Genomic DNA, 54952 nt, shown 5'->3' on the forward strand with positions numbered 1-54952 from the left:
TACCCTCGCTCCGGTCCTGCTCCGTGGGCCCGCCGCCATCGGCCATCCATGGCCGGGGGCGGCTAACCCGGCATCCATGCCGGGTTGCCCACTGCGCAGAACCTGCGCTCGGCCTCTCGAGGGGGCGCTCAGATCAAAAGCTGAAGGCGAGCTAACGCTCGGCCTGATGAGTGGTGAAAATCAAAAGCGTATGGGATTCCCTGTAGGAGCCGGCTTGCCGGCGAAAAACGTCGGGGCAACGCGTTCATTCAGACAGCCCGCGTTATCGTTGGCGTCCATCGCCAGCAAGCTGGCTCCTACAATTTTGAATCGTGTGAACCCAATCACCGTGTAGGAGCCGGCTTGCTGGCGATGGCGGTGGGTCAGTCGACGCATTTATTGACTGGACGGACGCTATCGCCAGCAAGCCGGCTCCTACAGTTGATTGGTGTCATGGCCAATTACCGCGTCTGCTGTTGCTTTGCTTTGGCTTTTGATTTTGATCTGCCCCGTCGGGAGGCCGAGTGGAGGTTCTGCGCAGTGGGCAACCCGGCATGGATGCCGGGTTAGCCGCCCCCGGCCATGGATGGCCGATGGCGGCGGGCCCACGGAGCAGGACCGGAGCGAGGGAATGCCGAGCCTTAGCGAGGCACCGTACGTCAGGGGCAAAGCCTTTTGGTTCCTTTTCGGCGTTTGGAAAAGGGACTCGCCGTAAGGGCGAAACCATAAGCGGCCGTTACCGCAGAAATGGATATGTACCCCAAGCCCCCTCAGCCCCCTCAGCCCAACGTATAACCGTTATCAACCTTCCAGTCCTGTCCATAAACCCCCCGCGCCCCCTGGGACAGCTGAAAAATAATCACGTTGGCCACCGCAGACGCATCAAGAAAATGCCCCGGCAAAAGACGCTTGCCAAGCGTGTCAGCAACATCGTCAAGCTCACCATCACTCAAGCCCAGGTTGTCCCACATCGAGGTCGCGGTCGGCCCCGGCGAAACCAGGTTGATGCGCACATCGTAACGGGCAAACTCCACCGCCAGCGTGCGCGCCTGTGCCGCCAATGCCGCCTTGCTGGCAATGCAGGCCGCCAGGCCGGGAAAACTCGACCCCGTCAGAAAACTGCCGACAAACACCACCGACGCCGGGTTCGCCAACTCACCGCGCAACGCCGCCAAGGTGTTCAACGCACCCGCACCGTTAACCGCCCATTGCCGCTGGAAGGCCGGCATGTCCAGGCTGTCGGCCATTTCGGCAATGCCGGCGTTGGGCACCAGATAATCCACCCGCCCCAACGTCGCCGCCCGCCGGGCCAACCCTTGCAGATCGTCCTCGCAGGTAACGTCCCCGGCACACCATTGCAGCCGATCACCATAGATCTGCTGCAAGGCCGGCAAGTCACCGACGGTGCGCGACATCGCCAACACCCTGACCCCACGCGGCAACAGCGCCGCGCACAAGGCCAGGCCAATCCCGGAACTGGCGCCGGTGATCACGGCCAAACGATCCTGAAACTCGGTTTGCATCATGTTCTCCTGGGCATCATCGATGCCAAGCACTGGGGACCTGGCGGGCCCCTATCTTTGAACAGATGCAAAAATACCGACTTGACGGCGATCAGATTTTCTCAATGGATCGACAGCTCAATGAGTCGAGTGCGACATGGCCGGTTGCTGCAGCACCGACTGATCGATCTCGCTGAACCGCAGCACGCGACCGCCCTGCTCCGTGGCCAGTTTTTCAGCCGCCTGCTGGCTGGAGAACGACGCCAACACCACACCCATCGCCCCCTTGAGCCGGGTGCCTACCACGTAATACGCATCTTTGGCATCGATCAGCCGGGTATCATCCGGCGCATTCCAAGGGCTGTGCTCCATGTCGTGGACAAATAGTTTGGCATCGCCATGATGGTTTTCCGGCTGCAGCCACCAACCGATCATTTCCGCCGTGGAGCAGAATTTCTTGATGCCGCTGCGCTCGACCACTTCGCCCTTGGGGCCGGGAAAGCCGTCGATGATCATGCCGCAGACATGGCACTCATCACTGGGATGAAAGGCGCTGGGGGCATCGCTGTAGCTGGCTTGCACGGGTTTGTCACACGCCGTCAGCAGCACACAGACCATCAGGCCAGCCAGGTTGCGCAGCGTCTTCCAATCAAGCGTTCTCATCATCAGGTGCTCCAAAAAACCAAAGTAAGAATTCAAGTCGCCCGTCGACGGAACAGCAGCCAGGCCGTACCCAACGGCGCCGCCACCCACAACAGCAGGCAGAGCCAGAGCATCGAGCCCGGCACAGGCAAATCGCTGCCCAGGGTCAGCACGCCAGCGGTACTGGCGACGGCGTCAAAACCGGAAAGATTGATCAAGCGATAGAGGTCGGCGGGATTGAACAGCAGCAACCAGGGCAACACTTTCGGGTTGAAGTGCCCTTCGCTGAGCACCAGCAGGGCGAGCAGCGCCAGGTCAAACACCAGCACGAAAAAGAACCACACGCCCAGCGCCAAACCGGCGGCCGTGGATTTCTCGGCCGCCACGCTGCTCAGCACATAAGCCAGCCCCAGAAAGCCCCAGCCCAGTAGCGTCGACGACACAATGAATCGTCCGAAGGCCCAGAGCAGCAGGTTCAGTTCGACGTCGTCCACCAGCACGGCGATCGCGAGCATCGCGCAGCCGAAACCGATCAGCGTCGCCAGCGCCAGGATCAACCCATGGCCAATGAACTTGCCGAGCAGGATGTGCCCGCGCCCCAGCGGATAGGTCAACAACAGCAGCAAGGTGCCGCTTTCGTCCTCGCCGACAATGGCGTCATACGCCAGCATCAAGGCAATCAGTGGCATCAGGAACGTCGCCAGGCTGGCCAGGCTGGCGATGGTCGCGGGCACCGAGGTAAAGCCCAACTGACCGGACGCCGCCGCGCCCAACCAGGCAATGCCGGTGGCCAGCACCGCGAACAACAGGCTGATCGCCAACAACCAGCGGTTGCGCAAACCGTCATTGAATTCCTTGCGGGCCATGTTCCAGATCGGGTTCATAGAATCTCTCCACTGTGGGTCGCAGCGGCCCGTCCCATGTAATAGCGGTAGAGGTCTTCCAGGGACGGCGGAGTGATTTCCACGTCCGCCGGCTCATCCTCATTGAGTAACTGGCGCAACAGGCCCAGTTTGCTGCCATTGAGCGCGGCCACTTCCAGGCCCTCCACGCCCCAACGCTGAGTGACATGCCCGGCGATGTTCCACGAGGCCTGCAAGGGGCCGGCATGCTTGAGTCCGTTGGCGCGAATCAGCGTCGGCAACCCGGCTTCCTCGCGCAGGCTGCGCAGACTGCCAAGGGCCAGCAGGCGCCCCTGGGTCAGGATCGCCGCGCGATTGATATGCGCCTCGACCCCCGGCAAAACGTGGGAACAGAGAATGACGCTGGTGCCCTGGCTGCGCAGACGGTCGAGCAACCGATACAGGTCTTGAGTGGCGATGGGATCGAGGCCGACCGTCGGCTCGTCGAGCAGCAACAGGCGCGGTTCGCCGAGCAACGCTTGCGCCAGCCCGAGGCGCTGACGCATGCCTTTGGAGTAGGTCTTGACCCGTCGATGCGCCGCCCCTGCCAGGCCAACTTCCTCCAGCAGCCCGTCCACTTGAGCGAACGCGGCGCCTTTGAGTCGCGCGAAATGACGCAAGGTTTCCAGACCACTCATTTGCGGATAAAACGTCACGTTCTCCGGCAAATAGCCGAGCAGACGCCGGACATTCGGATCACTGGGCAAGCGGCCAAACACCCTGACCTGCCCTTCGCTGGCCTGCAGCAAACCGAGCACCAGTTTCATGCTGGTGGTCTTGCCGGCGCCGTTGTGCCCGAACAAACCCAGCACTTCGCCTTCGGCCAGGCTCAGGCTCAACTGATGCAACACCGTGGTGTGCCCATAACGCTGGCTGACGCCTTCCAGATCGACGACATTCATGTGACGGGCTCCTTGGTCAGGGTGTGCGTGGTGGATTTCATCAACGGATGGCTGTCGAGTACGCCCGGCGATTTCATCACCGGAAACGCCCGTTGCACCCAGCGCAGCAGTTCAATCCCGGGGCTGTTCATCAACAGGCGCACCTGCGGGTACAGCCACAGCAGGCGGTCGACGTTGTCGTTGGGTTCGTAGGCGATATCGCCCAGGCCATCGTTGTTGCGGTCCCAGCCCAGATAGTCGCTCCAGTAATTGCCCCGGCCATCCGCCGACCATTCCTGCAAGCGGGTGGCGACGTATTTGACCTGGCGCTGGTTGCCGACAAACGCGTTGTCGGCGATGCGGTTGTCTTCGGAGCCGGCGGTGAGGTGAATGCCCACGGCGCTGTGCTCGAAGTGGTTGTGTTCGATGCGGTTGAACAGCGAGTTGTAGATGAACAGCGCCTTGCCCTCGGCGCCGCTGATCATGCTGTCGCCGGTCGAGCCGTCGCGCACGTCGGTGACGAAGTTGTCGCGCAAGGTTGAATAGGTGATGTAGTTCATCAGGATGCCGTAGTTCTGATCCTGTTCGGAGCGGTTGCCGATCACCGTGAGCTTGCGGCTTTGCATCAGGGCGTAGCCGGTGCGGGTGCGGCGGGTGGTATTGCCGATCAGCTGGTTGTCGTTGGCGAACATGTAATGCACGCCGTAACGCAGGTCTTCCAGGGTATTGCCTTGCAGCAGGTTGCCGTTGGAAGTGTCGATGTAGATGCCATCGCGGGTGTCGCGCACCTGGTTGCCGATGACCCTGGCGCCATGCACTGCATACAGGTGAATGCCGTTACCGCGATCCTGTGAACGCATCGCCGGATCGCCCTGGATGCGGTTGTCGATCAGGCTCGCATCCTGAGTCCCATCGACCCAGATCCCGAATCCCTGACCTTGCAGGCGATTGCCTTTGATTACCGCGCCACGGGCCTTGGGCTGGAGGAACACCGCCGCATTCATGGCCGTGAGGTCATGACCCCAGTCCAGAAAAGTGCAGCCCTCGATCCCGACGTCCGGTGCGCTGACAACCACCCCGTTGCCCTGCCCTTGCGCCTGAAAAACCGCGCCGGGCTCGCACACAATCTGCATCGGCTGATCGACGCTGAACGAGCCACGGTATTCGCCCGCCGGCACGTGCCAGCGTTGCTCGGCGTCAAGGCGCAACGGCAGCGTGGTAATGGGTTGCACCGCCAGCACGCTGCCGGGCATCAGCAGGAGCGCAAGCGCGATCACCTTGATCGGGTTTCCCTTGATGTCGGTCATCGGTCCGCTCCTGTCGATGCTCAACCGTCAGGCCCGCTCGACCTTCATGCGGCCGACCATTTCCATGTGCAGCGCATGGCAGAACCAGCTGCAGTAATACCAATGCAGGCCGGCCTTGTCGGCGGTGAAGGTGATGGACGAGGTTTGTTGCGGGCTGATCTCCATGCTCGCGCCGTGGTTGGTCATGACAAAACCGTGGGACACGTCCTCGATCTGATCGATGTTGGTGATGGTCACGGTCACTTCGTTGCCCTGCTTGACGGTGAACTCGGTCAGGCCATACGCCGGTGCCATGGAGGTCATGTAGACCCGCACATGGTTGCCGTCGCGGATCACCTTGTTGTCGGTCTCCAGGTTGATGCCATCCTTCTTGGCCAGCTCCACGGTGGCGGCGAAGAACGGGTCGTTACGGTTCCAGATTTTTTGCGTCTTGATCTGATCCCGCCGCGCGAGGATGCAATCGTGCGGTTCGGCAAACGCCGGGCCGTCGTGCACCAGTTTCATTTCTTCGCCGGAAATATCGATCAACTGGTCGTTTTCCGGGTGCAGCGGCCCGGTCGGCAGGAAGCGGTCCTTGGAGAATTTGCACAACACCACCAGCCACTTGCCGTCCGCCTCACTGGTTTCGGTCAGCGACGCGTGGTTGTGGCCGGGCTGGTAATGCACGTCGAGTTTTTGCTTGATGTAATTGACCTTCTCGCCCTTGTAGGCGCGTACCGCGTCCGCCATGTTCCACTTCACCACCTGGCTGTCGATGAACAGCGTGGTGTAGGCATTGCCGCGACCGTCGAAGGTAGTGTGCAACGGGCCCAGGCCCAGTTCCGGCTCGGCGGCGATGACTTCGCGCGGGTCCTTGAATTTATCGGCGAACAGGTCGTCCAGGCGGTCGATGGCGATCATCGAGACGGTCGGCGACAGCTTGCCGTTGGCAATGAAGTACTTGCCATCGGATGAAGTGTTGAGGCCGTGGGGGTTCTTCGGCACCGGGATGTAACGGGTGAATTCGGAGTCCTTGCCATCGGTTTTACGACCGTCGACCACCGGCACTTTCGAGTTTTCCAGGGTGATGAACTTGCCGGCCTTGATCGCGGCTTCGATGCGCGGAATGTTGAACACCACGACCCAGTCGCGCTCGTTGCGCATCATGCCGCCGAGGTCGTAGGCCTTCTCCGAGTTGTAGCAGGTGGACGCGGCGTACTTGCCGGTGTAGTCCATGTCGGCGTTGTCCAGATTGCCGTCGACGATCACCTGAAACGCCATTTCCATTTTTTCGGCATCGACGGCGTTGAACATGGTGAAGCTGTTCTTGTCTTGCAGGTCGAAGGTGTGGCCGTCATTGGGGTGCGGAATGACGAACTCGGCGTTGGCGAACACGTACTTGGTGTACGGCACTTTTTGCAGGCGCAGGCCGTGAATGGCTTGCACGTTCGGCACCGTGAGCATCTTGTCGCACTTCATGATGTCCAGGCGGATGCGCGCAATACGGGAGTTGGCCTTGTCGTTGATGAACAGGTACTTGCCGTCGTACTTGCCGTCCGTCATGGAGATGTGCGGGTGATGGCAATCGCCGTTCTGAAACTTCGCGCTGTCGCCCATGATGCGCTTGCTTTCGTTGGTCAGGCCCCAACCGGTGGCCGAGTCGACGTTGAACACCGGAATACGCATCAGCTCGCGCATCGATGGCACGCCCAGCACCCGCACTTCGCCCTGATGACCGCCGCTCCAGAAGCCGTAGTATTCGTCCAGCTCGCCGGGGCCGACATGGGTTTTCGCCTGCGCATCCTTGACCGCAGCCGCCCATGACTCGCGGCTGAACACCGCCCCGCCCAATGTCGTGGCCCCAGCCAGCACCGCCCCGGTGACGGCGCTGCTGCCGAGAAAGCCGCGACGGCTGAGTCCGGTGTGCTCTTCTTCCTGCACCGGTTTTGTGGATTCTGTGTCAGTCATGCTGCGTACTCCTTGAAGGGATAAAACGGTGTGCGGCTAGAACTCGGTCAACTGTAGGAGCGAGCCTGCTCGCGATGGACTCAAGAGCGCCGCGTTGAGCCAGTCATTACGCGTCAACGTTAGCGACCATCGTCGGAGCGCCGCCCGGAGCAGGCTCGCTCCTACAAGGGCGCGTCATTCAGGGGCGGTCACTTCCACGACAGGTATCAGTTGCGCCGCCACAGGAGCCGGTTTGCCGCGCTTCTTGCGCTTGTTGATCAGCGGCGGGCATTTGTGTTCGTTGTGGTAAGTCATCTGGCAATCGAGGCAGTAGTGGCACTCGTTGGCATTGATCCGCCCATCCGGGTGAATCGCCTGGATCTCGCATTCTTTGGCGCACAACTGGCAGGGGTTGCCGCATTCCTTGCGGCGCTTGAGCCAGTCGAACAGGCGCAGTTTGGTCGGGATCGCCAACGCGGCACCCAACGGGCAGATGTAGCGGCAATAGACTTTGCGCGTGAAGATGTTGATGACCAGCAGCGCCACCGCGTAGAGGACAAACCACCATTGGCGGTCGAACCTGAGGGTGATGGCGGTCTTGAACGGTTCCACTTCGGCGAACAGTTCGGCGGTGGACATGGATTCCAGGGAGATACCGAACAGCAGCAGCAAAATGATGTACTTGATCGCCCACAACCGCTCATGCACCGCGAAGGGCAATTCGTACTGGGGGATTTTCAGTTTGCGCGCGGCTTCGTTGATCAGTTCTTGCAAGGCACCGAACGGGCACAACCAGCCGCAGAATACCCCACGCCCCCACAACAGAATGCTCGCAGCCGTGAACACCCACAGCATGAAAATCAGCGGGTCGGTGAGAAACAGCTCCCAGCGAAAGTGCTCGAACAACGCATGGACAAAGGTCAGGACATTGACCACCGACAGCTGCCCCAGCGCATACCAGCCGAGGAACACCACGGTGAAGATCAGGTAACCGCGACGCAGCCAGTGCAGGAAATGCGGGCGGCGGGTGAACTTGTCCTGCAGGAACAGGATCGCGGTCAGCAGCAACAATGCGGTGGCGAGTACACCGACCTGGAAGTGTTTCTGATACCAGATCGTCAACCACATCGGCCGGTTGGCTTCCTCGATGGCGGCCAGTTCTTCGGCAGTCGGTGCGGGGCGCTCAAGGTATTGCTCGGGTAATTGATAAGACAGTTCGAAGCTGCTGAACATGCCGCTGACCGGACCGGTCTGACGCCGTACCAGCAACTCCAGGGACCAAGGAGATCCCGGATCGAAACCCGCCTGCTTGCGCACAATGAACACCGACATCTCATTGAACTCGGGCATGCCCTTGGCGAACACGTCGGAGAGGCGCTGATGGTCCATGTCGCGAAAGCTGATGACATTACCGAACTGGCGCAATTGCACCCGGTCGAAAATCCCGCCGCGCACGTAACCCGAGCCTTTATACGAATACAAGCCGCGTCCCAATACAGCAATGGCTTGCTCGCCGGGTTTGAGGTCTTGCATGAGGACACGGTATTGAATGTCACCCAGCAGCGCGCGGCCGATGGTCGGCGGGTTCAGGTCGGCGGTGTACAACTCGATAAAGGTGTCATCGACCTGGTCAGGCGCGGCCGTGTCGACGCCTTCGGCCTCGGTGCCTTTGAAGGCGGCATCGACCTGTCCACGGGTCAGGTTCAAACGGCGGATGGCGCCGTTTCCGCTCAGTTGCTCCCAGGTGGCAGGCTCGAAAAAGTCCTGGCGCACGGTGGCGGGCTTGCTCGCCACTGCACCCTTGTCTTCGATCAGCTTGAGCGATACGGCCACTTCATGGGCGGCCCGCATGATGACTTCATTGACCACCATGGCGGTAACGGTTGCGCCGGCAATGGCATCCACGGTGACCGCACTCGGGTCACTGGAATGGCCGACAACCACTCGCTGGCTGACCTTGATCCCTGTGTAGCGGGCACTGAAACCGTGGAGTTTTTCTTCGGGGATGCCGATCAGCAGAATCGGCTCATGGTGTTCCAGGACGTAGGCATCCTGAATCACACCGGCGGTGTCGAGGATCACCTGGGTATTGATCGGCTTGCCCGAGTAGGCCGGAATGTCCACCACGTCCAGGCTCTGGAAGACATAACCGATGACCTTGCCGGCCGCTGATATCGTCCGCACCTTGAACGGGCCTTCCGCTGCGGAAACCGAATCGGTTTGCGGGAAGACCTTCTCGATGCGCTGCTGCTCGATGTCGCCGTATGACTTGGCCTGAACCACCGCGAACATCGCGAGTATCAGCAAGACCGTCACCACCAGACCAACGCTCCAGATGCGCAGGTTGCCAAGTATCGAAGGCGAAGAGATTGTCATGAGCAGGCTGATTTCAAAGGGTCTGCGGCCATGTTAGGGAGCATTGCGCCCCCGTCCCTTGATTGAAATCAACTTGCCGACAATCCCCGCGCCAGAGCGCCCCGAATGTCTCAAACAGTGCGCGAAAACTGGCCTTTTTGCTGATCGCCCAAGTAGGCATCAAACGCCATCGCGGCGCTGCGCATCATCAAATGCCCTTGCGGCAACAGCACCAGCTCGTCACGGTGAATCTGCAAGAGCCCGTCGCGAACGTGCTCGCCGAGTTGGGCCAATGCCTCGGCAAAATACTCGGTGAAGCAGATCGCGTGACGTGCCTCGAACTTGGCGAAATCGATCCGGCCATGGCACATCAGGTCGCTGATCACTTCGCGGCGCAACAAGTCGTCAGCGCTCAGGCGATAACCCCGATGCACCGGCAGCAGACCTTGATCGATGCGCGCGTAGTACTGCGAAAGCTCCTTGACGCTCTGGCTGTAGCTGTCGCCGACCTTGCCGATCGAAGACACCCCAAGGCCGATCAAGTCGCAGTCGGCATGGGTCGAATACCCCTGGAAATTGCGTTGCAGCGTGCCATGGGCGCGGGCCAGTGCCAGCTCGTCATCCGGCAAGGCGAAATGGTCCATGCCGATGTAGACATAACCGGCCTCGGTCAAACGGCGAATGGTCAGTTCGAGCAACTCCAGCTTGCGCTCCGGCGGAGGCATGTCCTCCGGGCGAATCAGCCGTTGCGCGCGCACCATCTCCGGCAGATGCGCATAACTGTAGGCAGCAATCCGGTCCGGGCGCAGGGCAATGATCTTGGCGAGGGTGACGTCAAAACTCTGTACCGTTTGCAGGGGCAGGCCGTAAATCAGATCGACGCTGATCGACTTGAAATGCGCCTCGCGCGCCGCCGCGACCAGCGCATAAATCTGCGCTTCACTTTGCTGGCGATTGACCGCCGCCTGGACGTCGGGATCGAAGTCCTGCACGCCAAAGCTCAGGCGATTGAAGCCCAATTGGCGCAGCGAGTGGATCTGTTCGCTGCTGATGGTGCGCGGGTCGACCTCGATGGAAAACTCATGGTCGTCACTGTCGTCCATGTCGAATGCCTGGTGCAGGCAGTCCATCAGGTCGGCCAGTTGTTCTTGGGTCAAATACGTCGGTGTGCCCCCGCCCAGATGCAGCTGCGTAAGCTTGCGCGTGTTGTCGAACAGCGCGGCCTGCATGGCGATTTCACGCTTGAGGTAGGTCAGGTATTCGACGGCCCGATGGGTTTTTTGGGTAATGATTTTGTTGCAGGCGCAGTAATAACAAAGGCTTTTGCAAAACGGAATGTGGATGTACACCGACAACGGTTTCGGCACAGCGGCCTGGTTGCTGTCGTGGGCGGCACGCTGATAGTCGTCAACGGCAAACGCCTGATGAAACTGCGGGGCCGTCGGGTAAGAGGTGTAGCGCGGCCCGGGCCGGTCATATTTTTCGACCAGGGCACGATTGAAATCGAATGAAGGCTTCATGATTAATCAACTCGCAGGTGGGTTAATGTTTTGCACTGTCCACCTCCTTTTCAAACAGGCTGCAGATAGCATCCACCTCCTGCCGGCCGGCGGGAAGGATGCTGATGAAACGCTCTGACAATTCAATCAAACCGTCACGACTCAATTGCTCCAGCAACGGCCAGACGGATGAGAAATACATGGGGAACACCAGCCCATAGCGCCGCTCGATGGCACGGATATCCAGCTCCTGATCACACGCCAGTCGCTCCATGACCATTTGCCTGATCTGCTCCCCCGCCTCGAAACGCCAGCCACGTGCTGTCGGCAGCTGGTCGTTGTCCAGCTGACGCTGATAGCGCTCAATGGCGTCGGTATTTTGCGTGTACAAATCGTCGATCCGGCTGATGGCGCCCACACCGAACCCGATGTGGTCGCAATAGCCGTGACGGGTGAAACCGTCGCAGGTGCGGCTCAAGCGGCCCCGCTCCTGAGCAATCGCCAGGTCATCATCGGGCCGGACAAACTGCCCCATGCCGATGTAGTGATACCCCGCTGCAAGCAATTGCTCAAAGCAGATCTGACGCATCGCGCCTTTGTCGTCCTGGCTGCACAACGCCCTGGCCTTGTCACCGAGCACAGGCCGATAGCGGCGTGGTGGTCGTGCATAGTCGAACACCATCAGACGGTCGGGCTCCAGCTCGATAATCGTCGTCAGCTTCAGCGCAAAACTGTCCGGCGTTTGCCAGGCATGGCCAAACCCCAGATCGACATTGATGGAGCGATAACCAAACGTGCGCGCGGCATCGATGAGTGAATGGATCGGTGCCGGATTCTGGTAGCAAGCCACGGACATCTCGCACTCGGTGTCGATATCCGGAACACCAATGCTGACGTGATTGAATCCCTGATCGCGCAGCACGCCCATGGTCGACCAATCGGTGTGATGCAAATCCACTTCAACGCTGTAGTCGCCAGACTCATGCGCCAGAAAGTTGAACCGGCGACGCAAATGCCCCATCAGTCGCTGAATATGGGCGATGGTGGGCGTTCCGCCGCCCAGGTGAAATTGCTCGACCCGTTGCTCTGGATGGGTGTGGCAACCGACCAGGTCGATCTCGTGTTCCAGACGCCGCAGGTACTGCTCGATGGCGCCCTGCTCACCGCAGGCATCAGCAAGGGTGCAAAAGGATGGCTTGAGGCTGGAAGGCAGGCGCAAGTTCAGGGAGAGCGGCCGGCGTTTCTGGCGGCTGACGCGCAAGGCACGAAGCAAATCCAGAGAGCCGATGCCGTTGTGAAACTTTTGCGTATCGGCATGGCAGTTGGGGTCGAGCACACCCTGATCGCACCGAGCGACAAGCTCGCCAGGGTTGTGAAAGAAATCGAGCATGACGGGTCTCCCAGACTGGCTGCAGATCTTCAGTGTCCGGGATCGGCAATCATCGCTCCTTGATTTGTATCAAGCCGCCAGCCAAGTGCTTGCAGAGGCCGACCATCGGTCACCACGTCAGGTAAAACATGCCCTTGGCCAGCAAGACGATGGCGACCATATGGCAGAACAGACTGCCGTGGATGAACTGCAGGTATCGAGCGTTCATGCGCCCGCTTTTGAACAGAATCATGGCAGCCAGAAAATGCAGGAGCACGCTCACGGCAACGACGATTTTCACCATCAGCAACGTGCCGAACGAGGACGCCAGCGGCGTGGCAAGAGCGGGCAAGTAGCGCTGCCAGACCATGCCGATTCCCGCACCGAACAACACCAGCAACACCCACGGCATCAGCGTCCGGGCTCGACGACCGATCCCCTGCTCGACCAGCATCATCACCCTGTCGGGCAATTGCTTGCGGATGCTTTCCAGAAACAGGACTTCGAAGAACACCGTGCCGATGAAGATCAGCGCGGCGAACAGGTGCAATGTCAAAAAAACGGGATAGACCATGAGAGGGATGGCTCTGATGACTCAGCGAGAGGAACATCAATCCCATTGTGTCGCCAGTGCCGGCGAGCTCCGGCCCAATGGGAACTCGCGCGTTCATCCGCAAGGGCGCGCGAGTGTTGCTTCACAGAATACAGAGCTGCCCGCCCCACCCGTTTGACACCGATCAAGAAACGTCCCTGTCCCTGATGCGGGCTAGCCCACCTTTCAGTGGGGCGCGCGAGGAATCGTCTTGAGCAGATCTTCAGGGCTGATGTAGCCGACGACCGGCTCCGCGACGCTGCCCGGTAGCGGCAGGTCAAGGATGTGGCCCTTGATCTTGCCGATCACGTGCATTTCGCAAGGTTTGCAGTCGAACTTCAACGTCAGCACCTCGTCACCGTGCACCAGTTGCATCGGCGCGACCTTGGTGCGAACGCCGGTGACGCCTTTGGCCTGTTTGGGGCAAAGGTTGAAGGAGAAACGCAGGCAGTGCTTGGTGATCATCACCGGCACTTCTCCGGTTTCCTCATGGGCCTCGAAGGCTGCATCGATCAGCTTGACGCCGTGACGGTGATAGAAGTCGCGAGCCTTTTGGTTGTAGACGTTGGCCAGGAACGACAGGTGCGACTCCGGGTACACCGGCGGCGGATTTGTCTCGGCCTTGCGACCACCCCGTGGGTGGGCCAGCAGACGGGCCGCGGTCAGCGCTTCGATCACTTCCCGACGCAGCGCTTTGAGCTGCGAGTTGGGGATGAAGAACGCCTCGGTTGCTTCCAGCTTGATGCCGGTGGCGTGGTAGTCGGTGGTGCCCAGTTGACCGAGCAGATCACGCAGTTGGTCCAGGGCCTGCTCCGGCTTGTTGGCCAGACCGAACGGACCGTCCAGGGACACGCTGGCGCTGACGCCCTCCTCGCTGGTGGCGGTGAGTTGCAGGCGCTGCTCGTCCAGCTGTGCGACCCAGGCCAGACCGATACGACGTTCAGCGGAAGTCTTCTGCAAGGCTTGCTGCCAGTTATGGTCCAGGTTGCGGCTCAGTGGATGGTTGGGCCGCAGCTTGTACATCCCGTCCGGCATCTCGTTGGGCTCGACACGGTAGCGATAACGCTTCTCGCCCTCTTCGAGGAACTCCCCCTTGGGCTCGGCGATGTTGGCGCGGAAACCCACCACTTCGCGCTTGATCTGCACGTTGAGACCGTCGCCGTTGGACAGCGGCTCAGAGGTCACCACCTGCAAGTCACGCTTGCCCACCTTCTCCACTACGCCCACTGGCAGACCGGTGAAAGTCGGTGAATCGAAGGCACCGATGTCGACCTTGCGGTCGGTGACAAAGTAGTCGGTGCTGCCACGGTGGAAGGTCTTGTCCGGGTCAGGTACGAAGAAATGCGCAGTGCGGCCACTGGACGCGCGGGCCAGGTCCGGACGATCTTCAAGAACGTCGTCCAGGCGCTGGCGATAGTAGGCCGTGATGTTCTTCACGTAGCCCATGTCCTTGTAGCGCCCTTCGATCTTGAATGAGCGAACGCCGGCTTCCACCAACGCACGGATGTTGGCGCTCTGGTTGTTGTCCTTCATCGACAGCAGGTGTTTTTCGTAGGCGACGACGCGGCCCTGGTCGTCCTTGAGGGTGTACGGCAAACGACAGGCCTGTGAACAGTCACCACGGTTGGCGCTGCGACCGTTCTGTGCGTGAGAGATGTTGCACTGGCCGGAGAACGCCACACACAACGCGCCATGGATGAAGAATTCGATGGCCGCATCGGTCTCGTCGGCGATGGCGCGAATCTCTTGCAGATTCAGCTCGCGGGCCAGTACCAGTTGGGAGAAGCCCGCCTGGTCAAGAAACTTCGCCCGTGCCAGGGTGCGGATGTCGGTCTGGGTGCTGGCGTGCAGCTCGATCGGCGGAATATCCAGCTCCATCACGCCAAGGTCCTGGACGATCAACGCATCGACGCCGGCATCGTAGAGCTGATGGATCAGCTTGCGCGCTGGCTCCAGCTCATTGTCATGCAGGATCGTGTTGATCGTCGTGAACACCCGGGCGTGGTAGCGCCGGGCGAACTCCACCAGTCCGGCGATCTCACTCACTTCGTTACAGGCATTGTGGCGGGCGCCGAAGCTTGGGCCACCGATATACACGGCGTCGGCACCATGCAGGATGGCCTCACGGGCGATGCTCACGTCACGGGCGGGGCTGAGCAGTTCCAGGTGATGTTTTGGCAAGGACATATTTTTTATCTGGTTTTCACGGTCGAGGCGCGCATTGTAGCGGCCAAATGCTTGACCGGCACCCGTGGGCTGCCAAGTGGGTCCCCGCTACCGGTAAAACAACAATTAGCCCTCTCTTATACAAATAGATAATCGCGAGCCATGGAGTTCTTCGAAAGGCCTTCATCAAAATGCGAATTCATATCAATAAACGACGTAAGCGTTACTCGATGAAATAAAGATTTAAAACGTTATAACCCTAGGTAACTTCGAAGCCCCAATAAATCACCGCCGGTCGCTAAAAGCCCGCCTCAAAAAATGTGCGAAATTTAGTGATCTAGTCTGAGTGCAAGTCAGGCTGGAGATTGCTAAATGCCATTGGCTGAAGAACGCAAACCCGAGCGTCGCAAGGAAACCCGGCTGTTCCTGTTTCTGGTCGTCTGCCTCTTCCCGCTGCTGTCGGTTGCTATCGTCGGCGGTTACGGCTTTATCGTCTGGTTTTTCCAGATGCTGTACGGCCCCCCCGGTCCTCCCAACTAACTAATAGTCTTTGCTCACGGCCTATTGGAGTCAGCACATGGACGAAGCTCTGCATATCGCCAGCCTGGTAGTGCTTGCCCGACCTGAATTGTTCGACGCCGTTAAAGCCAATCTTCGTTTGTTGGACGGCCTGGAACTTCATCAGGAAAGTCCCGCCGGAAAACTGGTGGTGGTGATTGAGGCCGTGCACGAAAGCCAGATCCTTCAACGCATTGAACAGATCAACAACCTGCCGGGCGTACTCAACGCCGCGTTGGTCTACCACGAGCTCCTCGAGCCCGAAGGAGATAGCGAATGAGCATGACCCGCCGAGCATTCGTCAAGGCGCAGGCCGCCGCCATTGCAGCCGCCGCTGCCGGACTGCCGATTGTGACCTCCGCCAGTAATCTGGTGACCGAAGCGGACATGGTCACCCTGAACTGGAACAAGGCGCCCTGCCGCTTCTGCGGGACCGGTTGCAGCGTGATGGTCGCGACCAAGGATAACCGGGTGGTTGCTACCCATGGCGACGTCAAGGCCGAGGTCAATCGCGGTCTGAACTGCGTAAAAGGCTATTTTCTGTCGAAGATCATGTACGGCGTCGATCGCCTGACCCAGCCGCTTTTGCGCATGTCGAATGGCCAATACGACAAACAGGGCGAGTTCCAGCCGATCAGCTGGGAGAAAGCCTTCGACATCATGGAAACCAAATTCAAGGCAGCCTTGAAGAGCAAAGGCCCTGAGTCGGTTGGCATGTTCGGTTCCGGGCAATGGACAGTGTGGGAAGGTTATGCGGCCAACAAGCTGATGAAGGCCGGCTTTCGCAGCAACAACATTGATCCGAATGCCCGACATTGCATGGCCTCGGCAGTCATGGGTTTCATGCGCACCTTCGGTATGGATGAGCCGATGGGTTGCTACGACGACATCGAAGCCACCGATGCCTTCGTGCTCTGGGGCTCGAACATGGCCGAGATGCACCCGGTGCTCTGGAGCCGGGTCACCGACCGACGCCTGAGTCAGCCTCACGTGAAGGTGGCGGTGCTGTCCACCTTCGAACACCGCAGTTTCGAGCTGGCCGACATCCCCATGGTGTTCAAGCCGCAAACCGACCTGCTGATCCTCAACTACATCGCCAACCACATCATAGAAAGCGGCGCGGTGAACCAGGACTTCATCACCAAACACACCCGGTTTGCCAAAGGCGCTGACGACATCGGGTACGGCTTGCGCCCTGATGATCCACGTGAAATGAAAGCGAAAAATGCCCGCACGGCCAACACCTGGACGGATATTTCCTTCGAACAATATGCAGCGTTCGTCAAACCCTACACCCTGGAGCGCACCGCGAAGGAGACCGGTGTTCCGGCCGAACGGCTGAAGAACCTGGCCGAGTTGTATGCCGACCCCAAACGCAAGGTCGTGTCGTTCTGGACCATGGGTTTCAATCAGCACACGCGTGGCGTCTGGGCCAACAACCTGATTTACAACATTCATCTGCTCACCGGCAAAATCAGCGAGCCGGGCAACAGCCCCTTCTCGTTGACCGGACAGCCATCGGCCTGCGGTACCGCACGCGAGGTCGGAACCTTCTCCCACCGGTTGCCCGCCGACCTGGTCGTGACCAATCCCAAACACCGCGCCATCGCCGAAAAAATCTGGAAGCTTCCCGCCGGCACCATTCAGGAGAAGCCCGGTTTTCACGCGGTGGAACAGAGTCGCATGCTCAAGGATGGCGTGCTCAACGTCTACTGGACCCAGGCCAGCAACAACATGCACGCCGGGCCCAACATCATGCAGGAGACCCTGCCCGGCTGGCGTAACCCGGAAAACTTCGTGATTGTCTCTGACGTCTATCCGACGGTGTCCGCCCAGGCCGCGGACCTGATCCTGCCCAGCGCGATGTGGGTGGAAAAGGAAGGTGCATTTGGCAATGCCGAGCGGCGTACGCAGTTCTGGCATCAGTTGGTGAGTGCGCCAGGTGACGCCAAGTCGGACCTGTGGCAGTTGCTGGAGTTTTCCAAACGCTTCACCACCGATGAAACCTGGCCCCCGGAACTATTGGCCAAGTCTCCCGAGCTCAAGGGCAAGACCCTGTTCGACGTGTTGTTCAAGAACGGCCAGGTCGACCAGTTCCCCGTCGAGCAATTGGAAGCCGGCTACAAAAACGATGAGGCCAAGGCGTTTGGCTTCTACCTGCAAAAAGGTTTGTTCGAGGAGTACGCCCAGTTCGGGCGCGGCCACGGCCATGACCTTGCCACGTTCGACCGTTACCACAGCGAACGGGGCCTGCGCTGGCCAGTGGTCGAGGGCCAGGAAACCCGCTGGCGTTACCGCGAGGGGCTCGACCCCTATGTGGAGAAAGGCAGCGAAGTGCAGTTCTACGGCTACCCGGACAAGAAGGCGATCATCTTCGCCCTCCCCTACGAGCCGCCGGCCGAAGCGCCGGACGCCGATTACCCGTTCTGGCTCAGCACCGGCCGCGTTCTCGAACACTGGCACACAGGAACCATGACCCAACGGGTCGAAGAACTTTACAAAGCGGTGCCCGACGCTCTGGTCTACATGCACCCCGACGATGCCAAAGCGTTGAAGGCACGGCGAGGCAGTGAAGTGAAGTTGATCAGCCGACGCGGTGAAATCCGTGCGCGCATCGAAACCCGCGGCCGCAACAAGCCCCCTCAAGGGCTGGTGTTCGTGCCGTTCTTCGATGCCAACAAGCTGATCAACAAGGTCACGCTCGATGCGACCGACCCGATCTCCAAGCAGACCGATTACAAAAAATGCGCGATCCGAATCGAGTTGGTCAGCGTGGCCTGAGGAGAACCTTGATGCCTTTTCGAATCCAGCCGTTGTTCCTGCTCGCTGCCATCAGCGTGGTGATCGCTGCGCCAGTCGACTACCCGCTGGATGCTCCCGCGCCGGACGGCCGCCGGCCTGGAGGAACCTTGACCCAGAGCCAGCCAGCCCCGCCCATCGCCAACGAAGAAAACAAAGACCTCAAGCGCGAACGCAATTACCCGGACCAACCGCCCACCATTCCCCACACCATTCGCGGTTATCAGATCGACATGAACGGCAACAAATGCCTGTCCTGTCACAGCCGGGCCAACAGCGCACGTACTCAAGCCTCGATGATCAGCATCACTCACTATATGGACCGCGACGGCCAGGCACTGGCGGCGGTGTCACCACGTCGATACTTCTGTAACCAATGCCACGTGCCGCAAACCGACGTACTCCCCTTGGTGGGCAACAGTTTCGAGAACATCGACAAAATACTGCAAGACGACGCCAACGCCGCGCAAAAACCTTGAGGAGGCAACATGAAAGCACTGTTCGCCATGCTCAAGGATTACTGGGGCATTCTGCGCAGGCCGAGCCTCTACTACAGCCTGGGTTTTCTGACGCTCGGGGGCTTTATTGCCGGAATCATTTTCTGGGGCGGTTTCAACACCGCACTCGAGTTGAGCAACACCGAGAAGTTCTGCATTTCTTGCCATGAAATGCGCGACAACGTATTCGTCGAGCTGAAGGACACCATCCACTACACCAACCGTTCCGGCGTACGCGCCAGTTGCCCTGACTGCCATGTGCCCCACGAATGGACCCACAAGATCGCGCGCAAGATGCAGGCGTCAAAAGAGGTGTGGGGCAAGATTTTCGGCACCATCGACACCCGCGACAAGTTCCTCACCCTGCGCCGCGAACTGGCCGAACATGAGTGGGCCAGGCTAAAGGCCAACGACTCTCGCGAATGCCGCAACTGCCATAACTTCGAATTCATGGACTTCACTCGCCAGAGCAAGCGCGCTTCTGCCATGCACTCGACCTCTCTGGCCAACGGTGAGGCCACCTGCATCGACTGCCACAAAGGCATCGCTCACAAGCTGCCCGATATGAGCGGAGTAAAAGGCTGGTGAGGATTTACAGGTAAGCGCAATGCAGATTTGCCTGGGCCTAAAGTCCGCTCTGGCGAATCGCGTTTTGCGACAGGCGCCAAATTCGGTGCTTGACTGGGAACATCTATGAATCAGGTTGCTCAAGGTTATCCTGGCGTATGGAAACGGCGTTTGATCCAGCACCGCTCGGGGCATTCGGACAGCGCAACGGCCGTGTATTGGCTACAGACACCGCGACTGTTTGCAGACCTGCGAATTCCCTCAACTGCGCTTCCAGGTCTGGCGCTTGAAGCACTCAGTTACTCTCAACATCTGGCATTGTATGAACAGAAAGGTTTCGCCGGGGTGACCCAAACAGACGCAGACATTTGCCAATGGCATCGCAAAATGGACTATCAGCCGGTCAGTGGCGATGAAGACATTGGACGCATGCACTTTGAAACCAGTGAGCGCCTGATAGAAACCGCTCTGGATGAAAGTTACTAGGAAGTATGGGAACGCTTACCCGACTCCCTCGGAGCTTGTCGTGGGCAATGGTTGCAGGCGATGGATGAGCCGTCGCGTCAAGGCTGTCTACTATTGGCCGGGGACTATTTTCTGTTCGCCGCCAACCGTCCCACGCCGCTGACACCGGGGACTCACTTGCGCGAAACGTTCGGCCAACCCGAAGGGCACGAGCCATTCGGGGCAGTGTTGCAGGGGTAAATGGCCAATCGCTACGCCCAAGACAGCATGGAGTAATTGCTTGCCATACCAGGAACCCGCGAGGCCGGATCGCCAATCTAGCGACCACTCACACTCCAACCACCCCCTCAAGCATTTAGAAACATCACCACTTCAATGGCACGACGCGGTGACACTGGGTAACCCATTTTTTCGTTTATCGAGGAATGAAAGTCTGGAAACCGCTTGTCTTCTCGAAGCTCATTCAACAAGTCCAGGTACTTCAAATAAGCACCCGCATTGTTCACTCTGTACTGATGAGCTGCCTGACCATGAATGAATCGATAAATTTTCGAATCCCAAATAGCGAAAGCGTCAGGATTAACAAAGTGCAAAAGCTTGGACGCTCCAACCACTGAGTTGTTGACCAGAGCCGCTAGATTGGCCATTTCGCTTTCGCTCAAGACCCCTTTGGTACGCGCTTTGTTGAGCAAGTCAGCTCCTTGCTGCAAGGTCAATTCAGCCGTTGGATACAGATCCAGGATGGTTGGCATCCAGCCGTACACGATGTGCGCACCGCAGACAAAATCTCTCTCTGTCAATGCCGCCCCCGTCTGTAATTGCCCGAGAATATGCGGGTAAGATCGAATGTAGGACTTCTTACGGTCTACCTTCGTCTGAGGCTCCAACAAAAATATGTCCTGCATTGGTTCAAGCTCCTGAGTCATGTGATTCCTATTTAGATAAAACGGGTCTCAAAGGGCAAATCAGTCAAAGCCAAATTGCCACTATCTCGTCAAGCCAAGTCGCCAGATTCAGAATTCTGGTCAAGTTGGCTATTCCCCTCACCAACGCAAGTTCGCTGAGAGTACTTCTCGATGCAAAGCTGCGCCGCCCGTTTGAGCGGCGCACTGTCAGCCATGCTGACTGTCGCGCGTCATTGATTCACTCTTATGCACAGGTCGCTAAATCGTCGGTGCTGTCATGGTCTCGGGGGGAGACTTAGAAACCACAGTCAGTCCCTTGCAACGATGCCCGGTTGATCTCAATAATTCTCAGGGTCGGCATTCCCAATCCTGCCCCCAGACCGTCACGTTCACTGGGTTATCGGAACTCAAGCACCTCAGGCTCGGGCAAAAAAGCTTCAAGTATGTTGACGACATTAGCTGGCTTGACCATCGCCATTTCTCGACTCCGACTTCGCATTGAATTCTCAAGACGAATCATCCACCCTCTGAACGACAAGTTGTGTCGCCATCTATGGGTAGTTCAAATGTCAGGAAAGCGTTTGGAGGAAAAGTTTCGCCTGGATCTACTCCTCGCCATGATCCCTACGCTGAGCGGCACAGCAACGGTGTCGGGCCTGCGCGTGGCACAGTTCCAAGAAAGACTTCGAGCCCAGGCGATAGAGGTCGATGACCGGACCATTCAACGCAACCTCAAAGCGCTGCTTGACGATAAGCGCTACGGTATCAAGCGAAAAAAAGAAGGCCGGGAATACGTCTACTGGGCCGAAAAGGAATTGTCGAGGTTTGTGCTTAAACCCAGCGATGCAATGAACTTGATCATGGTCATCGACCATACCCGCCCCTACACCAGTCGCACGCTGGTCGGTAATCTTCAGGAGTTGTACGAGCACGCTCAGGCGATTTTGAACAAACATTCCCACCGGATGTATGACTGGACCAAGAAAGTAGTCAGCAACACTCGCTTCTTGAATTTACAACCGGGCCTGGTAGAACCTCAGGTCTTTCAAACTATCCAGGAAGCTTTGCTGGAAGGGAGCATGCTGGATGTGCTGTACCAACCACGCGGCGCACTGCACCCCAAGCCTTACCGGTTGACGCCTTTAGGACTGTCCTTTCAGGACGCCAACATATACCTATCGCTCGTCGTTGACGGCAGAGACCCGGTCGCACCTTATGCTTGGCCGATACACCGTTTCAAATCCGCTAAAGCCGCTGGGTTTGAGCCTGCTCAAGTGCCCGCTGATTACGACATCCGCAATACCCGTTCATTGAAAAGCTTGATTGGGCTGGAGGACGAACAGCCCATCCAGCTTGAGTTGCTGGTCGATGAAAAGATGTTTCAGCGCCTAAGCGAAAACTCGCTCAGCCCAAATCAACAACTGTGCCCCCATGATTCCGAACGCTGGCATCTGAGTTGCGAACTGCACTTGAGCCAAGGCTTACGCCTCTGGATTTTGAGTCAAGGCTCAAGCATAGAAGTCCTCAAACCTGTAGGACTCAGACGTGAAATCCATGCTGAAATAGAAAAGATGACAGCTCGGTATAGAGCGCAAGGCCCACATTCCTAGCGCTGTCTGGCTCATCCAAATCAAGGGCCGGCATAGGGAGAAAAATCGCCCGAAAACAGGGCGTTTTGCAAGGCAATCTGACATGCGAAAAAGTCGAGAAAGGAAGAGAAATATCAGACAGGATTGGTGCCAAAGGCAACGCGAAAAGGGCCAATAGCGGCGTGAACTCACAAAATGCGGGAATATTTTTAGACATGAAAAAGCCCAACCTTTTCAGATTGGGCTAAGTCATTGAAATATATGGTCGGGACGGAGTGATTCGAACACTCGACCCCTAGCACCCCATGCTAGTGCGCTACCGGACTGCGCTACGCCCCGACTAGGCGTGAAACTCGTCCTTCATCTCGAAGAACGCTCAAGAATATATCGCAAGCTTTTGAAAACTGGAAGTATTCAAACGCAGGAATTTATTTCTTGAGGACCACCAGCACATCTTCCAATTCGGCAATCATCTGCCTAATCATCTGTTTGTATTGAGTGGTGTCGTCTTTGGCTTCATCGCCGGACAAACGCAAGCGTGCGCCGCCGATGGTGAACCCTTGATCGTAAAGAAGCGCGCGGATCTGCCGGATCATCAGCACGTCTTGTCGCTGATAATACCGGCGGTTTCCGCGCCGTTTGACGGGGTTGAGTTGAGGAAACTCCTGCTCCCAATAGCGCAGCACGTGCGGTTTTACCGCACACAGCTCGCTGACTTCACCAATGGTGAAGTAGCGTTTGCCTGGGATGACGGGTAGCTCGTCGTTATGACTTGGTTCCAGCATAAGCCTCAACTCGGGCCTTCAACTTCTGCCCTGGACGAAAGGTGACCACACGGCGAGCCGTGATCGGGATTTCTTCACCCGTTTTCGGATTGCGGCCAGGCCGCTGGCGTTTGTCCCGAAGGTCGAAATTGCCGAAACCGGACAATTTGACTTGTTCGTTGTCTTCAAGAGCGTGCCTGATTTCTTCAAAAAACAGTTCGACCAATTCCTTGGCCTCCCGTTTATTCAGGCCCAGCTCTTCATACAGACGTTCCGCCATTTCAGCTTTCGTCAGAGCCCCCATACGTCACTTCCTTAACGTGGCGTTCAACCTTTGTTCGAGCGAGGTGAGGATGTTTTGCGTCGTGGTATTCACCTCATCGTCATTAAGAGTGCGCGATGGATGCTGCCAGGTCAAGCCGACTGCAAGGCTTTTTCTATCAGGATCAATACCTTTACCCTGATACACGTCAAATAGCCTGAGGTCCGTCAGCCATTCCCCTGCATTTTCACGGATTACGTCCAGTACAGCGCTGGCTGCGACGTCTTTTTCGGCGATCAGCGCAAGGTCACGACGCACTTCAGGAAAGCGCGACAACTCCTGGAATTTAGGCATTTTACCCAACGCCACTTCGGCCAGAACCAGCTCGAAAACGAAGACCGGACGATCGAGACCGAGGGTTTTCGACAATTCAGGGTGGATTGCGCCAACGAAACCTACCAAACGACCTTCGCGCTCGATGCGTGCGGTTTGACCCGGGTGCAACGCTGGGTGTTTGCCCGGCACGAACGTGAACGAATCCAGTGCACCGGCGAAGCCCAGAACCGCTTCCACGTCAGCTTTCACGTCGAAGAAATCCACGACGTCGCGGCCTTGCGCCCAGCCTTCCGGAAGACGAGTACCGCAAACGACACCCGCCAGCATCGGCTCTTGCTTCAAGCCTTCCAGCTGACCGACAAAACGCAGACCGCTTTCGAACAGACGCACGCGATCCTGTTGACGGTTCAGGTTGTGCTGAAGCGCCTTGACCAGACCAGGCCACAGGGACGAACGCATGGCCGCCATGTCGTTGGAAATCGGGTTAGCCAGCAGCAGCGGCTCGACACCCGGATTAAACAACTCGAATTGTTTCGGATCGATGAAGCTGTAGGTGATCGCTTCCTGATAACCGCGAGCCACCAGCAGGCGACGCAGTTCAGGCAGATCGCTACGCGCTTCAGCCTTGGCTTGCGGCGCCAGACGGGCTTGCGGATAGCGAACCGGCAGACGGTTGTAACCGTACAGACGGGCCAGCTCTTCGATCAGGTCGACTTCGAGGCTGATGTCGAAGCGATGGCTCGGCACTTCAACGCGCCACTGCCCTGCCCCATCGGCAGAAATCTTCAGACCCAGGCCGCTGAGCAGTCGCTCGACTTCGGCCGAATCCATTTCCATACCCAGCATCTGAGTGATGCGTTGCGCACGCAGGGTAACCGGCGCAATCGAAGGCAGGTGCTGTTCGCTGACGGTCTCGATGATCGGACCGGCTTCGCCGCCAGTGATGTCCAGCAGCAGGCCAGTGGCGCGCTCCATGGCTTCACGGGCCAGTTGCCAGTCCACGCCACGCTCGTAACGGTGCGAAGCGTCGGTGTGCAGGCCGTAGGAACGAGCCTTGCCAGCCACGGCGATCTGATCGAAGAACGCACTTTCAAGGAAAATGTCACGAGTGGTCGCGGTGTTGACGCCGCTGTGCTCGCCGCCCATTACGCCGGCGATCGCTAGGGCGCGGGTGTGGTCGGCAATCACCAGCGTATCGCTACGCAGGCTGACTTCCTGACCGTCGAGCAGCACCAGCTTCTCGCCTTCTTCGGCCATACGTACGCGGATGCCGCCATTGATTTCGGCGAGATCGAACGCGTGCAGCGGTTGACCCAGTTCCAGCATCACGTAGTTAGTGATGTCGACGGCCGCATCAATGCTGCGCACATCGGCGCGACGCAGACGCTCGACCATCCACAGCGGCGTAGGCTTGGACAGGTCGACGTTGCGGATCACTCGACCCAGGTAACGCGGGCAAGCGGCTGGTGCCAGCACCTCAACCGAACGCACTTCATCGTGCACGGCTGGAACGGTCGCCACGACCGGGCGGGTGACTTCAGCGGCGTACAACGCGCCGACTTCACGGGCCAGACCGGCCAGGGACAGGCAGTCGCCGCGGTTCGGGGTCAGGTCGACCTCGATGCTGGCGTCGTCCAGGTTCAGGTATTCACGAATGTCCTGACCAACCGGCGCATCGACCGGCAACTCCATCAGGCCATCGTTGCCTTCGCCCACTTGCAGTTCGGCTTGCGAGCACAGCATGCCGTTGGACTCAACGCCACGCAGCTTGGCTTTCTTGATTTTGAAGTCGCCCGGCAGTTCGGCACCGATCATGGCGAACGGGATCTTCAGGCCCGGACGCACGTTTGGCGCACCGCACACGACCTGAAAAGTCTCCGAGCCATTGCTGACCTGGCAAACACGCAACTTGTCAGCGTCCGGGTGCTGCTCGGTGCTCAGCACCTCGCCCACCACCACACCGCTGAATTCACCGGCGGCCGGCGTAACGCTATCGACCTCAAGACCGGCCATCGACAGACGGGCAACCAGCTCGTCGCGACTTACCTGCGGGCTTACCCAGCCACGCAGCCATTGTTCACTGAATTTCATCCTGCTCTCCTAAGAATTCGTTACGACTAGCGAAATTGCGCGAGGAACCGCAAGTCGTTGTCGAAGAACAGACGCAAGTCGTTCACGCCGTAACGCAGCATGGCCAGACGCTCAACGCCCATGCCGAAGGCAAAGCCCGAAAACTCTTCCGGGTCGATCCCGGACATGCGCAGCACGTTCGGGTGAACCATGCCGCAGCCCATCACTTCCAGCCAGCCAGTCTGTTTGCAGACACGGCAGCCTTTACCGCTGCACATCACGCATTCCATGTCGACTTCAGCGGATGGCTCGGTGAACGGGAAGTACGAAGGACGGAAACGCACGGCCAGTTCTTTTTCGAAGAACACGCGCAGGAATTCTTCGATGGTCCCTTTCAGGTCGGCGAAGTTGATATCGCGATCGACCAGCAGGCCTTCGACCTGGTGGAACATCGGCGAGTGGGTGATATCGGAGTCGCTACGGTACACACGGCCTGGGCAGACGATGCGGATCGGTGGCTGTTTCGATTCCATGGTGCGGACCTGTACCGGCGAGGTATGGGTGCGCAACAACATGTTGGCATTGAAATAGAAGGTGTCATGCATCGACCGGGCAGGGTGATGGCCTGGGATGTTGAGCGCTTCGAAGTTGTGGTAATCGTCTTCGACCTCAGGGCCTTCGGCGATGCCGTAGCCGATGTGGGTGAAGAACTGTTCGATACGTTCCAGAGTGCGAGTAACCGGATGCAGACCACCCGAGGTCTGGCCACGGCCAGGCAGGGTCACGTCAATGGACTCGGCAGACAGTTTGGCGGCCAGGTCGGCCTCTTCAAACAGTGCCTTGCGGGCATTGAGAACCTCTGTGACACGCTCCTTGGCAACGTTGATCAGGGCGCCGACTTGCGGACGCTCTTCTGCCGGCAAATTCCCCAGGGTCTTCATCACCTGAGTCAATTCACCCTTTTTGCCAAGGTAGTGAACCCGGATTTGCTCCAGGGCATTGATATCTTCAGCGCTTTGCACAGCCTCTAGTGCTTGAGAGACGAGCGCATCCAGGTTTTCCATGTACAGACTCCAGATACAAAATAGGGGAAGAGCTTGAAGGCTCTTCCCCTATTTATGACGTTTAACACCTGGCCCCACAGAGGTGAGGCCGGGTGACTGTCGGGGGTACTTAAGCCAAGGTGGCTTTAGCTTTCTCGACAATCGCAGCAAACGCCGCTTTTTCGTTCACTGCCAGATCAGCCAGAACCTTACGGTCGATCTCGATGGACGCTTTTTTCAGGCCGGCGATGAAACGGCTGTAGGACAGACCGTTGATACGTGCACCAGCGTTGATACGAGCGATCCACAGAGCGCGGAACTGACGTTTTTTCTGACGACGGTCACGGTAGGCGTATTGGCCTGCCTTGATTACCGCTTGCTTGGCAACACGGAATACGCGCGAGCGAGCGCCGTAGTAGCCTTTAGCAAGTTTCAGAATTTTTTTGTGACGTTTACGGGCAATGACGCCACGCTTTACACGAGCCATGAGTTACTTCCTCTATTCTTGACTAAAATTAACGAAGGCGCAGCATGCGCTCGACTTTTGCCACGTCAGACGGATGCAGCAAGCTGCTACCGCGCAGTTGACGCTTACGCTTGGTCGACATTTTAGTCAGGATGTGGCTCTTGAAAGCGTGCTTGTGCTTGATACCGTTAGCAGTTTTCAGAAACCGCTTAGCAGCACCACTTTTCGTTTTCATTTTTGGCATGTTCGGATACTCCGCATTCAGTTGATAAACATAATCAGAAGGCCTGCCGTGCCCTGTTGATTACTTCTTCTTTTTCGGGGCGATGACCATGATCAGCTGGCGTCCTTCCATCTTAGGATGCTGTTCGACCGAACCGTACTCGAGCAAGTCACCTTCAACTCGCTTGAGGAGTTCCATCCCCAGCTCCTGGTGGGCCATCTCACGGCCGCGGAATCGCAAGGATACCTTGGCCCTGTCCCCATCACTCAGGAAACGTACCAGGTTGCGCAGTTTTACCTGGTAATCCCCTTCCTCCGTCCCTGGACGAAACTTGATTTCTTTAACCTGAATCTGCTTCTGGTTTTTCTTGGCCGCGGCAATCTGCTTCTTCTTCTCGAAGATCGATTTGCCGTAGTCCATCAGTTTGCAAACAGGGGGTACTGCATCGGCGGAAATCTCCACCAAATCCAGCTTGGCCTCTTCAGCCTTAAGAAGCGCGTCTTCAATTGACACAATCCCAAGCTGTTCACCTTCAGCCCCAATTAACCGAACCTCGCGTGCCGAGATATTCTCGTTGATCGGGGCTTTCGGTGCAGCTCGTTTATCTTGTCTCATTTCACGCTTAATAATAATTACTCCGAATCTGGGCGACCACGCCGGGAAACCGCTTGCGCGAGAAACTCAGCGAACTGGGCGACGGGCATCGAGCCCAGGTCAGCACCTTCACGAGTACGCACAGCGACAGTCTGCATCTCGACTTCCCGATCTCCGATAACCAAGAGATAGGGAACCTTGAGCAAAGTATGCTCGCGGATTTTAAAGCCGATCTTTTCATTTCTCAAGTCAGACTTGGCACGAAATCCGCTTTCGTTGAGAGTTTTTTCAACCTCGGCGGCAAAATCGGCCTGTTTGTCAGTGATGTTCATGATCACTGCCTGGGTCGGAGCCAGCCACGCAGGGAACGCACCCTCGTAGTGCTCGATCAGGATTCCGACGAAACGTTCGAAGGATCCAAGGATCGCCCGGTGCAACATCACCGGATGCTTGCGACTGTTGTCTTCGGAGACGTATTCGGCTCCCAGACGGACAGGCAGGTTAAAATCGAGCTGCAGGGTACCACACTGCCAGACGCGACCAAGGCAATCTTTCAGCGAGAACTCGATCTTCGGACCGTAGAACGCACCCTCGCCCGGTTGCAGATCGTACGGCAGGCCAGCGCTATCAAGGGCTGCAGCCAATGCAGCTTCGGCGCGGTCCCACAACTCGTCGGAACCGACGCGTTTTTCCGGACGAGTGGACAGCTTCATCTCGACGTCTTTGAAGCCGAAGTCGGCGTAGACGTCCATGGTCAGCTTGATGAACGCAGCGGATTCGGCCTGCATCTGCTCTTCGGTGCAGAAGATGTGGGCGTCGTCCTGAGTGAACGCACGCACACGCATGATGCCGTGCAGCGCACCCGATGGCTCGTTACGGTGGCAGGCACCGAACTCGGCCAGGCGCATCGGCAACTCGCGGTAGCTTTTCAGGCCCTGGTTGAACACTTGCACGTGGCAAGGGCAGTTCATTGGCTTGATGGCGTAGTCGCGGTTTTCCGACTGAGTGGTGAACATGTTGTCGGCGTAGTTGGCCCAGTGCCCGGATTTCTCCCACAGGCTGCGGTCAACGACTTGTGGAGTCTTGATCTCCAGGTAGCCGTTGTCGCGCTGAACTTTGCGCATGTACTGCTCGAGTACCTGATACAGCGTCCAGCCGTTCGGGTGCCAGAACACCATGCCCGGCGACTCTTCCTGGGTGTGGAACAGGCCCAGGCGCTTGCCGATCTTGCGGTGATCGCGCTTTTCAGCTTCTTCGATGCGCTGGATGTAAGCCGCCAGCTGCTTCTTGTCCGCCCATGCGGTGCCGTAGACGCGCTGCAATTGCTCGTTCTTGGCATCGCCACGCCAGTAGGCGCCGGACAACTTGGTCAGCTTGAAGGATTTCAGGAAGCGGGTGTTCGGCACGTGCGGACCGCGGCACATGTCGACGTATTCTTCGTGATAGTACAGGCCCATGGCCTGTTCGTTCGGCATGTCCTCGACCAGGCGCAGCTTGTAGTCTTCGCCACGGGCCTTGAACACTTCGATCACTTCGGCGCGCGGAGTGACTTTCTTGATCACGTCGTAATCTTTCTCGATCAGCTGTTGCATGCGCTGTTCGATGGCGGCCAGGTCGTCCGGAGTGAAAGGACGCTCGAAGGCGATGTCGTAATAGAAGCCTTCGTCGATGACCGGGCCGATGACCATTTTGGCGGTCGGATACAGCTGCTTGACCGCATGGCCAACCAGGTGGGCGCAAGAGTGGCGAATGATCTCCAGCCCCTCTTCATCCTTAGGCGTAATGATTTGCAGCGTAGCGTCGGCGCTGATGATGTCGCTGGCGTCGACCAGCTTGCCATCGACCTTGCCGGCCACGGTGGCCTTGGCCAGACCTGCACCAATGGATGCGGCGACCTCGGCTACGGAAACCGGGTGATCGAATGAACGTTGACTGCCGTCGGGAAGAGTAATAGTTGGCATGGCGCCTCCTCTCCTAGTGGTGACCCCTACCAAAGGTCACGTGGGTTGGGATGAGCCAGTACAAGATCCGGTCCAGGCCATTCAATGACGAACGCCTGCCTTACAGCGGCAGGAGCCTTGCGGCCAACCGGAAAACCGAACCAGAGTGACTGGGATTCAAATCAGGGTTATTCGAACATCTGCCGCCACCGTGACTGAAGGTCTGCGGAGCTTGCAAATACCCGAGCGAGGCATGCTAGCACAGATGAACGGTCGTCGCGGTGCCGAGGTTTTCTGCTGGGGCAAATCAGTCCTTTTTATGCCAGAGTGCTGAACTTGAACCCCGCTTTACCCCTCAGATAACAAGACATTGACCCACAAGGAGCATCCCAGCATGCGTCTGAATCGTTTGTTCGCAGTAGTCGCCCCCATCGTCCTGTTGCTGCCGTTGGCCGCCCATGCCGATTGGCCGAAGGGCGAGCGCGAGAAATACATGGCTCAGTGCACTCAAGCGGCAACCCCTCAGATCGGCGCGGCTGCTGCAAAAGCCCACTGCGCTTGTGGCGCCGACGCAATCAAATCATACCCGGCCAAGGACCTTCAGTCCTTGATGGACAACCAAGCCAGTGACGCCCTGAAACAACAGGCCCTGACCCAGATTTCCAAATGCAAGGCCAGTAATCCGCCGAAAAAATAAGCCCTGCATGGCGTCAAAAAAGGGTTTGGCGCCGGCAAAAGGCATCTGAAAACCGCCTTTTTCGACAATTTATGCAGGTTTTACAGCTTTTTTTATCGTCTTTACTTTCGGCTGAAAGCCTTTTAAATCGGGGCTTTCAGCCACATCAGGCAACAAAGAAAGCGCGACTGCAGGGCAAACAGCACGTCCGGGGGGCTCCCAAAGCGAACATTTCGACTATGATACTCCGGTGTGCCCAGTTGGCCTGAGCAGCACAGTACTACTGAAAATATATGTTTCTTGGAGATACACCATGTCTAATCGCCAAACCGGCACCGTTAAATGGTTCAACGATGAAAAAGGCTTCGGCTTCATCACTCCTCAAGGTGGCGGTGACGACCTGTTCGTACACTTCAAAGCTATCGAAAGCGACGGTTTCAAAAGCCTGAAAGAAGGCCAGACTGTTTCCTTCGTGGCTGAGAAAGGCCAAAAGGGTATGCAAGCTGCTCAAGTTCGCCCAGAGTAATTTCTTGGCGCACTAAAAAAACCCCGTCCATGTGACGGGGTTTTTTATGGATGAAGCAAAAGCCGGACGCTATCAGCCGCAGTTGATGCGCGTGATCACCAGGTTGGCATCGGTGTTCAGGTTCAAGCGGTCGGAGCGGTACTCCAGCGTCACCATATCGTCAGGCTTGAGGATACGGGCATTCTGCGCGCCTGCGCGAACACGCGCCTGTTCCAGCAGCGCGAGCGAAGCCTTTTTGCCAATGGTGAATTCGGCAGCCTTTGCTTCGCAACGACTGTGGCCGGTATCCGTCGTCGTGACAGGGTCTGTTGCCGATTCGGTAGACGTGCTGCTGCAACCTGCCAGCAGGCTAGCGGCCAACAAAGTACCCAATGACGCGAGCTTCCAAGGCATGAAGCCTCCTTTTTTCAATAGTTAAGCTGAGATCGTGCGACCGCCAATCTGGCGTTTGGTTTCACAGGCAGCGCCAGCGCCCTGCCCTCGACCCGGACAAGCGGCGAGTTTGCCTGAGCACTCCCGGTCATTCATCCCGCAATCGTGACTGAATATGACCTGCGCTCAATAAATATCGATGTAATCGAATGGTGGTGATGGCCAGTTCTCTTTCAGCGCATTGAAGATCTGCATGACCCACACCTCGTCACTGGCCGCGACCAATCCCACATACCCCGAGCCCTTGGCCCACGTCTCCAGACGAAACAGCAGCCCGCCGATGTCAGTGCCGCCCACGACACCCGATGAAATGTAAGCGATGCCGCCCTTGGTCACCCGCAATTGGGTGTGCTCATCATCACTGGCAGAGGCCAGCAGCTGGCGCACTGCCTCAAGGGTCAAGCCGTCAGGAGAGTTCAAATCAATCTGCACAGCACGGTCCTTGAAAAATCATCAAAAACCAAGTGTCGCATAGCCTTTCCCTCATGCCTAAGTCGGAGTGCCAAACACTCTGCAAAATGCTTAACTCACCCCCAGACTTTCCCGAATTCACGAGCGCCAACATGACCACCGTAAGCATCGACGCCGACATCAAAGCCAAGTGGCCACAAGGCCATAGCTCTTACAGCCCAGGCAGTCCGGAAGAGCTGGCAATCATTGGTATCGATCTATTGGTCAAGGAACTGGGGACTGAAGCGGCGCAAACCTTCATCGCACAGGTATTCGAGAAGTACCCGGCCGACTACAAGGGCGCTGAATACAACGAAAGGGAGTAACCCCGCAGGCTGGCACCTGCGGGTGTACAACTTACTTCAGACGAGCCAGACGCTGGGTCAGCAGGTCGAAGAAACCCTGAGCATTGCCACTCTCAACCCAGAACGCGTTTTTCGGCGCTTTCAGACCGTCATACCAGTCGACGATGGTTTGACCGAAGGTCGGGCCTTCGCGGCTATCAACCACCACATTGACCGAACGACCGGTGAACAGCTCCGGCTTGAGCAGGTAGGCAATGACCGTCGCGTCATGCACCGGGCCACCCGGAAGACCGTAGTGCTCCATGTCGCCTTTGACGTACTCGTTGAGAATATCGCCCACCAACTTGCTGGCGTTATTGTTCAGTGCGGCGATCTGCTTCAGACGCGCTTCGCTGGTAAGGATCTTGTGGGTCACGTCCAATGGCAGATAGGTCAGTTTGACGCCGCTTTTCAGCACCACTTCAGCAGCCTGCGGGTCGGCGAACAGGTTGAACTCGGCCACCGGGGTAATGTTGCCACCGTTGAAGTGAGCACCACCCATGATCACCACTTCCTTGATGCCCTGAACGATTTCAGGCTCCTGGATCAGCGCCAGCGCCAGGTTGGTCTGTGGACCGAGCATAGCGATGGTGATGCTGTGGGGTTTGGCGGTTTTCAAGGTGTCGATCAGGTAATTGACTGCATTACCCTTTGCCAAACCTTGCTTCGGCTCATGCACGGCGACGCCCGACAGGCCTTCTTTACCATGAATGTTCTCGGCATAAATCGGCGTACGCATCAGCGGTTTCGGCGCACCGGCATAAACCGGCACCTCCTCGCGCCCCGCCCATTCGCGGGCCAGCCGCGCATTACGCGAGGTCTTGTCCAGACGCACGTTGCCGGCGACGGTGGTCAACGCGCGGATGTTCAGTTCTTCTGGTGATGCCAGCGCAAACAGCAAAGCGACCACGTCGTCGGCACCCGGGTCGGTGTCGATGATCAAGTCGATCTTTTCCGCCGCCTGGGCGCTTGTTGCGGTAATAAGGGACAAAAGCAGCAGACTCCGGAGCAGATGGTGCAGTTTCTGAGCATAGCGGTACATAGCGCACTCCTTGTGCGTGGAAAAGCAGACAGACGAAAACGAATCAGAACGTGACCCCGGCCACCAGTACGACGTTGCAGTACGGCTGACATTCGCCTGTACGAACAATCGCCCGCGCCTGTCGGCTCAGGACTTTGAATTGCTCATGACTGAGCAGCTCACGCCGACCCAGCGCACCTTCGGCATTCAGCTCATCCAGCGTCACCAGCGCCGACGGCTGCTTGTCCAGAATTTCCTGGGCCAACACGTGGCTTTCGACCTGCATTTCGCTGAGCACAACCTTCAACGTGCTGATGAAATCCGGAACGCCGTGGGTCAAGGCCAGGTCGATCAGCTCGACACCCGGCGGAACCGGCAGGCCGGCATCGCCAATCACGACCATGTCGCCATGTCCCAGGGAAGCGATCAGTCGCGACAGCGCGATGTTGAGCAACGGTGTTTTTTTCATGGTGCTTTAAAGGCCTGTACGTCGGACAAAGTGGGGATCGAGGGTTGCGCGCCGGCACGGGTCACTGACAGCGCCGCAGCGACCTGGCCGAAACGGATCGCTTGCGCCTCGTTTTTACCGGCGGCCAGTGCGGCAGCAAAACCGCCGACAAAGGTATCGCCCGCCGCCGTGGTATCGACCGCCTTTACCTTCGGCGCAGGAAAGTGTTCGAAGCTGTTGCCATTGGCAAACAGCGAGCCTTGGGCACCGAGGGTGATGATCACCTTGCCGGCCCCCATGGCGATCAATCGGGTCGCCGCGACTTCGGCGGTTTCCAGTGAATCCACCGGCAAACCGCTAAGGGCCGAGGCTTCGCTCTCGTTAGGGATCAGATAGTCGATGGCCGCATACCAGTCTGCCGGTAACGGTCGGCTGGCGGGCGCCGGGTTGAGAATCACGGTTTTCCCCAGTTCACGACCGCGCTTGAGCGCATGACCGACCGTGGCATCCGGCACTTCAAGCTGACAGATGATCACATCCGCCGCCTGCAACACCGTATCGAAGCGGTCAATCACTGCCGGCGTCAGTGCACCGTTGGCACCGGCGACAATCACGATCGCGTTCTGGCTGTTGTCATCGACCACGATCAACGCCACACCGCTGGCACCATCAACGGTGCTGACCGCCTGACAATCGATACGGTCAGCCAACAGCGCTCCGCGCAGTTCCAAGCCATAGGCATCGCTGCCCACGCAACCGACCATCGACACCTGCGCACCCAGTCGCGCCGCAGCAACCGCCTGATTCGCACCCTTGCCACCGGAGACCGTGGCAAACGACTCACCAATCAGCGTTTCACCGCCACGGGGCAACCGTGACGCGCGGGTCACCAGGTCCATGTTCAGGCTGCCTATCACCACTACTTTTGCTGGCATACATCACTACTCATAAATGCAATTTCAACGGTGCTTTCTGTTTAACGGAAATGGGCAAACACACCGGCCAGCGGCGCAGTCGATTCGCGCAGGACAATACTGGGCGTCACGATCCGTTGATCGGTGGCAATGGCCGGTGTGGCGATCCTGCGCAACAGCACTTCGGCCGCCATCTCGCCGAGCTGCAGGATCGACTGGCCCACGGTGGTCAGCGCCGGATAGACATAACGGCTCATCTGGATATCGTCGAAGCCAATCACCGACAGTTCGCTCGGCACACGAATATTGCGCTCGGCGGCGGCGCGCAACACGCCGATGCCGATCATGTCGTTACCGGCGAAGATGGCGCTGGGCGGATTGTTTTCCAGGAGGATCGCAGCCGCGCTGTAACCGCCGGTACTGGTGAAGTCGCTTTCCAGTATGCGTTCGTGAGGCACTTCGACGCCCGCCTCTTTCAAGGCGCGGCAATAACCTGCCAGACGCATTTGCGCGACGCTGGTACTGGCCGGCCCGCCAATGGTGGCGATATCCCGATGCCCCAACTCCAGAAGATGGCGGGTCGCCAGATAAGCGCCGTACTCGTGATCGATGCGCACCAGGTCCGCATCAACCCCTTCCAGCCCTCGGTCGACGATCACCATCGGCGTGCGCACGCCCGCCAGACCTTCTGCCAGCACCGCGTCCCCACCGGCCGATGCCACGATCAGTCCGTCAATGCGTTTTTCCAGCAACACGCGCAGGTAGCTGCGTTGCTTGTCGGGGTTGTCATCGGAGTTGCAGAGGATCACGCAATAGCCATTACGCTCGCAGTAATCCTCGATGCCGCGCGCCAGCTCGGCGAAGTATGGGTTGAGGCTGTTGGGCACCAGTAGACCGATGGTCGCGGTGGTCTTGGCTTTTAATGAGCGGGCCACGGCACTGGGCACGTAGTCGAGACTTTTGATTGCCGCTTCGACCTTGATCCGCACTTCTTCGCTGACGGGCCGGGTCTTGTTCACCACATGGGAAACCGTGGTGTAGGAAATCCCCGCGAGCGCTGCCACATCCTTGATTGTTGCCATGACTCAGGTCCGCCGGCTTGCGCGCTGACTGCGATAGGTATCAAGCACCACCGCCACCACGATGACCGCGCCGGTGATGATGCGTTTGGTCGGCTCGGTTGCACCGATCTGCGCCAGACCGGCCGCCAGTACCGAGATGATCAACACCCCGAAAAACGTGCTGATGACCGAACCGCGCCCGCCCATCAGGCTGGTACCGCCAATCACCACCGCGGCGATCACTTGCAGTTCCAGGCCGGAGCCGGCATTCGGGTCCGCCGCCTCCAGGCGGGAAATCTGGAACAGCGCGGCGATACCGGCCAGCAGCCCCATCAGACTGAACACCAGAATCTTGTAGGGTTTCGGATTGATCCCTGCCAGACGCACGGCTTCTTCGTTGGTGCCGATGCCGATCAGATAGCGACCGAACACCGTGCGAGTCAACACGGCCTGGGCAATGAAGATGATGAGCAAAGCAATGATGAACGACGGCGAAATGCCGAAGGCGATCGGGTTGGACAGCCAGGCAAAGGCATCACCGATATAGGCGGTGCGCGAGCCGGTCATCTGATACGCCACACCACGCGCCATTTCCAGCACGCCGAGGGAGACGATGAACGAAGGAATCCGCCACGCCACGGTGATCGAACCGGTGATCGTCCCCGCCAATGCGGCGGCCGCCATACCGAGCAATGCTGCCGGCAATACGCTCCAGCCCCAGCCGAGAATCGCCACGCTGACCGTCGACGCCGCGAGTGCCAGCACCGAGCCCACCGACAGGTCGATGCCGCCGATGATCAACACAAACGTCATGCCGACCGCCAGCACCATCAAGTCCGGAATCTGGTTGGCCAGGGTGCTGAACGTGTCGTAAGACAGAAAATGGCTGCTCAGGACCGAGAACAGCGCGACCATCGCCAGCAAGGCACCGGCCAGGCCCAGATAGGTGCCGAGGCCGTAAAAATTGCCACTACGTTTACCGGCAGATGTTGCAGTTTTCATGGAAGATCCCTAGGCGCTGCTTCGTTGAGCAGCGCATCACGTTTTTGATAGCCGGCAAAAGCAGCGGCAAGCAAGTCATCCTGGGTCCAGCTGTCGCGCTCGAATGTCTCGATCAGGCGCCCCGCCGACAGCACGCCGATGCGGTCGCAAATCAGCATCAGTTCGCGCAGGTCGCTGGACACCACCACCAGCGCCTTGCCCTGACGAGTCAGCTCACCGAGCAGTGCATAAATGTCGAATTTGGCGCCGACGTCGATGCCGCGAGTCGGCTCATCGAACAGCAACACCGAACAATCGCGCTCCAGCCAACGGCCGATCACGACTTTCTGCTGATTGCCGCCGGACAGCTCCGAGACCAACTGCGTCGGGCTGGAACTGCGGATGCGCATGGCGTCGATCTGACGCTGAGCCAACGACATCTCGTCACCGTTGTTGACGAAACCGCCGCGGGAAATCTCCGGCATGTTACCCAGAGCAATATTCGCGCTGATCGATTGCGTCAGCAGCAAGCCCTCGCCCTTGCGGTCTTCGGTGATCAGGGCAATGCCGTGACCGACCGCGTCCGCCGGCGAACGAATACTCACGACCTGTGCCGGCGACCCCAGCGCAACCGTGCCGCTGTCCGCGGTATCGGCGCCGAAGATCAGGCGTAGCAACTCGGTGCGCCCTGCCCCGATCAAACCGGAAATCCCGTAGATCTCGCCGGCGCGCACTTCAAAGGAGACGTCGCGCACTTTGTCGGAGCGGGTCAGCCCCTTGACCGTCAACGCCGGCGCGCCGATGTTGCGCGGGCCCATGTCGATGTGTTCACCGAGCTCACGGCCAACCATCAAGGTCACCAATTGCTCACTGTTGTAGTTGGCCATCGGCTCGACACAAACCAGATTGCCGTCGCGCAACACCGCAATGCGCTGAGCCACCCGCGCCAGCTCTTCGAGGCGATGGGAGATATAAATGATCGACACGCCACGAGCTTGCAGGCGCGTGATTTGCTCGAACAGCATTTCGACTTCACGGGCCGTCAGCATCGCGGTCGGTTCGTCGAGGATCAGCACATGACAATCGCCGATCAGGTTGCGGGCGATCTCGACCATTTGCTGGTGACCGATGCCCAGTTCGCCGACGAGGGTGTCCGGATCGATCGCATCGAGCCCGACCTGAGCCATGGCTTCGATCGCGGCCTTGCGCAATTGCTTGCGGCTGATCCAGCCGCCGTTGCTGGGCAGGTTATCGAGAAACAGGTTTTCCGCCACCGACAGGGTCGGCAACAGATTGAGTTCCTGCATGACCATGCGAATGCCCAGGTCTTCAGCCTGGGTACGGCTGCCGGGGCGGTAATCCTGCCCCTGGAATTGCATCTGGCCAGTGGTCGGCGTGACCAATCCACCAATGATCTTCGACAGCGTGCTTTTGCCGGCGCCGTTCTCGCCGGTCAGCGCCAACACTTCGCCGCGCATCAGCGTCAGGTCGATACCGGTGAGGACAGGCTGCGCGTAGGTCTTGCCGATACCGCTGACCGAGAGGACAGCGTTCGGAGCGCAAACAGACATAAAAACTCTCCATGCGCTCGCCCGGACGGGCGAGCACCGTTGTGTCGCCAGTAGGACTACTTGGTAACCAGCTCTACCGGAGTTTCGATTACGCCGTTGGTGCCGCTGTCGACTTTCTCACCCTTGACGATCTTCAGCGCCGTCTCGATGCCGAACACGGCTTGCCTGGCAGCGAACTGGTCAGCGGTGGCCAGGACACGGCCATCCTTGAGCATCGGTTTGATGGCGTTGATGTTGTCGTAGCCGACCACTTGCACTTTGCCGGCCTTGCCCGCGGCACGCACGGCAGACACTGCGCCGACAGCCATGCTGTCGTTGCCGGCCAGCAGGGCTTTGACTTGCGGGTATTCGCTGAGGATAGACGCGGCGACCTTGTTGCCTTTATCGATTTCCCAATCACCGGATTGCAGGGACACGACCTTGATCTGCGCCGCTTCCATCGCATCCTTGAAACCTGCAGTGCGAGCCTGGGCGTTGGTGGTGGTGGACACACCTTCGATGATGCCGACTTCGTCACCGGCCTTCAGCTGCTTGGCCAGGTACTCACCCACCAGACGCGCACCCTTGCGGTTGTCCGGGCCTACGAACGGAACATTGATGTTTTTGCTTTTGACGACCGCTGGGTCCAGCTGGTTGTCGATGTTGACCACGGTGATACCGGCATCGATGGCTTTCTTGATCACCGGGACCATGGCCTTCGAGTCAGCAGGCGCGATCACCAGTGCATTGACCTTGGCCAGAATCATTTGCTCGACGATACGTGTCTGGCCCGCAGTGTCCGTTTCGTCCTTGATGCCGTTGGAGATCAGGTCGAAATCGGCGGAGTGATCTTTCTGGTAGGCCTTGGCGCCGTCTTCCATGGTCAGGAAGAATTCGTTGGCCAGGGATTTCATGACCAGTGCGACTTTGGGTTTTTCAGTGTCGGCGAAGGCCGAGGAGACAGGCAACGCGGCGGATGCGGCAGCCAGCATAGCGACAGCGAGAAGACGTCCAGCGAATGGCAGCTTCATGGGTTCACTCCGATCTTATGATTATTCTTGAGCAACGCTTGCGCTGGCGTATGTTTCACCGCGTTTGCCGATGGAACAGGCCATCGGCAGTGCCGCGCAAACGTTTGCGTAGACCGAACTATGCGAATCCTGCCGATATTTGTCAACGACCGAAAAGCACGCTTTGTGCTTCCGGTAACAGAACCGGTTATGCCGTAGTGCTGATCACACTACCCGCGCTGGAGCCCTTGGCCAGTTCCTTGACCAGATTACCTGTGACCTCCGACAGCGCCCCGCTGGTGTTGGCAATTTGCCCCTGAATCGACATGACGACAGCCGTTTTGGCTTCCGGCGTCGTATAAGGCGCCGCTTGAGCCGCCGCCAATTGTTGCTGCTGTTCTCGCAGTTGCTGCTGCAGTTCCTGCATACGTTTGAGCAACATCTTCACCGCGACGCTTTGGTCACCGCCGCTGTCACTGTCCGTTTTCGTTTCGTTTGCCGCGCCGCCACCGGTCCGGACCTTGGTTGCGCCACCCTCCTCCTCGGTACCCAACGCCAGTGTCGAAGCCTCGGAAGTTGATTCGCTCAAGGCGTTGATCGTTGCGGTGGATTTGCCACCGATAGTGATTGCGCCTGCATTGGGAAAGCCGATCGAAAACGACATGTGAACTCCTGAATAAAAAGATCCTTCAGAGAGGCATCGACCTGCGCGCGGGTTTCTTTAGCAATGATTTGCCGTCTGGCAAGAAGACCTGCTCAACAGAAGTCGTAGCCCTTTTCGGAGAGCCGAACGCAAATAACAAACATATTCGGAAAACCGGACAACAGGACGTTTAAACCTCGTTCAACACAGTCCGAATAATTGATACAAATCATTGGGTTAAAGCTATTTTTCATTTCCAGACATGACTGGTACAGATCCTGCTCCCTCTCATTCACCCCAGACATTCAGATCTGTCCGGGGCGCATCTAGATGAACCTGCATCCGCACCGTCTCACTACTAGAGAGAAAAATAATGACATCTGCTTTCAAGACTTTTGTTCCGGGCGCCTTGGCCCTCCTGCTACTCCTTCCGACAGCCCTTCAGGCGAAAGAAGTCGAAACCAAACAGAAACTGGCGAACGTGGTGATCTTGGCCACCGGCGGCACCATTGCCGGCGCGGGCGCCAGCGCCGCCAACAGCGCGACGTATCAAGCGGCGAAAGTCGGCATCGAACAGTTGATCGCCGGCGTTCCGGAACTGAGCCAATTGGCCAATGTTCGCGGCGAACAGGTCATGCAGATCGCCTCCGAAAGCATTACCAACGACAACCTGCTGCAATTGGGTCGTCGCGTGGCCGAACTGGCTGACAGCAAAGACGTCGATGGCATCGTCATCACCCACGGCACCGACACCCTGGAAGAAACTGCCTACTTCCTGAACCTGGTGGAAAAAACCGACAAGCCGATCATCGTCGTGGGCTCTATGCGCCCAGGCACCGCGATGTCCGCAGACGGCATGCTGAACCTGTACAACGCCGTGGCCGTAGCCGGCAGCAAAGACGCGCGCGGCAAAGGCGTACTGGTGACCATGAACGATGAAATCCAGTCGGGTCGCGACGTCAGCAAGATGATCAACATCAAGACCGAGGCGTTTAAAAGTGCCTGGGGTCCTCTCGGCATGGTGGTCGAAGGCAAATCCTACTGGTTCCGCCTGCCGGCCAAGCGTCACACCATGGACTCGGAGTTCGACATCAAGAACATCAAGAGCCTGCCTGACGTCGAAATCGCCTATTCCTACGGCAACGTGAGTGATACCGCCTACAAAGCGCTGGCTCAATCCGGCGCCAAAGCCATCATCCACGCGGGCACCGGCAACGGTTCGGTGTCTTCGCGCGTGGTTCCAGCCCTGCAAGCCCTGCGCAAGGATGGCGTGCAAATCATTCGTTCCTCCCACGTCAACGCCGGTGGCTTCGTATTGCGTAACGCCGAACAGCCTGACGACAAGTACGACTGGGTTGTGGCCCATGACCTGAACCCACAGAAGGCCCGCATCCTGGCCATGGTCGCGCTGACCAAGACCAATGACAGCAAAGAGCTGCAACGGATGTTCTGGGAATACTGATTCGCCCTCGCCCGACCTGTTCCGGTCGGGCACCGCTTTCACCACTCGTCCACTGCGGCGAGTGGCCTCCTATCTGATAAAAAAATCTCCTTCGTCCTACACCAATCGGGAAAAACTGCTGTCAGAGGATTTTCTTGAATTTTAAGCAGTTGCGAAAATGCCTACAGTTAAATACTGTATGCACGTACAGCTTAATAAGGACAATTCCGTGGCCACCACCTCTGCCTCTCCTGACACCTATGTACGCATGGGTATGCGCGTTCAGAAAATCATCAACTCCCCCACCGCCCAGAAAGCCAAGGCGGCCCTGATCTTCCGACTTCCGGACGAGCCAGTGGATGAGTGGGAGCAATTACTCGAAGAAATCGACGAAAACGACAACGTCACCCTCGCCTACCGCGACGATGGCGGTGTGCAGATTTTCTGGGTTGTGCCGAAGGAAGATTGAGTCAATGAGTGTCCGTTTTTTTGCTTTGCTGTTTTTGCTCTTCGCGATGGGCGCGCAGGCTGACGCCCCGCGCACCTTCAACGAAGCCAAGAAAGTCGCCTGGAAGCTGTACGCCCCGCAATCCACCGAGTTCTATTGCGGCTGTAAATACACCGGCAACAAGGTGGACCTGTCGGCCTGCGGTTATGTGCCACGCAAAAATGCCAAGCGCGCTTCGCGCATCGAGTGGGAGCACATTGTCCCCGCCTGGCAGATCGGCCATCAGCGTCAGTGCTGGCAGGAAGGCGGACGCAAGAACTGCACGCGCTACGACCCGACTTACCAGAAGGCCGAGGCCGACTTGCATAATCTGGTGCCGAGCATCGGCGAGGTGAATGGTGATCGCAGCAATTTCAGTTTTGGCTGGTTGCCGGAGCAATCGGGCCAATACGGTTCGTGCCTGACCCAGGTCGACTTCAAGGCAAAAAAAGTCATGCCCCGCCCTTCCATTCGCGGCATGATCGCCCGGACGTACTTTTACATGAGCAAGCAGTACGGTTTGCGCCTGTCGAAACAGGATCGGCAACTGTACGAAGCATGGAACAAAACCTATCCGGTACAGGCCTGGGAACGTCAGCGCAACCAGAGCGTGGCGTGCGTGATGGGGCGCGGCAACGAGTTTGTCGGGCCGGTGGACATGAAAGCGTGCGGTTAAGCGCTTGTTGAAAACAAAAAGGCCTGGGGTTGAATGCCCCAGGCCTTTTTCGTTTTCAATCGTGCTGCTGGCGCCCAAGCGTTTGGGCGGCCAATGACGCCTTACTGAGTCACCGGATGCTCGATGACCAGCAGCTCGATGTTCTGTTTTTTCGCCCGGGTCAGCGCCGCGCGCACTTCTTCCTGCTTGGCTTCAGCTTCGGCTTTGGAATTGAATGGCCCCATCAGGATGCGGGTCTTGCCATTTTCCTTGATCACGCTGGAAACGAAACTGTGCTCGATCAGCCAGCCACTCAGGTCGCTGACAGCCTGGGTTATTTCACCTCGCACTTCCAGATCCCACTGCGGCGCAGATACCGCCGCCGGTGCTGCCGCCACGGTTGGCTGCGGCTTTGGCGCATCAGCGCGCTTATCCTCACCGCATCCCGCCAATGCCAGTACTGCGATTACCAAAGCCATTTTGCGCACAACGCTTCCCTCTGAATGCCGAAAGCGGAGATTTTAACACCCATGAATACTTCTCGAGTGCCGCAAAATGGGCGCAAAACAACGAGAATCATGGAGGCGGCCTCTGTATAGTTACGCCTTGGGAATCAATGCAGCATCTGCGCGTCAGAAAGAGGCACCCAAACCGTGAAACTTCGCACTAATCTATACATACCACCGACCTCTGCACTGTCCGAATCAGGTGCCCTACAAAGCAATCAAGGAGAAGACCATGCTGATACTCACCCGCAAAGTCGGTGAAAGCATAAATATTGGCGATGACATTACGATCACCATTCTGGGCGTAAGCGGTCAGCAAGTCAGAATTGGCATCAACGCCCCGAAAGACGTTGCGGTGCACCGCGAAGAAATCTATCAGCGCATTCAGGCTGGCCTGACCGCCCCGGACAAGCCGCAATCCTGAATCCTGCTGCAGTCAGTAGCCAGCCTGTTCGCCCCCGGACCACGGCTGGCTAAAGATTCACGCACAGCGATCACTCCTGCATCCCACCCCATCCCCGAACGTGAAGCCGATACTACCGGCATGTCTCACGTCATGGCTGTCGGACGTTTCGGATTAAGCCTGGGGAAGTATGCATTCATACTCGGCTAACCAAACGTTACTCCCCGAGCCATTCCCGTGGCCGCCACGACCATCAGCATCACCAACAGCGCTTCGATATGGCTGATCCGCGCAAACAACTTCGATCGACCGACATCAATGGCTGCGCCGCGCGCCTGCGCAATCCGCCATTTGATCAGGGTGATCATCGGCGCGATCTCAAGCAGCAGAATCAGAACGAAAAGTGTCATCTTCAGATGGAACAGTGGCTGGTGAAGATAGTAGTCAGTGCCCTTTTCGTACCCGGCAAAGGCTCGCATCCCACCGGTGATCAGCAGAATGACCGCTGAAATGCCCCACAGATTATCTGCAATCAAGACGCTGCGCGCCTCACCCAGCCCCGAGGCCAGCCACCGAAAAGCACTGCCGCGGGTCAGAACGGCCCAGAAACCCAAGGCGAACGCCAAGAGATGGATCGCCGCAAAAAACCAGTGGGCAAACATCGAGACACTCCAGTCAGGTTTGAGTTGGATCAGCCTGTCAGTAGTAGCCCATAAAATCGGGGGTTGCCTGCTCAACTATTATCGCTTGCACGGGTGGTGATTGCTGGCCCTCTCCTCGACGTCCTCGTCGGATCAAGCAACAAAGCAGTAACGCCCTCCCCCATCAAAGCGGAAAGAACACCGCGATGTGTCCAGGACTTGCGATCCGTTTAGCAAATCGCAGACAACAAAAAAGGGCCCACCTTTCGGTGAGCCCTTCTAGACCGCCCAGCAGAGCGGATTTTGTTTGGTAGGCGCGATTGGACTCGAACCAACGACCCCCACCATGTCAATGTCTGCTTGCGCAAGCTGCAAGCCTTGCTGCTCTTGGATTTCACAGAACGCCCATTCACATCAATGAGGCGTCAACAATGGCCAATTTCCGCTTACTTCCGTCCGGCAACTGGAACGTTCAGGTACGGGTAAAAGGTAAATCTCCCCAGTCGAAAACCTTCACTACAAAGGCCGAGGCAGAGTCATGGGCAAACCAGATCGAAGCCGTGACAATGGATCGCAAGCACCACACCATCTATACGTTGGGCATGACCTACTGCGAAACCATGCTCAAGGGGAAAGGCAGCTACGACCACGCACTGAAAATCGTTGAGCATCTGGGCCGGCACTTCACCCAGCCCATTCACAAAATCACGCCGCAGATGATCAATGACTTCAAGATTATGCGGTTGAAGAGTGTGAAGCCGTCCACGTGCAGGACGCAGCTTGCGTTCATGTCGCGGTTCTACAGATTTGCGAAACGTGGGTTGCTGATCGACATTCATAATCCTGTGAGTGATATCTCGCTCCCAAAGCCAGACCGGTCTTCAGACAAGGTGATTAGTGCAAGCGAGCTTGAGCGGTTACTGGCGAAGCTGTCACCCATCATGAAACCCATTGTCGAACTGGCATATGAGACTGCCATGCGGCGATCCGAAATTCTGAAGCTGACCAAAGACTGCCTGCACCTCGAAGAACGCATTGCCGATGTGATCGATGGGAAGAACGGCACAAGGTCAGTTCCCCTCACCCACCGTGCAGTGGAAATTCTTGAACTCGCCCAACTGTGGGCCACTGTGGAACGCCATCCACATGGGATGATCTTCATTGTCACTCCACACGCTGTATCTCAGGCTGTGCGTCTGGCGCGTGTAAAGGCTGGACTTGATAGCAGCGTCAGGCTGCACCAGCTCAGGCACACCAGAATCACCAACGTCGCGAAGAAGGGATTCAACAACGCCCAAATAATGATCGTTTCAGGGCACAGGGATACTCGATCCGTAGCGCGTTACTCCCACTTGAACGTCAGAGATGTGCTCCACCTTATTGATTGACCAACCTGATGGGCTGCCAGCCTCGATTAACTGAAGGGTTGGCGGCCTCGAAAACTTGTCAGAAACCAACGGTAAACCCGAGCATAACCTGCTCTGGATTCGTCATATTCTTAGAACAAACTTCCGCCCGACCCAATGTTTAAGGGCTTACATGACTATCTGGACTAAGCAGGACGCATTCTCTCCGATGGAAATTGGTTTTCTGCGAACGGAACATTAGACGCGGCTAAAACATCGCTTGTGCGGTACGCCTACATCATTCTATTGGCACATGCAACTAATAACGCTTGACATCTGATGGCACTTTGACTGATAATTCTCAAATCGACAAAACATACCGAATACGTCCCGCACCCATACAGTGCCGGATGATCGGTGTTGCTTTGTCTGCAAACTGGCTGACCACCACTGACGGTCAATGCAAACCATGAGAAATAGCCATGACCATTGCAATGAAAGCAAAACCAACCTCGAGGTCGACGACATCCGAAAGCTGAGTTCATTTACTCCTCTGTAGAGAGAAATGCTGCCGATGATGCCGACCAACGTGTCGGTTTTTTTTCGCCCAAAATTCAACCTATGGAGGTATCAATGAACCAAGATTTCATGCATGACCGTGTTAAGACCATCTACGTATTGCCGCAACTGGTAGGCATCCGTCTCGACTACTCATTGGGTGAGGAGGCTCCCCTCTTTGCTCCACCACGAGACGCCAAGCTGCTCTACGGAGTTGGCTACGATTCGGCGGAGAGACGCAAAGCTTTGGGTATGCCTTATCACGAGACTACATGTCGTGCATTTCAGCGATGGAAAGACATGCTTAATCGGTGCTACAAGTCGGGAGCTACTGCATATGCCGGCTGTACGGTTTGCCCAAAATGGCACGACTTCCAAGAGTTTGCAGATTGGTTTGTGGATCAGCCTTACGCATCTGAGGCGGACATGGAGTTGGACAAGGATGTTCTTGATCCTCTCAATAAAGTGTACTCGCCAGAACTCTGCTCACTTGTTCCGAGGGTGATTAATCAGATTTTTCGAGATACTCGAAGTACCCGAGGGAAGCTTCCGATTGGCGTAACTGTTTCGGCGAGAGGGGAAGGCTTTAAAGCTCGCCTATCAATGCATGGGAAACAAGCGTACTTGGGAACTTTCCATGACATTATCGAAGCGTTTGAGGCGTACAAGGCAGCTCATCGAAAGTACTGCAATGAATTGGCAGACAAGTACGAAGGGTCGATTGATGCTCGCGTGATTGAGCGATTACGCAGTTGCACGCGCCACATCCATGACTAAAAAATTGTAAAGATGTACTGCCGCAAGCAATCGCGTGCGGCAACACCACTCAACGAGGCTCATGCCTATGAAATGAACTTGAATACAGGAGAACCATCCATGTCGCACCCATTCGTTTTGAATTTGATCCCCATCTCAGCCAATGACGAGTTGGCTATTGTAGCTGGAGTCGCACCGATCCCAACAAAGTCGGATTCTGGCCACACCCTTGATGCACCGACGGTCGAAGAGCAGGTTGTGCAGCTCCGACGGGGCGGCCTATCCATTGCCAAAATTGTGAAAGCCACAGGACTACCTGAACGCAAAGTCAAAGCTCTGACCAAAGATGTGCCAATGGGAATATCTACGCCCTTTGATAAATCCGTGAGTCGAATTTATGACCTCGCGACTCGCCCCCAAGGAATTAAAGACTACGAGCTTCGCAGCATTCTGCACCAAGAGTACGGTTGTAAATGGGACACTTCTGAAGGGCGTTATTACAGCCGTTTCGACGCAGACGTGGTCAAACGAGTCAAAGAAAGGGTGCGACAGCGTGCGTCCAAGGAGGACTCAAACGTCATATTCGTAATGGACTGGGTAGATGAAACGGCGCCAACCGGAAGTCGCCTCTTCCTCGAAGAATCTGCACTCAATTTGATGTGCAGGATAAATGAGTGCATCAATCAGTTCATGGAACTCCATGGTGCTCGTGCGGCAGAAGACAGTGAAGATGCCGACTTGGCACAACGTAAACAGGCATTTGCTGCTCGAATGCACATTCTGAAGATCGTTAGCGGGCTTGGTGCGGAACCAGTCGCCAAACTACTTGTGCGAACGACTGCCGTGACGAACTCAATGGATGGCGTTCCTGACATGAGCTGTCCAAGAGTTCCAGACTCACGAGACGAATACTTTCCAGAACCTTCGTACAATGACCCGTTTCTGGAATATGTCGAGTCACAGGATTGGCTGGGATAAGCGACCTAACACGTTGTAATCTGACCTGTCCGGCTCACGCCCACCATATGTATAGGGTCGGACACCGGACGGGAAGCTCACAGTTACACGAGAGTGAATTTGCACCAGTACGAGCGTTACTGCATCGTCCCGATACTGGATCAGCACACCAATAAATTAAATGAAATCAATACACATCTAAGCTCTGCTCTGCTCCACCGAAGGTGACGTGCATAGCTGTCAGCGTCCGCTGACGTAAGGTCTACCGAATACTTCCGTATTCATTCTTGCACAAACGAACAAGATCAAGATCAAAAGCGAAGAGCTGGATTTGTGTAATTTTTGTTTATTGCTTGAGTACATCCGAAGGAATGTCGGCGGTTACGCCGTAGCTGGGTACAGTTGAAAACTGACGTTTTCGGTGCGAACACTTCAGCGGAGCTGGGAGGGTATCATGCTCAAAGCTCCGCTTTACGTGTGCAACAGTCACCGCAGGTAGAAGTATAGAAACACCACTACCAGAATCACAAAGATCACACGCCCTTGAAACACATCAGAGTTCAATTGGTCATTCTTGATCTGCTTGTAGGTGTCGGTGTCATTCAAGCCTTGCGTCTTGTAGTGCATGATCTGATTGATTTGTTTATCCAGTTTCTTGTTATGGGCGTCATTGCTCCGCATGGTGATGCCCCACACGATCAACCATAGACCTCCGGTAAGTACGGTCATGATCACGTGCAGGATGTGATTAGTTTTCTTTTTCTGGGTGGTCAGTACAAACAGTTTTTCGTTCATGGGGCATCCCTGTCAGGTGCTAGCTGGGTGAGCGACGAGGATACCAATGTATCAATTGGTGTGTCATCAGATGGTGTGTTCACGATTGGAGTACATCCGACCATCATTCGGGAATGCAACCAAATCAGAATCTGAGAAAGGGCTTCGGCCAACGAATCCGAGAGCTTCGCACCAGTCAGGGCTTCAGTCAGGAAGCTTTCGCTGATAGGTGTGGCTTCGTTCGAACATACATGTCACGAATCGAGACAGGTACAGCTAACCCCAGCCTAGATGCGGCCAAGGTGCTAGCTGATGGATTGGGAATGTCGTTGTCGGAGTTGCTCGAAGGGCTTTGAACTGTTCGGCCAGACTCATGTCAGCCAAGTATCCTTCACCGCATAAGGCTTATAGCTTGGACGATCAACGGAAGCACCAACTCGCCCTGCTAAAGAAGATTGCTGCCGGGGCAACAACGATCTCAAAACCCGAAGAAGTTATCCTCCTGGGCGAATTCTTGCGGCATGGGCATGTCAGTGCACTAGAAAGCGACTCCTTGCGGGAGCGGCATTTCTTGGACGTTCAGGTCATGCCATCGGGCGAGGCTCACCTTCGTTGCCTTTTGGTCGAGGCGCTTGCAGGTGATCCCCCCAGTCAACCTGTCAATACTCCCCACAAGAAGTGACGATTGTCCTGAGCTAATCTCGGAGTTCAGCACTCAAGGACGACCGTCATGCCAGATAACTCAGAAGCCCACATAGCCACAGCAGACGTGTTAACCCTCCTCCTTCACAACCAGCACGCTTTGGCTGCAGCAATCGAAGAGCTGGCCCTATGGGTAAAATCCACCGGTACAAGCGAAGCTCATGAAAACGCGATCACCGCACTGGAAACTCTCGATGCGAACGCGTCCGCCATCACCGCTGGAATTCTAAAGCTCCGGCAATAATCGCTATCAAAGCAGTAGACCTATCCGGTAGTGCGATAGAGGCAGGGAAATAACTATCAATAGCCTATTGATGATAGATATATGATTTGTTTATCATTTGACTATCAAACCGAATGACAAAGGATAACCACCCATGAATACCCACTTGTACCTACGTGCATCGACCAAAGATCAAGACGCCAATCGTGCAAGAGTTGCCCTTGAATCGTTCGCTACCGAGAAAGGATTGAGCATCGTTGGCGTGTACGCAGAAAACATCAGTGGGACCAAGCTCAACCGTCCTGAGCTGCTCGCCTTGCTCGATACTGCCGAGAGTGGAGACGTGCTATTGGTTGAGTCCGTAGACCGCCTCAGCCGCCTCTCACAGACTGATTGGGACACTCTCAAAGCTACCATCAAGGCCAAGGGTTTGCGGTTGGTTGTAGCTGATTTGCCTACCAGTCACATGCTGGTTGAAGCCAAAGGAATCACAGGTCAAATCATGGATGTGATCAACAACATGCTGATTGATTTGATGGCCACCATGGCACGACTGGATCAAGAGAAGCGTGTTGAACGCATCAAGCAGGGTTTGGAAAACAAGAAGGCTGCTGACCCTGAATGGAAGCCATCAGGCAAAGGAAGGAACGCTGCCAAGTGGGCAAAGGTACAGACGCTGATGGAGAAGTACCCAACGATGTCCGCTGAGATGATCGCCAAGCAAGCTGACTGTGGTGTTGCAACGGTGTACAGGATCAAAAAAGAATCGAAGGCGGCCTAACGCTGGCTATTGCACAGATGCTTCTGTGCAAGCTATCCGGGGCCACGTACCTCATGTTATTTGTGGTGCTCTTTGGGCGTTTCTGGGCAAGCCCACTGCTCGATGCTTAGCACCGCTTGAAAAACTGCAAGAATTACTTTCCAAGCTCGACAGCCAAACGCATGTTGAAGCGCATCGGAAATTTTGACGGCGGCAAGGAATCTGATTGGAACGAGTCATGTAGAATACCCACCGCTCGTTCACACCTTCAGTTTAACCGCCGTGCAGGATGACAGTCCCTAGGTGTGAGCGGGTCACCAAGATCATTCTCGCTACTAGTGGTCGAAGCTCTGGCGAAAAATGGGATTGGTCAAAATCGGCCTAATGCACAGATATCCAGCCGTGGCTTTGGTATGAGTCCCACACCTTGGTTGCGAGATAGCAGAGAAGACCAGTGGCCAGAAGGTAGTTACGCACTTTGTACCAGTGGTGCGACTCACGACTGTCCCTGAGTCTTTGTAGGCAATATGCCCTTAGCTGTGGATCCTTTTCTTCAAGTGCAGCCGCGTTCATTCGTAGAGCTGCAATGGTCGATTCAATCCGCTTGAACCCACAGATGGCACTTGTTGCAAACACCAGCAGACTACCGAGCAGGAACGTTTCTTTGTTCACGCCGATTTGGGCGTAAGGGTTGGTTTGAGCAAGGTAGGCACAGATGGCTAACGTGACACCCAGAATGAAGTAGTCCAACTTGCTCGCTGCTTCGTTATGCATTGTTGTCAGTAGTTGTACTGGGTTTTGTTGTCCTGACATTTTCAATCCCTGAGGCGGTGTGTTCCGCTGAGATTACTCGGTGGCTTGGCCCGCTGTCATCTTCACGCGTTGGGCCAGTTTCTGGAATATCACCTTATGGTTTCGCCGTGTCCGTGGTGCACTGCTGCAAGCGATCAGTGTCCGTGCCGCTTCCTTCACTGGTATCAATGTCGCCGTTCGCATCAAGGTAGATATGAGTCGTCGGCCACTTCGGGGTGACATTAACGCAATGGTTGCGAGTCTTTTTGCCCCACCAGTAGAACTCCATAAAGAAGTTTTCGTCTGGGAAGATGTGGCCTAAGTCTAACGACGATTCGCCGGGGTACAACCCCCCGCGACCACTCCTATAGATCCTGTTCTGTGTATTCCAGACGCACCCAAGCTTTTCCGTCGCATCCTCTGAGTAGTGGACGATTACTGTGGGGGTTGCGATATACCAGAACGCAAACGGGGAGAGCAATAGGAGTAGGAGCACGGAGAATATCCGCCCATATCTAATTGGTTTCGCATTTGTGCTCACTTACACCGTCCCCCCATTCCTCTGGCGATACTGCCAATACTTCGTCCATGACCATCTTGGCTGTAATGCCTCCGTTGGGGTGCTGTTTGTAGAGCTTTACACCGATACCAATCGATATCCGGTCAGGAGCATCGTCCCAAGCCCGTAGCCCGTCAACATCTTCTGAGCGATGGGGGCCGGGGAGTGGTTTTCTACCTGTGTTCGGTGTGACCAGTTCTTTAAATTTCCGTATAGAGTCTGAGGCAATTTGCTCACCCCCTGCACCGTCCGAGAGAACGCTTTCTGAAAACCCAGCGGCCATACCTACATAACCGTAGTGGACGTTCGACCAGATGTCGTAAAAGTAGTCGTAGGCACCTTGTTTGTGCCGGGGCTTGCCGCCGAAGAGTTTCAGCAATGTGGGCTTGTGGTCCCATGGGCGATTTTGTCCAACGCGCTCCGTCCAGATGGCGAAAGCCTTCGCCTTCTTTCCAAGTGCCAAGCTGTAGAAGTCAGGCCCCGAACCCATCCTGAGATACAGCGGAAGTTCTTCATACCTCTTCGTCTCTGCTGCCGCATCGTAGCTATTTAGGTCAATCATCTGGCGAACATACGGGCTATTGATGTTGGTGTTCATCTCACCAGCGATGTAGCTGGCCAGTTCTTGCATTTGGTCAGGCTCATTGCAAACAGCGGGGTCGGACTTTGGCTCAGCCTTCGTTTCCGGCTGCTTAGCGGCTGCCTTGGGATCTACCAACGCATTTGCAGCGGTTGCCTTCTCTGTCAGCTTCGGATCAGCCAGCAATGTGGCCATTTTCTCATCGTCCACAGTGCAATCTGGGCGGAATGCACCGAGTGCCATGAAGTTGATGATCGTTGCACCGCCAGCGTCCCCCATTACAAACCCACCACCGACATCGCCTGATCCGGTGATGATTGTTCCGCCATGGCTGGTGGGACTGCCTAAGTGAGCCATAGGCCTCCCGTTCACTTGAATCGAGGGAAACCCGGTAGTGATAACAGCGCCACAGCCACAGGTATCGCCAACACGTGCAGAGCCCATGAAGTTGATATTCGTGTCAGCGGAGGCAGATGCTATCGGGGTGGTGCCGTGACCGGGCATTGGGCAGACATGTTTGTCACCCAGTCGTGCAGAAGAAATCATGAATCGTCCTTGAATCGTTGCGGGGAATTCCAGCCTGTAGCTGGGGCAGAATGACGTTACCGGGAAGCTCAAGCACTGGCTGTAGGACAAATCCCAAAAGCTATGCTGAAAACTCCCTGATCCATTTCATTTGCTGAGGTGCGGAGGATATCGGGTTGGAATCGGGTGTTGAATGATGGCAAATAGCCGCACAGTTCAACACTATAGAAATCGAATTTGGCTTGATAGCATCAACGAAACGCGAACGTCGCTCGGGGTTAATGATCAACGCATGAAGAATGTGAACCCACATCAAGCGGCTGTCCAACCTCACCTGCTCGCCGGCCTGTACAACAAAGTGAATACGCTTCAGTCAGTAGCCGATTGCCTCAACTCCAAAGGCTTGCGTACGGTTCGTGGTAGCGAGTTCACACCAACGGCAGTACGTCGCCTGATGCTCGCTTTCAACGTCTCATTCTGAGGCTGTCAGAGCTTCCAGCGGCCTAGGGTTATTTCTCAAAAGCTTGGGTTTCTGGTTGAGCTAGGAGCACAGCACTAAGTAACGCTGCGTGAGCGACAGTTTTCAGAATACCCCCACCCCTTCTTCCTGAAAGTGCTCATGAAAAATTTGGGCGGCTGGGTAGTTCGCACAGGAACGCCTTTCCTTATTTTCAGGCTGGAATATCTGAAACGCTGTCGTAGTGCTGATTCTGAAAATACGGATTTTGGGAAATCAGCAGGGAACGATCCAGCCTGACATCTGGACACAAATCACATCACGCTGCCACCATAAGGCATCTTCTACCCTTCAAGGATTGAATCTTGTCAGCCAAAAGAACTATCGGAATCGTGCTCGCGGTCGGCCTCGCCTACGTTGTTATTAAAGGCGTGATCAACGCACCCACCAAACCTACAAGTTCAACCGGGAGCACCTACACAGCTTCTGCCCCCGCCACCGAATATCCCGAGAGCACAGCAGCCTACAATCAAGTAAACGCGGACATAGGATGCAAAAGCACCTATAGCGATCAGAAGAAAGACGACATATTCAATGCGAAATACAAAAATCACTGGATGACATGGAAAGGCGAGATTGCTCTGCTGGAGTCTGATGAGGTTTCGTTGAATGTGGATGGCATTGGAACTCAAGACCTACAGGTCGATTTCGCCGACAAGAACGCCGGGTATGACCTCTCAAAAGGAAGCCAGCTCAAAGTACGATTTCTAATGAAAACTGCTGGCGGGTGCTTCCTTCCTTTCAGCGGTCAAGACGCAACCGTGGTTCGGTAACACATTTTTTACTTAATCAGGGACGATGCCTCATGACCGATAACAACGAAACAGTGGCTGACGCACTGGAACTACTTCTCCTCAACCAACATGCTATCGCCGCCGGGCTTGAGGAAGTGGCGCTGTGGATCGAGGCACGCGGCTCTGTCGATACGCACGACAACATCACCACCGCATTGGGAACGTTAGATTTGAACGCAGACGCCATCACCACAGCTATAGAGAAGCTTCGTCAAAATCATCAGTAGCTAAAAACCAGATGGCCAGACGTGAAAAACCCCACCGAAGTGGGGCCTAAAGCTTTTTACTTCTGGAACCGCAGCAGCCCCTCTAACAGAGGGTTTGTCGAGCTTTTCTTCCACTCGACTGGCGGCGCCTCGCTGATTGACACGAAGGCTTCGTAGGTGGAAATCCCTGCCAATGCAGCCGCAGCATCAATGCTGTCGCGGGCGTACTTGACTGCGCCCTCCCTCGTTGTCGCTGGCGTAAAGACCGCTGTCCAGAGAGTCGTGAGCTTGTGTTTGCTGAAGTTCTTTTTCTTCAGCCCCTCATTGAATTTCGTGCGAGCTGTTGAGCTGACGCCGTTATCCAAATCGACCGTTACAACCGCGTGGTAAGGCATGATTAATTCCCCCGCTCTTGGTTGGATTGGGAGACAACAGACGCAGCGAGGGCTTTCGTTTCCTCGCTATACTTGTCGCTCTGGAGAACCTTGCCCGCAACCGTTTCCATCTCAGCACTCG

61 protein-coding genes and 1 tRNA gene (1 of these 62 cut by a window edge) are annotated in these 54952 nt (G+C 56.8%); 24 read left to right on the top strand and 38 right to left on the bottom strand.

Translation table 11 applies throughout. The annotated features are described in order from the left end of the window. Positions 1–758 precede the first annotated feature (758 nt). The 11 genes from KGB24_RS17275 to KGB24_RS17325 all read right to left on the bottom strand — a co-directional run bounded on the left by KGB24_RS17275 (position 759) and on the right by KGB24_RS17325 (position 15141). Positions 759–1502, bottom strand: a complete 744-nt coding sequence (locus KGB24_RS17275) for an SDR family NAD(P)-dependent oxidoreductase (RefSeq protein ID WP_223415453.1) — start codon at positions 1500–1502, stop codon at positions 759–761. Positions 1503–1619: 117 nt separating this feature from the next. Then, positions 1620–2144, bottom strand: coding sequence for a nitrous oxide reductase accessory protein NosL (locus KGB24_RS17280; RefSeq protein WP_008032083.1), 525 nt, complete (start codon positions 2142–2144; stop codon positions 1620–1622). Positions 2145–2176: 32 nt separating this feature from the next. Beyond that, positions 2177–3007 (bottom strand): ABC transporter permease, encoded by an 831-nt coding sequence (locus KGB24_RS17285; protein ID WP_008037452.1) that lies wholly within the window; start codon positions 3005–3007, stop codon positions 2177–2179. After that, positions 3004–3927, bottom strand: coding sequence for an ABC transporter ATP-binding protein (locus tag KGB24_RS17290; protein WP_008037453.1), 924 nt, complete (start codon positions 3925–3927; stop codon positions 3004–3006). Before KGB24_RS17290 ends, KGB24_RS17285 begins: the two co-directional genes overlap by 4 nt. After that, positions 3924–5213: a nitrous oxide reductase family maturation protein NosD gene (locus KGB24_RS17295; protein WP_223415454.1), complete on the bottom strand. Its 1290-nt coding sequence runs from the start codon at positions 5211–5213 to the stop codon at positions 3924–3926. The genes KGB24_RS17290 and KGB24_RS17295 overlap by 4 nt, the downstream gene beginning before the upstream one ends. A gap of 27 nt (positions 5214–5240) precedes the next feature. Further along, positions 5241–7160 (bottom strand): TAT-dependent nitrous-oxide reductase, encoded by a 1920-nt coding sequence (nosZ, locus tag KGB24_RS17300; protein WP_008037454.1) that lies wholly within the window; start codon positions 7158–7160, stop codon positions 5241–5243. Positions 7161–7334: 174 nt separating this feature from the next. Further along, positions 7335–9515: a transcriptional regulator NosR gene (gene nosR / locus KGB24_RS17305; protein WP_223415455.1), complete on the bottom strand. Its 2181-nt coding sequence runs from the start codon at positions 9513–9515 to the stop codon at positions 7335–7337. 110 nt (positions 9516–9625) lie between these two features. Next, a complete protein-coding gene (hemN, locus tag KGB24_RS17310; RefSeq protein ID WP_223415456.1) occupies positions 9626–11014 on the bottom strand; it encodes an oxygen-independent coproporphyrinogen III oxidase in 1389 nt (462 codons plus the stop codon). 22 nt (positions 11015–11036) lie between these two features. Continuing rightward, a complete protein-coding gene (locus tag KGB24_RS17315) occupies positions 11037–12383 on the bottom strand; it encodes a coproporphyrinogen III oxidase (protein ID WP_008037459.1) in 1347 nt (448 codons plus the stop codon). 109 nt (positions 12384–12492) lie between these two features. Continuing rightward, the gene (locus KGB24_RS17320; RefSeq protein WP_223415457.1) at positions 12493–12936 is read right to left on the bottom strand and encodes a CopD family copper resistance protein; all 444 of its coding nucleotides are present in this window, start codon (positions 12934–12936) and stop codon (positions 12493–12495) included. A 204-nt stretch (positions 12937–13140) separates the two neighbouring features. Continuing rightward, positions 13141–15141, bottom strand: a complete 2001-nt coding sequence (locus KGB24_RS17325) for a peptidase U32 family protein (RefSeq protein WP_223415458.1) — start codon at positions 15139–15141, stop codon at positions 13141–13143. A gap of 351 nt (positions 15142–15492) precedes the next feature. Between KGB24_RS17325 and napE the strand changes: the two genes are divergently transcribed. The 7 genes from napE to KGB24_RS17360 all read left to right on the top strand — a co-directional run bounded on the left by napE (position 15493) and on the right by KGB24_RS17360 (position 20246). Next, complete coding sequence (gene napE, locus KGB24_RS17330) at positions 15493–15660, top strand: periplasmic nitrate reductase, NapE protein (protein ID WP_008032067.1); 168 nt, start codon at positions 15493–15495, stop codon at positions 15658–15660. Positions 15661–15697: 37 nt separating this feature from the next. Beyond that, a complete protein-coding gene (locus KGB24_RS17335) occupies positions 15698–15958 on the top strand; it encodes a chaperone NapD (protein WP_008032066.1) in 261 nt (86 codons plus the stop codon). Continuing rightward, positions 15955–18459, top strand: coding sequence for a nitrate reductase catalytic subunit NapA (gene napA, locus KGB24_RS17340; RefSeq protein WP_223415459.1), 2505 nt, complete (start codon positions 15955–15957; stop codon positions 18457–18459). The genes KGB24_RS17335 and napA overlap by 4 nt, the downstream gene beginning before the upstream one ends. An 11-nt stretch (positions 18460–18470) precedes the next feature. Beyond that, positions 18471–18956 carry a nitrate reductase cytochrome c-type subunit gene (locus KGB24_RS17345; RefSeq protein WP_223415460.1) on the top strand — a complete coding sequence of 162 codons (486 nt, stop codon included), beginning with the start codon at positions 18471–18473 and terminating at the stop codon, positions 18954–18956. 9 nt (positions 18957–18965) lie between these two features. Continuing rightward, positions 18966–19562, top strand: a complete 597-nt coding sequence (locus KGB24_RS17350) for a cytochrome c3 family protein (protein ID WP_008032063.1) — start codon at positions 18966–18968, stop codon at positions 19560–19562. Positions 19563–19667: 105 nt separating this feature from the next. Then, a complete protein-coding gene (locus tag KGB24_RS17355; RefSeq protein WP_223415461.1) occupies positions 19668–20027 on the top strand; it encodes a hypothetical protein in 360 nt (119 codons plus the stop codon). A 60-nt stretch (positions 20028–20087) separates the two neighbouring features. Then, positions 20088–20246, top strand: coding sequence for a hypothetical protein (locus tag KGB24_RS17360; RefSeq protein ID WP_223415462.1), 159 nt, complete (start codon positions 20088–20090; stop codon positions 20244–20246). 107 nt (positions 20247–20353) lie between these two features. Here the strand turns inward: KGB24_RS17360 and KGB24_RS17365 are convergent, their stop codons facing one another. After that, complete coding sequence (locus KGB24_RS17365; RefSeq protein ID WP_008032055.1) at positions 20354–20911, bottom strand: hypothetical protein; 558 nt, start codon at positions 20909–20911, stop codon at positions 20354–20356. 566 nt (positions 20912–21477) lie between these two features. On the opposite strand from KGB24_RS17365, the gene KGB24_RS17370 reads away from it, so the two are divergent. After that, entirely contained in the window at positions 21478–22521 is a 1044-nt protein-coding gene (locus KGB24_RS17370; RefSeq protein ID WP_223474812.1) for a helix-turn-helix transcriptional regulator, read from the top strand. Between the two features lie 241 nt (positions 22522–22762). Here the strand turns inward: KGB24_RS17370 and KGB24_RS17375 are convergent. The 9 genes from KGB24_RS17375 to thrS all read right to left on the bottom strand — a co-directional run bounded on the left by KGB24_RS17375 (position 22763) and on the right by thrS (position 30219). Beyond that, positions 22763–22839, bottom strand: a tRNA-Pro gene (locus KGB24_RS17375). 89 nt (positions 22840–22928) lie between these two features. Continuing rightward, complete coding sequence (locus KGB24_RS17380; protein WP_003179985.1) at positions 22929–23285, bottom strand: MerR family transcriptional regulator; 357 nt, start codon at positions 23283–23285, stop codon at positions 22929–22931. Continuing rightward, positions 23266–23568, bottom strand: coding sequence for an integration host factor subunit alpha (gene ihfA / locus KGB24_RS17385; RefSeq protein ID WP_002553164.1), 303 nt, complete (start codon positions 23566–23568; stop codon positions 23266–23268). Before ihfA ends, KGB24_RS17380 begins: the two co-directional genes overlap by 20 nt. A gap of 3 nt (positions 23569–23571) precedes the next feature. Next, positions 23572–25953 carry a phenylalanine--tRNA ligase subunit beta gene (pheT, locus tag KGB24_RS17390; RefSeq protein WP_008023968.1) on the bottom strand — a complete coding sequence of 794 codons (2382 nt, stop codon included), beginning with the start codon at positions 25951–25953 and terminating at the stop codon, positions 23572–23574. A 26-nt stretch (positions 25954–25979) separates the two neighbouring features. Further along, positions 25980–26996, bottom strand: coding sequence for a phenylalanine--tRNA ligase subunit alpha (gene pheS / locus KGB24_RS17395; RefSeq protein WP_007905876.1), 1017 nt, complete (start codon positions 26994–26996; stop codon positions 25980–25982). Between the two features lie 109 nt (positions 26997–27105). Next, positions 27106–27462: a 50S ribosomal protein L20 gene (gene rplT / locus KGB24_RS17400; protein WP_007905879.1), complete on the bottom strand. Its 357-nt coding sequence runs from the start codon at positions 27460–27462 to the stop codon at positions 27106–27108. Between the two features lie 28 nt (positions 27463–27490). Further along, entirely contained in the window at positions 27491–27685 is a 195-nt protein-coding gene (gene rpmI / locus KGB24_RS17405) for a 50S ribosomal protein L35 (RefSeq protein ID WP_002553160.1), read from the bottom strand. Positions 27686–27745: 60 nt separating this feature from the next. Further along, the gene (gene infC / locus KGB24_RS17410) at positions 27746–28297 is read right to left on the bottom strand and encodes a translation initiation factor IF-3 (RefSeq protein ID WP_172435341.1); all 552 of its coding nucleotides are present in this window, start codon (positions 28295–28297) and stop codon (positions 27746–27748) included. Continuing rightward, on the bottom strand, positions 28297–30219 hold the full coding sequence (gene thrS / locus KGB24_RS17415; protein WP_008023971.1) for a threonine--tRNA ligase: 1923 nt from the start codon (positions 30217–30219) through the stop codon (positions 28297–28299). The genes infC and thrS overlap by 1 nt, the downstream gene beginning before the upstream one ends. 373 nt (positions 30220–30592) lie before the next feature. Here thrS and KGB24_RS17420 point away from each other — a divergent pair, with 373 nt between their 5' ends. After that, complete coding sequence (locus tag KGB24_RS17420) at positions 30593–30895, top strand: hypothetical protein (protein ID WP_008023973.1); 303 nt, start codon at positions 30593–30595, stop codon at positions 30893–30895. A 292-nt stretch (positions 30896–31187) separates the two neighbouring features. After that, complete coding sequence (locus KGB24_RS17425) at positions 31188–31400, top strand: cold-shock protein (RefSeq protein WP_003179963.1); 213 nt, start codon at positions 31188–31190, stop codon at positions 31398–31400. 72 nt (positions 31401–31472) lie between these two features. Here KGB24_RS17425 and KGB24_RS17430 read toward each other — a convergent pair whose 3' ends face one another. Beyond that, a complete protein-coding gene (locus KGB24_RS17430) occupies positions 31473–31793 on the bottom strand; it encodes an I78 family peptidase inhibitor (RefSeq protein WP_008023975.1) in 321 nt (106 codons plus the stop codon). A gap of 165 nt (positions 31794–31958) precedes the next feature. After that, complete coding sequence (locus KGB24_RS17435; RefSeq protein ID WP_008023976.1) at positions 31959–32264, bottom strand: hypothetical protein; 306 nt, start codon at positions 32262–32264, stop codon at positions 31959–31961. Between the two features lie 131 nt (positions 32265–32395). Between KGB24_RS17435 and KGB24_RS17440 the strand changes: the two genes are divergently transcribed. Continuing rightward, positions 32396–32608 (top strand): hypothetical protein, encoded by a 213-nt coding sequence (locus tag KGB24_RS17440; protein ID WP_008023978.1) that lies wholly within the window; start codon positions 32396–32398, stop codon positions 32606–32608. 31 nt (positions 32609–32639) lie between these two features. Here KGB24_RS17440 and KGB24_RS17445 read toward each other — a convergent pair whose 3' ends face one another. The 8 genes from KGB24_RS17445 to KGB24_RS17480 all read right to left on the bottom strand — a co-directional run bounded on the left by KGB24_RS17445 (position 32640) and on the right by KGB24_RS17480 (position 40275). Continuing rightward, positions 32640–33668, bottom strand: a complete 1029-nt coding sequence (locus KGB24_RS17445) for a nucleoside hydrolase (protein ID WP_223415465.1) — start codon at positions 33666–33668, stop codon at positions 32640–32642. A gap of 43 nt (positions 33669–33711) precedes the next feature. Next, positions 33712–34116 (bottom strand): D-ribose pyranase, encoded by a 405-nt coding sequence (rbsD, locus tag KGB24_RS17450; RefSeq protein WP_223415466.1) that lies wholly within the window; start codon positions 34114–34116, stop codon positions 33712–33714. Beyond that, on the bottom strand, positions 34113–35030 hold the full coding sequence (rbsK, locus tag KGB24_RS17455; protein ID WP_223415467.1) for a ribokinase: 918 nt from the start codon (positions 35028–35030) through the stop codon (positions 34113–34115). Before rbsK ends, rbsD begins: the two co-directional genes overlap by 4 nt. Positions 35031–35071: 41 nt before the next feature. Then, positions 35072–36091, bottom strand: a complete 1020-nt coding sequence (locus tag KGB24_RS17460) for a LacI family DNA-binding transcriptional regulator (RefSeq protein ID WP_223415468.1) — start codon at positions 36089–36091, stop codon at positions 35072–35074. Between the two features lie 3 nt (positions 36092–36094). Beyond that, positions 36095–37072, bottom strand: coding sequence for an ABC transporter permease (locus KGB24_RS17465; RefSeq protein WP_008028232.1), 978 nt, complete (start codon positions 37070–37072; stop codon positions 36095–36097). Continuing rightward, positions 37069–38622, bottom strand: a complete 1554-nt coding sequence (locus KGB24_RS17470) for a sugar ABC transporter ATP-binding protein (protein ID WP_008028233.1) — start codon at positions 38620–38622, stop codon at positions 37069–37071. Before KGB24_RS17470 ends, KGB24_RS17465 begins: the two co-directional genes overlap by 4 nt. 56 nt (positions 38623–38678) lie before the next feature. Then, positions 38679–39632 carry a sugar ABC transporter substrate-binding protein gene (locus KGB24_RS17475; protein WP_008028234.1) on the bottom strand — a complete coding sequence of 318 codons (954 nt, stop codon included), beginning with the start codon at positions 39630–39632 and terminating at the stop codon, positions 38679–38681. A gap of 187 nt (positions 39633–39819) precedes the next feature. Next, positions 39820–40275 carry a hypothetical protein gene (locus tag KGB24_RS17480; RefSeq protein ID WP_008028235.1) on the bottom strand — a complete coding sequence of 152 codons (456 nt, stop codon included), beginning with the start codon at positions 40273–40275 and terminating at the stop codon, positions 39820–39822. 352 nt (positions 40276–40627) lie between these two features. Between KGB24_RS17480 and KGB24_RS17485 the strand changes: the two genes are divergently transcribed. The 3 genes from KGB24_RS17485 (at position 40628) to KGB24_RS17495 (ending at position 42858) form a co-directional block, all read left to right on the top strand. Beyond that, a complete protein-coding gene (locus KGB24_RS17485) occupies positions 40628–41716 on the top strand; it encodes an asparaginase (protein WP_008037575.1) in 1089 nt (362 codons plus the stop codon). 157 nt (positions 41717–41873) lie between these two features. Continuing rightward, the gene (locus KGB24_RS17490) at positions 41874–42164 is read left to right on the top strand and encodes a DUF1654 domain-containing protein (protein ID WP_008028238.1); all 291 of its coding nucleotides are present in this window, start codon (positions 41874–41876) and stop codon (positions 42162–42164) included. Positions 42165–42168: 4 nt separating this feature from the next. After that, positions 42169–42858, top strand: coding sequence for an endonuclease (locus KGB24_RS17495; RefSeq protein WP_008028239.1), 690 nt, complete (start codon positions 42169–42171; stop codon positions 42856–42858). A gap of 101 nt (positions 42859–42959) precedes the next feature. On the opposite strand, the gene KGB24_RS17500 is transcribed toward KGB24_RS17495, so the two are convergent. Beyond that, the gene (locus KGB24_RS17500) at positions 42960–43325 is read right to left on the bottom strand and encodes an SPOR domain-containing protein (protein ID WP_223415469.1); all 366 of its coding nucleotides are present in this window, start codon (positions 43323–43325) and stop codon (positions 42960–42962) included. A 250-nt stretch (positions 43326–43575) separates the two neighbouring features. Here KGB24_RS17500 and csrA point away from each other — a divergent pair, with 250 nt between their 5' ends. Next, a complete protein-coding gene (csrA, locus tag KGB24_RS17505) occupies positions 43576–43767 on the top strand; it encodes a carbon storage regulator CsrA (RefSeq protein WP_008028241.1) in 192 nt (63 codons plus the stop codon). 185 nt (positions 43768–43952) lie between these two features. Here the strand turns inward: csrA and KGB24_RS17510 are convergent, their stop codons facing one another. Beyond that, a complete protein-coding gene (locus tag KGB24_RS17510; RefSeq protein ID WP_223415470.1) occupies positions 43953–44408 on the bottom strand; it encodes a DUF2214 family protein in 456 nt (151 codons plus the stop codon). Between the two features lie 410 nt (positions 44409–44818). Here KGB24_RS17510 and KGB24_RS17515 point away from each other — a divergent pair, with 410 nt between their 5' ends. The 3 genes from KGB24_RS17515 (at position 44819) to KGB24_RS17525 (ending at position 48025) form a co-directional block, all read left to right on the top strand. Beyond that, positions 44819–45775 (top strand): tyrosine-type recombinase/integrase, encoded by a 957-nt coding sequence (locus KGB24_RS17515; protein ID WP_223415471.1) that lies wholly within the window; start codon positions 44819–44821, stop codon positions 45773–45775. Between the two features lie 591 nt (positions 45776–46366). Continuing rightward, positions 46367–47068 (top strand): hypothetical protein, encoded by a 702-nt coding sequence (locus KGB24_RS17520; protein WP_223415472.1) that lies wholly within the window; start codon positions 46367–46369, stop codon positions 47066–47068. A 99-nt stretch (positions 47069–47167) separates the two neighbouring features. Then, positions 47168–48025 carry a hypothetical protein gene (locus tag KGB24_RS17525; RefSeq protein ID WP_223415473.1) on the top strand — a complete coding sequence of 286 codons (858 nt, stop codon included), beginning with the start codon at positions 47168–47170 and terminating at the stop codon, positions 48023–48025. Positions 48026–48490: 465 nt separating this feature from the next. Here the strand turns inward: KGB24_RS17525 and KGB24_RS17530 are convergent, their stop codons facing one another. Next, on the bottom strand, positions 48491–48799 hold the full coding sequence (locus KGB24_RS17530) for a hypothetical protein (protein WP_223415474.1): 309 nt from the start codon (positions 48797–48799) through the stop codon (positions 48491–48493). Positions 48800–48912: 113 nt separating this feature from the next. Between KGB24_RS17530 and KGB24_RS17535 the strand changes: the two genes are divergently transcribed. From KGB24_RS17535 to KGB24_RS17545, 3 genes are all read left to right on the top strand, one after another. Beyond that, a complete protein-coding gene (locus KGB24_RS17535) occupies positions 48913–49134 on the top strand; it encodes a helix-turn-helix domain-containing protein (RefSeq protein WP_223415475.1) in 222 nt (73 codons plus the stop codon). A gap of 374 nt (positions 49135–49508) precedes the next feature. Then, complete coding sequence (locus KGB24_RS17540; RefSeq protein ID WP_223415476.1) at positions 49509–49724, top strand: hypothetical protein; 216 nt, start codon at positions 49509–49511, stop codon at positions 49722–49724. A 133-nt stretch (positions 49725–49857) separates the two neighbouring features. Continuing rightward, positions 49858–50484: a recombinase family protein gene (locus KGB24_RS17545; RefSeq protein ID WP_223415477.1), complete on the top strand. Its 627-nt coding sequence runs from the start codon at positions 49858–49860 to the stop codon at positions 50482–50484. Positions 50485–50844: 360 nt separating this feature from the next. Here the strand turns inward: KGB24_RS17545 and KGB24_RS17550 are convergent, their stop codons facing one another. Then, on the bottom strand, positions 50845–51276 hold the full coding sequence (locus KGB24_RS17550; RefSeq protein ID WP_032828711.1) for a hypothetical protein: 432 nt from the start codon (positions 51274–51276) through the stop codon (positions 50845–50847). Positions 51277–51770: 494 nt separating this feature from the next. Beyond that, positions 51771–52940, bottom strand: a complete 1170-nt coding sequence (locus KGB24_RS17555) for a polymorphic toxin type 44 domain-containing protein (protein ID WP_223415478.1) — start codon at positions 52938–52940, stop codon at positions 51771–51773. A 271-nt stretch (positions 52941–53211) separates the two neighbouring features. Here KGB24_RS17555 and KGB24_RS17560 point away from each other — a divergent pair, with 271 nt between their 5' ends. From KGB24_RS17560 to KGB24_RS17570, 3 genes are all read left to right on the top strand, one after another. Beyond that, positions 53212–53400: a hypothetical protein gene (locus KGB24_RS17560; protein WP_223415479.1), complete on the top strand. Its 189-nt coding sequence runs from the start codon at positions 53212–53214 to the stop codon at positions 53398–53400. Between the two features lie 341 nt (positions 53401–53741). After that, entirely contained in the window at positions 53742–54209 is a 468-nt protein-coding gene (locus KGB24_RS17565; RefSeq protein ID WP_008028253.1) for a hypothetical protein, read from the top strand. A 32-nt stretch (positions 54210–54241) separates the two neighbouring features. Further along, the gene (locus KGB24_RS17570) at positions 54242–54457 is read left to right on the top strand and encodes a hypothetical protein (protein ID WP_008028254.1); all 216 of its coding nucleotides are present in this window, start codon (positions 54242–54244) and stop codon (positions 54455–54457) included. A gap of 56 nt (positions 54458–54513) precedes the next feature. Here KGB24_RS17570 and KGB24_RS17575 read toward each other — a convergent pair whose 3' ends face one another. Together KGB24_RS17575 and KGB24_RS17580 are read right to left on the bottom strand one after the other, a co-directional pair. Continuing rightward, positions 54514–54831, bottom strand: a complete 318-nt coding sequence (locus KGB24_RS17575; protein ID WP_223415480.1) for a hypothetical protein — start codon at positions 54829–54831, stop codon at positions 54514–54516. A 2-nt stretch (positions 54832–54833) separates the two neighbouring features. Further along, positions 54834–54952: the end of a hypothetical protein gene (locus tag KGB24_RS17580; RefSeq protein ID WP_008028257.1), read on the bottom strand. The gene runs 136 nt beyond the window's last position; the window shows 119 of its 255 coding nt (coding positions 137–255); the start codon falls outside the window, past its right edge; the stop codon is at positions 54834–54836.

Origin of the sequence: Pseudomonas sp. BF-RE-25 (assembly GCF_019956105.1) — a bacterium.
Taxonomy (GTDB): Bacteria; Pseudomonadota; Gammaproteobacteria; order Pseudomonadales; family Pseudomonadaceae; genus Aquipseudomonas; species Aquipseudomonas migulae.

What these genes read in the sequence shown, in the direction of transcription:
- KGB24_RS17275 (WP_223415453.1), bottom strand. Translation starts at nt 1,502, where the DNA reads ATGCAAACCGAGTTTCAGGATCGTTTGGCCGTGATCACCGGCGCCAGT.
- KGB24_RS17280 (WP_008032083.1), bottom strand. Translation starts at nt 2,144, where the DNA reads ATGAGAACGCTTGATTGGAAGACGCTGCGCAACCTGGCTGGCCTGATG.
- KGB24_RS17285 (WP_008037452.1), bottom strand. Translation starts at nt 3,007, where the DNA reads ATGAACCCGATCTGGAACATGGCCCGCAAGGAATTCAATGACGGTTTG.
- KGB24_RS17290 (WP_008037453.1), bottom strand. Translation starts at nt 3,927, where the DNA reads ATGAATGTCGTCGATCTGGAAGGCGTCAGCCAGCGTTATGGGCACACC.
- KGB24_RS17295 (WP_223415454.1), bottom strand. Translation starts at nt 5,213, where the DNA reads ATGACCGACATCAAGGGAAACCCGATCAAGGTGATCGCGCTTGCGCTC.
- nosZ (WP_008037454.1), bottom strand. Translation starts at nt 7,160, where the DNA reads ATGACTGACACAGAATCCACAAAACCGGTGCAGGAAGAAGAGCACACC.
- nosR (WP_223415455.1), bottom strand. Translation starts at nt 9,515, where the DNA reads ATGACAATCTCTTCGCCTTCGATACTTGGCAACCTGCGCATCTGGAGC.
- hemN (WP_223415456.1), bottom strand. Translation starts at nt 11,014, where the DNA reads ATGAAGCCTTCATTCGATTTCAATCGTGCCCTGGTCGAAAAATATGAC.
- KGB24_RS17315 (WP_008037459.1), bottom strand. Translation starts at nt 12,383, where the DNA reads ATGCTCGATTTCTTTCACAACCCTGGCGAGCTTGTCGCTCGGTGCGAT.
- KGB24_RS17320 (WP_223415457.1), bottom strand. Translation starts at nt 12,936, where the DNA reads ATGGTCTATCCCGTTTTTTTGACATTGCACCTGTTCGCCGCGCTGATC.
- KGB24_RS17325 (WP_223415458.1), bottom strand. Translation starts at nt 15,141, where the DNA reads ATGTCCTTGCCAAAACATCACCTGGAACTGCTCAGCCCCGCCCGTGAC.
- napE (WP_008032067.1), top strand. Translation starts at nt 15,493, where the DNA reads ATGCCATTGGCTGAAGAACGCAAACCCGAGCGTCGCAAGGAAACCCGG.
- KGB24_RS17335 (WP_008032066.1), top strand. Translation starts at nt 15,698, where the DNA reads ATGGACGAAGCTCTGCATATCGCCAGCCTGGTAGTGCTTGCCCGACCT.
- napA (WP_223415459.1), top strand. Translation starts at nt 15,955, where the DNA reads ATGAGCATGACCCGCCGAGCATTCGTCAAGGCGCAGGCCGCCGCCATT.
- KGB24_RS17345 (WP_223415460.1), top strand. Translation starts at nt 18,471, where the DNA reads ATGCCTTTTCGAATCCAGCCGTTGTTCCTGCTCGCTGCCATCAGCGTG.
- KGB24_RS17350 (WP_008032063.1), top strand. Translation starts at nt 18,966, where the DNA reads ATGAAAGCACTGTTCGCCATGCTCAAGGATTACTGGGGCATTCTGCGC.
- KGB24_RS17355 (WP_223415461.1), top strand. Translation starts at nt 19,668, where the DNA reads ATGAATCAGGTTGCTCAAGGTTATCCTGGCGTATGGAAACGGCGTTTG.
- KGB24_RS17360 (WP_223415462.1), top strand. Translation starts at nt 20,088, where the DNA reads ATGGATGAGCCGTCGCGTCAAGGCTGTCTACTATTGGCCGGGGACTAT.
- KGB24_RS17365 (WP_008032055.1), bottom strand. Translation starts at nt 20,911, where the DNA reads ATGCAGGACATATTTTTGTTGGAGCCTCAGACGAAGGTAGACCGTAAG.
- KGB24_RS17370 (WP_223474812.1), top strand. Translation starts at nt 21,478, where the DNA reads ATGTCAGGAAAGCGTTTGGAGGAAAAGTTTCGCCTGGATCTACTCCTC.
- KGB24_RS17380 (WP_003179985.1), bottom strand. Translation starts at nt 23,285, where the DNA reads ATGCTGGAACCAAGTCATAACGACGAGCTACCCGTCATCCCAGGCAAA.
- ihfA (WP_002553164.1), bottom strand. Translation starts at nt 23,568, where the DNA reads ATGGGGGCTCTGACGAAAGCTGAAATGGCGGAACGTCTGTATGAAGAG.
- pheT (WP_008023968.1), bottom strand. Translation starts at nt 25,953, where the DNA reads ATGAAATTCAGTGAACAATGGCTGCGTGGCTGGGTAAGCCCGCAGGTA.
- pheS (WP_007905876.1), bottom strand. Translation starts at nt 26,996, where the DNA reads ATGGAAAACCTGGATGCGCTCGTCTCTCAAGCACTAGAGGCTGTGCAA.
- rplT (WP_007905879.1), bottom strand. Translation starts at nt 27,462, where the DNA reads ATGGCTCGTGTAAAGCGTGGCGTCATTGCCCGTAAACGTCACAAAAAA.
- rpmI (WP_002553160.1), bottom strand. Translation starts at nt 27,685, where the DNA reads ATGCCAAAAATGAAAACGAAAAGTGGTGCTGCTAAGCGGTTTCTGAAA.
- thrS (WP_008023971.1), bottom strand. Translation starts at nt 30,219, where the DNA reads ATGCCAACTATTACTCTTCCCGACGGCAGTCAACGTTCATTCGATCAC.
- KGB24_RS17420 (WP_008023973.1), top strand. Translation starts at nt 30,593, where the DNA reads ATGCGTCTGAATCGTTTGTTCGCAGTAGTCGCCCCCATCGTCCTGTTG.
- KGB24_RS17425 (WP_003179963.1), top strand. Translation starts at nt 31,188, where the DNA reads ATGTCTAATCGCCAAACCGGCACCGTTAAATGGTTCAACGATGAAAAA.
- KGB24_RS17430 (WP_008023975.1), bottom strand. Translation starts at nt 31,793, where the DNA reads ATGCCTTGGAAGCTCGCGTCATTGGGTACTTTGTTGGCCGCTAGCCTG.
- KGB24_RS17440 (WP_008023978.1), top strand. Translation starts at nt 32,396, where the DNA reads ATGACCACCGTAAGCATCGACGCCGACATCAAAGCCAAGTGGCCACAA.
- KGB24_RS17445 (WP_223415465.1), bottom strand. Translation starts at nt 33,668, where the DNA reads ATGTACCGCTATGCTCAGAAACTGCACCATCTGCTCCGGAGTCTGCTG.
- rbsD (WP_223415466.1), bottom strand. Translation starts at nt 34,116, where the DNA reads ATGAAAAAAACACCGTTGCTCAACATCGCGCTGTCGCGACTGATCGCT.
- rbsK (WP_223415467.1), bottom strand. Translation starts at nt 35,030, where the DNA reads ATGCCAGCAAAAGTAGTGGTGATAGGCAGCCTGAACATGGACCTGGTG.
- KGB24_RS17460 (WP_223415468.1), bottom strand. Translation starts at nt 36,091, where the DNA reads ATGGCAACAATCAAGGATGTGGCAGCGCTCGCGGGGATTTCCTACACC.
- KGB24_RS17465 (WP_008028232.1), bottom strand. Translation starts at nt 37,072, where the DNA reads ATGAAAACTGCAACATCTGCCGGTAAACGTAGTGGCAATTTTTACGGC.
- KGB24_RS17470 (WP_008028233.1), bottom strand. Translation starts at nt 38,622, where the DNA reads ATGTCTGTTTGCGCTCCGAACGCTGTCCTCTCGGTCAGCGGTATCGGC.
- KGB24_RS17475 (WP_008028234.1), bottom strand. Translation starts at nt 39,632, where the DNA reads ATGAAGCTGCCATTCGCTGGACGTCTTCTCGCTGTCGCTATGCTGGCT.
- KGB24_RS17480 (WP_008028235.1), bottom strand. Translation starts at nt 40,275, where the DNA reads ATGTCGTTTTCGATCGGCTTTCCCAATGCAGGCGCAATCACTATCGGT.
- KGB24_RS17485 (WP_008037575.1), top strand. Translation starts at nt 40,628, where the DNA reads ATGACATCTGCTTTCAAGACTTTTGTTCCGGGCGCCTTGGCCCTCCTG.
- KGB24_RS17490 (WP_008028238.1), top strand. Translation starts at nt 41,874, where the DNA reads ATGCCTACAGTTAAATACTGTATGCACGTACAGCTTAATAAGGACAAT.
- KGB24_RS17495 (WP_008028239.1), top strand. Translation starts at nt 42,169, where the DNA reads ATGAGTGTCCGTTTTTTTGCTTTGCTGTTTTTGCTCTTCGCGATGGGC.
- csrA (WP_008028241.1), top strand. Translation starts at nt 43,576, where the DNA reads ATGCTGATACTCACCCGCAAAGTCGGTGAAAGCATAAATATTGGCGAT.
- KGB24_RS17510 (WP_223415470.1), bottom strand. Translation starts at nt 44,408, where the DNA reads ATGTTTGCCCACTGGTTTTTTGCGGCGATCCATCTCTTGGCGTTCGCC.
- KGB24_RS17515 (WP_223415471.1), top strand. Translation starts at nt 44,819, where the DNA reads ATGGCCAATTTCCGCTTACTTCCGTCCGGCAACTGGAACGTTCAGGTA.
- KGB24_RS17520 (WP_223415472.1), top strand. Translation starts at nt 46,367, where the DNA reads ATGAACCAAGATTTCATGCATGACCGTGTTAAGACCATCTACGTATTG.
- KGB24_RS17525 (WP_223415473.1), top strand. Translation starts at nt 47,168, where the DNA reads ATGTCGCACCCATTCGTTTTGAATTTGATCCCCATCTCAGCCAATGAC.
- KGB24_RS17530 (WP_223415474.1), bottom strand. Translation starts at nt 48,799, where the DNA reads ATGAACGAAAAACTGTTTGTACTGACCACCCAGAAAAAGAAAACTAAT.
- KGB24_RS17535 (WP_223415475.1), top strand. Translation starts at nt 48,913, where the DNA reads ATGCAACCAAATCAGAATCTGAGAAAGGGCTTCGGCCAACGAATCCGA.
- KGB24_RS17540 (WP_223415476.1), top strand. Translation starts at nt 49,509, where the DNA reads ATGCCAGATAACTCAGAAGCCCACATAGCCACAGCAGACGTGTTAACC.
- KGB24_RS17545 (WP_223415477.1), top strand. Translation starts at nt 49,858, where the DNA reads ATGAATACCCACTTGTACCTACGTGCATCGACCAAAGATCAAGACGCC.
- KGB24_RS17550 (WP_032828711.1), bottom strand. Translation starts at nt 51,276, where the DNA reads ATGTCAGGACAACAAAACCCAGTACAACTACTGACAACAATGCATAAC.
- KGB24_RS17555 (WP_223415478.1), bottom strand. Translation starts at nt 52,940, where the DNA reads ATGATTTCTTCTGCACGACTGGGTGACAAACATGTCTGCCCAATGCCC.
- KGB24_RS17560 (WP_223415479.1), top strand. Translation starts at nt 53,212, where the DNA reads ATGAAGAATGTGAACCCACATCAAGCGGCTGTCCAACCTCACCTGCTC.
- KGB24_RS17570 (WP_008028254.1), top strand. Translation starts at nt 54,242, where the DNA reads ATGACCGATAACAACGAAACAGTGGCTGACGCACTGGAACTACTTCTC.
- KGB24_RS17575 (WP_223415480.1), bottom strand. Translation starts at nt 54,831, where the DNA reads ATGCCTTACCACGCGGTTGTAACGGTCGATTTGGATAACGGCGTCAGC.